The organism is Chitinophaga eiseniae (assembly GCF_012641265.1).
Taxonomy (GTDB): Bacteria; Bacteroidota; Bacteroidia; order Chitinophagales; family Chitinophagaceae; genus Chitinophaga; species Chitinophaga eiseniae_A.
Window position 1 is genome coordinate 173015 of sequence record NZ_JABAHZ010000008.1, and the last position, 57671, is coordinate 230685.

42 protein-coding genes and 1 tRNA gene (2 of these 43 running past the window's edge) are annotated in these 57671 nt (G+C 48.4%); 20 read left to right on the forward strand and 23 right to left on the reverse strand.

What is annotated here, in order from left to right; translation table 11 throughout:
- Both HGH91_RS26235 and HGH91_RS26240 read left to right on the forward strand, forming a co-directional pair.
- On the forward strand, positions 1-1482 hold the 3' portion of the coding sequence (locus HGH91_RS26235; RefSeq protein ID WP_168741965.1) for an SPFH domain-containing protein. The gene continues 429 nt to the left of window position 1, outside the view; 1482 of the gene's 1911 nt are visible here — the last part of the coding sequence; its start codon lies off the left edge, out of view; the stop codon is at positions 1480-1482.
- Between the two features lie 235 nt (positions 1483-1717).
- Positions 1718-3133, forward strand: a complete 1416-nt coding sequence (locus tag HGH91_RS26240; protein ID WP_168741967.1) for an AAA family ATPase — start codon at positions 1718-1720, stop codon at positions 3131-3133.
- Between the two features lie 13 nt (positions 3134-3146).
- Here HGH91_RS26240 and HGH91_RS26245 read toward each other — a convergent pair whose 3' ends face one another.
- From HGH91_RS26245 to HGH91_RS26260, 4 genes are all read right to left on the reverse strand, one after another.
- Positions 3147-5006 (reverse strand): WG repeat-containing protein, encoded by a 1860-nt coding sequence (locus tag HGH91_RS26245; protein ID WP_168741969.1) that lies wholly within the window; start codon positions 5004-5006, stop codon positions 3147-3149.
- A 20-nt stretch (positions 5007-5026) separates the two neighbouring features.
- Complete coding sequence (locus HGH91_RS26250) at positions 5027-6376, reverse strand: hypothetical protein (RefSeq protein ID WP_168741970.1); 1350 nt, start codon at positions 6374-6376, stop codon at positions 5027-5029.
- 13 nt (positions 6377-6389) lie between these two features.
- A complete protein-coding gene (locus HGH91_RS26255; protein WP_168741972.1) occupies positions 6390-6893 on the reverse strand; it encodes a hypothetical protein in 504 nt (167 codons plus the stop codon).
- Positions 6894-7110: 217 nt separating this feature from the next.
- On the reverse strand, positions 7111-7494 hold the full coding sequence (locus tag HGH91_RS26260) for a DoxX family membrane protein (RefSeq protein ID WP_168741974.1): 384 nt from the start codon (positions 7492-7494) through the stop codon (positions 7111-7113).
- 136 nt (positions 7495-7630) lie between these two features.
- Between HGH91_RS26260 and HGH91_RS26265 the strand changes: the two genes are divergently transcribed.
- Positions 7631-8023, forward strand: a complete 393-nt coding sequence (locus tag HGH91_RS26265) for a winged helix-turn-helix transcriptional regulator (RefSeq protein WP_168741975.1) — start codon at positions 7631-7633, stop codon at positions 8021-8023.
- Here HGH91_RS26265 and HGH91_RS26270 read toward each other — a convergent pair.
- Positions 8020-8937 carry an NAD(P)-dependent oxidoreductase gene (locus tag HGH91_RS26270; RefSeq protein ID WP_262888358.1) on the reverse strand — a complete coding sequence of 306 codons (918 nt, stop codon included), beginning with the start codon at positions 8935-8937 and terminating at the stop codon, positions 8020-8022. The genes HGH91_RS26265 and HGH91_RS26270 overlap by 4 nt on opposite strands.
- A 134-nt stretch (positions 8938-9071) precedes the next feature.
- Between HGH91_RS26270 and HGH91_RS26275 the strand changes: the two genes are divergently transcribed.
- Both HGH91_RS26275 and HGH91_RS26280 read left to right on the forward strand, forming a co-directional pair.
- On the forward strand, positions 9072-14834 hold the full coding sequence (locus HGH91_RS26275) for an alpha-2-macroglobulin family protein (RefSeq protein ID WP_168741978.1): 5763 nt from the start codon (positions 9072-9074) through the stop codon (positions 14832-14834).
- Between the two features lie 68 nt (positions 14835-14902).
- A complete protein-coding gene (locus tag HGH91_RS26280) occupies positions 14903-15361 on the forward strand; it encodes a DUF962 domain-containing protein (protein ID WP_168741979.1) in 459 nt (152 codons plus the stop codon).
- A 150-nt stretch (positions 15362-15511) separates the two neighbouring features.
- Here HGH91_RS26280 and HGH91_RS26285 read toward each other — a convergent pair whose 3' ends face one another.
- The 7 genes from HGH91_RS26285 to HGH91_RS26315 form a co-directional block, all read right to left on the reverse strand.
- Positions 15512-17089 (reverse strand): DHA2 family efflux MFS transporter permease subunit, encoded by a 1578-nt coding sequence (locus HGH91_RS26285; protein ID WP_168741980.1) that lies wholly within the window; start codon positions 17087-17089, stop codon positions 15512-15514.
- A gap of 168 nt (positions 17090-17257) precedes the next feature.
- On the reverse strand, positions 17258-18346 hold the full coding sequence (locus HGH91_RS26290; protein WP_168741981.1) for an HlyD family secretion protein: 1089 nt from the start codon (positions 18344-18346) through the stop codon (positions 17258-17260).
- Between the two features lie 70 nt (positions 18347-18416).
- Positions 18417-19778, reverse strand: coding sequence for a TolC family protein (locus HGH91_RS26295; protein WP_168741983.1), 1362 nt, complete (start codon positions 19776-19778; stop codon positions 18417-18419).
- A complete protein-coding gene (locus tag HGH91_RS26300) occupies positions 19768-20400 on the reverse strand; it encodes a TetR/AcrR family transcriptional regulator (RefSeq protein ID WP_168741985.1) in 633 nt (210 codons plus the stop codon). Before HGH91_RS26300 ends, HGH91_RS26295 begins: the two co-directional genes overlap by 11 nt.
- Positions 20401-20852: 452 nt before the next feature.
- Positions 20853-22790 carry a hypothetical protein gene (locus tag HGH91_RS26305; protein WP_211092437.1) on the reverse strand — a complete coding sequence of 646 codons (1938 nt, stop codon included), beginning with the start codon at positions 22788-22790 and terminating at the stop codon, positions 20853-20855.
- A gap of 21 nt (positions 22791-22811) precedes the next feature.
- Entirely contained in the window at positions 22812-24668 is a 1857-nt protein-coding gene (locus tag HGH91_RS26310) for a DUF1080 domain-containing protein (RefSeq protein ID WP_168741987.1), read from the reverse strand.
- Between the two features lie 366 nt (positions 24669-25034).
- Positions 25035-25655, reverse strand: coding sequence for an HAD family hydrolase (locus HGH91_RS26315; protein ID WP_168741989.1), 621 nt, complete (start codon positions 25653-25655; stop codon positions 25035-25037).
- A 58-nt stretch (positions 25656-25713) separates the two neighbouring features.
- On the opposite strand from HGH91_RS26315, the gene HGH91_RS26320 reads away from it, so the two are divergent.
- Positions 25714-26190: a GNAT family N-acetyltransferase gene (locus HGH91_RS26320; RefSeq protein WP_168741991.1), complete on the forward strand. Its 477-nt coding sequence runs from the start codon at positions 25714-25716 to the stop codon at positions 26188-26190.
- 44 nt (positions 26191-26234) lie between these two features.
- On the opposite strand, the gene HGH91_RS26325 is transcribed toward HGH91_RS26320, so the two are convergent.
- On the reverse strand, positions 26235-26750 hold the full coding sequence (locus HGH91_RS26325; protein WP_168741993.1) for a DUF4251 domain-containing protein: 516 nt from the start codon (positions 26748-26750) through the stop codon (positions 26235-26237).
- A 121-nt stretch (positions 26751-26871) separates the two neighbouring features.
- Here HGH91_RS26325 and HGH91_RS26330 point away from each other — a divergent pair, with 121 nt between their 5' ends.
- From HGH91_RS26330 to HGH91_RS26350, 5 genes are all read left to right on the forward strand, one after another.
- Positions 26872-28635 (forward strand): ABC transporter ATP-binding protein, encoded by a 1764-nt coding sequence (locus tag HGH91_RS26330; protein ID WP_168741995.1) that lies wholly within the window; start codon positions 26872-26874, stop codon positions 28633-28635.
- Positions 28636-28773: 138 nt separating this feature from the next.
- Complete coding sequence (locus HGH91_RS26335) at positions 28774-29619, forward strand: ankyrin repeat domain-containing protein (protein WP_168741996.1); 846 nt, start codon at positions 28774-28776, stop codon at positions 29617-29619.
- 54 nt (positions 29620-29673) lie between these two features.
- Complete coding sequence (locus tag HGH91_RS26340; RefSeq protein ID WP_168741998.1) at positions 29674-30576, forward strand: NAD(P)/FAD-dependent oxidoreductase; 903 nt, start codon at positions 29674-29676, stop codon at positions 30574-30576.
- A gap of 92 nt (positions 30577-30668) precedes the next feature.
- Positions 30669-30977, forward strand: coding sequence for a hypothetical protein (locus HGH91_RS26345; RefSeq protein ID WP_168742000.1), 309 nt, complete (start codon positions 30669-30671; stop codon positions 30975-30977).
- Between the two features lie 343 nt (positions 30978-31320).
- A complete protein-coding gene (locus tag HGH91_RS26350; protein WP_168742002.1) occupies positions 31321-31731 on the forward strand; it encodes a contact-dependent growth inhibition system immunity protein in 411 nt (136 codons plus the stop codon).
- Positions 31732-31787: 56 nt separating this feature from the next.
- Here the strand turns inward: HGH91_RS26350 and HGH91_RS26355 are convergent, their stop codons facing one another.
- The 8 genes from HGH91_RS26355 to dinB all read right to left on the reverse strand — a co-directional run bounded on the left by HGH91_RS26355 (position 31788) and on the right by dinB (position 42904).
- Complete coding sequence (locus HGH91_RS26355; RefSeq protein ID WP_168742004.1) at positions 31788-32912, reverse strand: TlpA disulfide reductase family protein; 1125 nt, start codon at positions 32910-32912, stop codon at positions 31788-31790.
- Between the two features lie 5 nt (positions 32913-32917).
- Positions 32918-34345: a PKD-like family lipoprotein gene (locus HGH91_RS26360; RefSeq protein ID WP_168742005.1), complete on the reverse strand. Its 1428-nt coding sequence runs from the start codon at positions 34343-34345 to the stop codon at positions 32918-32920.
- Between the two features lie 20 nt (positions 34346-34365).
- On the reverse strand, positions 34366-35064 hold the full coding sequence (locus HGH91_RS26365) for a DUF4843 domain-containing protein (RefSeq protein WP_168742007.1): 699 nt from the start codon (positions 35062-35064) through the stop codon (positions 34366-34368).
- Positions 35065-35091: 27 nt separating this feature from the next.
- Positions 35092-36510 (reverse strand): RagB/SusD family nutrient uptake outer membrane protein, encoded by a 1419-nt coding sequence (locus HGH91_RS26370; protein WP_168742009.1) that lies wholly within the window; start codon positions 36508-36510, stop codon positions 35092-35094.
- Between the two features lie 18 nt (positions 36511-36528).
- Positions 36529-39975, reverse strand: coding sequence for a SusC/RagA family TonB-linked outer membrane protein (locus HGH91_RS26375; RefSeq protein WP_168742011.1), 3447 nt, complete (start codon positions 39973-39975; stop codon positions 36529-36531).
- A 54-nt stretch (positions 39976-40029) separates the two neighbouring features.
- Complete coding sequence (locus tag HGH91_RS26380) at positions 40030-41061, reverse strand: FecR family protein (RefSeq protein ID WP_168742013.1); 1032 nt, start codon at positions 41059-41061, stop codon at positions 40030-40032.
- Positions 41062-41171: 110 nt separating this feature from the next.
- The gene (locus HGH91_RS26385) at positions 41172-41738 is read right to left on the reverse strand and encodes an RNA polymerase sigma factor (protein WP_168742015.1); all 567 of its coding nucleotides are present in this window, start codon (positions 41736-41738) and stop codon (positions 41172-41174) included.
- A gap of 47 nt (positions 41739-41785) precedes the next feature.
- Positions 41786-42904, reverse strand: a complete 1119-nt coding sequence (dinB, locus tag HGH91_RS26390) for a DNA polymerase IV (protein WP_168742017.1) — start codon at positions 42902-42904, stop codon at positions 41786-41788.
- 87 nt (positions 42905-42991) lie between these two features.
- Here dinB and HGH91_RS26395 point away from each other — a divergent pair, with 87 nt between their 5' ends.
- Positions 42992-43576 carry a pentapeptide repeat-containing protein gene (locus tag HGH91_RS26395; protein ID WP_168742019.1) on the forward strand — a complete coding sequence of 195 codons (585 nt, stop codon included), beginning with the start codon at positions 42992-42994 and terminating at the stop codon, positions 43574-43576.
- Between the two features lie 39 nt (positions 43577-43615).
- Here HGH91_RS26395 and HGH91_RS26400 read toward each other — a convergent pair whose 3' ends face one another.
- Positions 43616-46777: a glycoside hydrolase family 2 TIM barrel-domain containing protein gene (locus tag HGH91_RS26400; RefSeq protein WP_168742021.1), complete on the reverse strand. Its 3162-nt coding sequence runs from the start codon at positions 46775-46777 to the stop codon at positions 43616-43618.
- Between the two features lie 222 nt (positions 46778-46999).
- Here HGH91_RS26400 and HGH91_RS26405 point away from each other — a divergent pair, with 222 nt between their 5' ends.
- The 6 genes from HGH91_RS26405 to HGH91_RS26430 all read left to right on the forward strand — a co-directional run bounded on the left by HGH91_RS26405 (position 47000) and on the right by HGH91_RS26430 (position 56039).
- Complete coding sequence (locus HGH91_RS26405) at positions 47000-48433, forward strand: serine hydrolase (RefSeq protein WP_168742023.1); 1434 nt, start codon at positions 47000-47002, stop codon at positions 48431-48433.
- 37 nt (positions 48434-48470) lie between these two features.
- A complete protein-coding gene (locus tag HGH91_RS26410) occupies positions 48471-49352 on the forward strand; it encodes an AraC family transcriptional regulator (protein ID WP_168742025.1) in 882 nt (293 codons plus the stop codon).
- A gap of 88 nt (positions 49353-49440) precedes the next feature.
- A complete protein-coding gene (locus HGH91_RS26415; protein WP_168742027.1) occupies positions 49441-52167 on the forward strand; it encodes a DUF1553 domain-containing protein in 2727 nt (908 codons plus the stop codon).
- A 5-nt stretch (positions 52168-52172) separates the two neighbouring features.
- Complete coding sequence (locus HGH91_RS26420) at positions 52173-53663, forward strand: DUF1501 domain-containing protein (RefSeq protein ID WP_168742028.1); 1491 nt, start codon at positions 52173-52175, stop codon at positions 53661-53663.
- A gap of 7 nt (positions 53664-53670) precedes the next feature.
- The gene (locus tag HGH91_RS26425) at positions 53671-54603 is read left to right on the forward strand and encodes a sugar phosphate isomerase/epimerase family protein (RefSeq protein WP_168742030.1); all 933 of its coding nucleotides are present in this window, start codon (positions 53671-53673) and stop codon (positions 54601-54603) included.
- A complete protein-coding gene (locus HGH91_RS26430; protein WP_168742032.1) occupies positions 54600-56039 on the forward strand; it encodes a c-type cytochrome domain-containing protein in 1440 nt (479 codons plus the stop codon). Before HGH91_RS26425 ends, HGH91_RS26430 begins: the two co-directional genes overlap by 4 nt.
- A gap of 77 nt (positions 56040-56116) precedes the next feature.
- Here the strand turns inward: HGH91_RS26430 and HGH91_RS26435 are convergent, their stop codons facing one another.
- Positions 56117-56527, reverse strand: a complete 411-nt coding sequence (locus tag HGH91_RS26435) for a hypothetical protein (protein WP_168742034.1) — start codon at positions 56525-56527, stop codon at positions 56117-56119.
- Positions 56528-56769: 242 nt separating this feature from the next.
- Between HGH91_RS26435 and HGH91_RS26440 the strand changes: the two genes are divergently transcribed.
- Both HGH91_RS26440 and HGH91_RS26445 read left to right on the forward strand, forming a co-directional pair.
- A tRNA-OTHER gene (locus HGH91_RS26440) sits at positions 56770-56886 on the forward strand.
- A gap of 78 nt (positions 56887-56964) precedes the next feature.
- Positions 56965-57671, forward strand: the 5' end (the start) of a protein-coding gene (locus HGH91_RS26445; RefSeq protein WP_168742036.1) for a hypothetical protein. Its footprint extends 1537 nt past the window's final position; only the first 707 of its 2244 coding nucleotides appear in the window; the start codon lies at positions 56965-56967; its stop codon lies off the right edge, out of view.

Here is a 57671-nt window from a genome sequence, read left to right on the forward strand (position 1 = left end):
CAAACGGCGATCATCACCCCCGGCTCCTACCGTATCAACACCCTCCTGTTCGACATCGAAATCACCGACATGTCCACCATCCCCGACAATGCAGTAGGTATCGTTACCACCCTGGAAGGTAAAGCCATCGAAACCGGCTCCATCGCCGGTAAAACGATCGACAACCACAACAACTTCCAGGATGTGGATGCATTCCTCGACAAAGGCGGTTATAAAGGTCTCCAGGAACAGGTAATACTGGCCGGCTCCTACTTTATCAACCCCTGGTTTGCTAAACTGGAAATGGTGAAGATGACAGAAATCGCTATCGGGCACGTAGGCGTGGTCATCTCCTTCGTGGGTAATGATGGCGTAGACATCAGCGGCGCCGAATTCAAACATGGCAACATCGTAGCCAAAGGCAGTAAAGGCGTATGGGCCGAACCATTAGGCCCCGGTAAATATCCTGTTAATCCCTATATCATGAAAGTAGAGCTGGTACCTACCACCAACCTGGTACTCAACTGGGCCTCCGCCAGAAGCGAAGCGCACCAGCTGGATAAGAACCTCTCTACCATTACAGTAAGAAGCCGCGACGGTTTTACGTTCAATCTCGACGTATCACAGATCATTCACATCCCTACTACCGAGGCGCCCAAAGTAATTGCCCGCTTCGGTAATATGAGCAACCTCGTTACCCAGGTACTGGAACCTACTATCGGTAACTATTTCCGTAACTCCGCCCAGGGCTCCGATGTGATCAGCTTCCTGACCAGCCGTAAAGAAAGACAAACAGCTGCCAAAGAACATATTGGCCATGTATTGGATCAATACAATGTGTTTGGCGTAGACACCCTCATCGGGGACATTGTGCCACCGGAAACCCTGATGAAAACACTCACCGACCGTAAAATTGCGGAAGAACAAAAGATCACCTACGATACGGAACGCCTGGCACAGGAAACCCGTCAAAAGCTGGAAAAAGAAACGGCCATCGCTGAAATGCAGAAGGAAATCGTAAAAGCCGACCAGGGCGTATGGATTGCAGAAAGAACAGCCGACGCCTCCGTGAAGAAAGCCACCGGTGACGCCAACAGCGTACGTTTGCAGGCCAACGCGGAAAGTGACCGTATGAAATTACTCGCTGCCGGTGAAGCGGAAAAAGTAAGACTGCTCGCCAAAGCAGAAGCAGAACGTACTGAATGGATCGCCAAAGCTGATGCAGAAAAAATTGCCCTCACCGGTAAAGCAGAAGCAGAAAAGATCCTGGCCATCGGTCAGTCCAGCGCCGAATCCTATAAACTGGCTGTGGAAGCCATGGGCGGCAACAACTTTACCCAGCTAAAAGTAATGGAAGCTATCGGCGCACAACAAATCCGTATCATGCCGGATGTACTCATCGGCGGCGGCGATGGCGCCAATGGTCCTATCAGCGGACTCCTTGGCCTGAAATTGCTGGAAGATATCGGTAAAAAGAAGGAAGAAGATAAGAAGCCAGAATAACCAATTGTATTGTAGCAGCTTCAGAAAAGCCCCCATAAGTACGATACTTTGGGGGCTTTTTATGCTATTATTTACATGTTATAATATCATCATACGCAGCCAAAACTATACTTTTTTATATAGTTTTGGCTGCGTATCGATTTGGATAGCCAGCCAAAACTATGTATTTTTACCCTGTTTTGGCTGCGTATCGATTTGGATAGCCAGCCAAAACTACACCTTAAAAACTGCAGCGATGGAAAAACTAATTGGCAGGGAACACGAAAAGAAAATACTGCTGGAAACGCTTTCCTCTCCGGAAGCCGAGCTGGTAGCCATATATGGGCGGAGACGGGTTGGTAAAACATTCCTGGTGCGGCAGGTATACCAGGATCAAATGGTATATGAATTCTCCGGCGTACATGGATCCTCGACAAGGCAACAACTCGAGAATTTTCGCAACGCTATCGCATTAACATTAAATACACCAATTCTCCCTGCTATACCACACAACTGGACAGAAGCTTTTTTGTTGCTGATTCAATTACTTGCTCCACAACTTAAAAAGAAGAAGACGGTTATCTTCTTTGACGAATTTCCGTGGCTGAGTGCTGCTAAATCTGGCTTCCTTCCTGCATTTGAATACTTCTGGAATTCCTGGGGCTCCAAACAGGTAAATCTTGTGGTGGCTATCTGTGGCTCTGCGGCTTCCTGGATGATTCAGCGGGTGGTAAACAACAAAGGAGGATTACATAACCGCATCACCAGGAGAATTCGCCTCCTTCCCTTCAATTTACCCGAAACAGCTGCCTATCTGAAAAGCCGGTCTGTAAACCTGGACCATTACCAAACACTCCAGATTTATATGGCACTTGGAGGCATCCCTCACTATTTAAAGGAAATCCGGAAAGGAGAAAGTGCTACCCAGGCAATCGATCGTCTATGCTTTACAAAGGATGGTTTGCTTGTAGGTGAATTTACCAACCTGTATAATTCTCTCTTTGAAATGGCAGATCGCCATATTGCCGTGGTAAAAGCTCTTGCCGCCAAACCATCCGGACTCACACGCAACGAGATCATACACGAAGCGGGTCTACAAAGTGGCGGGACTACCACCAAATTGATGGAAGAACTTGTACAATCGGGATTTACAGCTACCTATCTCCCATTTGGCAAAAATGCCAAGGATCTGATCTATAAACTGTCCGATGAATATAGCCTGTTTTATCTCAAATTTATTGAACATGCCCGGGCAACAGGGCCTGGCACCTGGATCAAGCGGGCTGCCTCTCCCTCATGGAAAAGCTGGAGTGGTATGGCTTTTGAAAATATCTGTCTGAAACACGCCCCTCAAATCAAGCAAGCATTGGGCATTGCCAGTGTCTACACAGAAGAATCGGCCTGGCGATCTAAAACAGCACAGATAGACCTGTTACTCGACCGCCAGGATGACTGCATTAATATTTGCGAAATGAAATTTTCAAATACTGCATTTACTATCGAGAAATCATATGCAGCGGAGCTACAACGCAAACTCACTAACTTCCAGGAGGAAACCGGAACAAGAAAAACGTTGTTTTTAACAATGATTACCACCTATGGTGTAAAGGATAACCAATATAAAAACACTTTGGTGCATCATGAAGTAACGATGGAAGAGCTATTTAAATAAAATACGCTATTCATTACTGCATCAACATCCCCTTTGCATTATACTTCTTTTCGCCTATAGTATATACCATCTTCGCCCCTTTGCCGTCGATGTCGTAAGATGCAGCATTAAAAGGTACGATCACCTCGTTCTTTGTATTGATCAATCCTACCTCCGTATCATTATTCACTTTTTTGGTGACCATGGCGATACCCTCGTTAAACGGCCGCGCGGTGGCATACATACAGGGAATAACAGGTTGTCCGTGGGTATTGATAAAGCCAAAATCAAAGTGCGCATTTCTTACTTTGGCTAAACCATCTTCAAACGGTTCTACGTCCTGGTACTCCTTCAAATCAATTACCCTCTTTCCTTTATTATCCAGGAAATAATGATGATTGCTTTTATCATACACCAGCAATAGTCCATCACTATAGGTATTGCCATTGGTATAATAAGGTACAGATGTCAGCAACTGTCCCTGGTAATCATATAAGGAACAGATGCCTTGCAGGGGACCGTCTGGCGCTGATTTGTTGGCATAAAATACCGGTTCTTTTCCATCTTTCATGATATCATCATAGATCATCGGGATCACCAATTTCCCATTGCCATCCATTAATCCTTTCAACCCTCCTTCTTCGTTCTTCGCTACTATGGCCAGTTGCGGTGAAAATTCTCTTGCTACCAGGTCCAGCTTCACCAGTTGACGGGTAGCGGTATCCAGGCGGTAATAATAGTAACCATTATAGTCTGAACTGGAAAAAAAGAAGGGATTGATAGCGGTCATTTCTTTGTAGGTGGGTGGTATTACAAACTTACCACCGGCATCCATAAAGCCATATAGATCACTTTTCGCATCTTTTACTAAATAGAGGCCGGCATAATTAGGAGAAAGATTTTTCAGCATCATCTCCTTTTTAACTTCCACACGGGCTTCTGCCATATACACCCTCACCCCGGCTACTTTACCTTTATAATATCCTTGCGTATATCCTCCCTTGCCGGCGTCAAAAGGTGTTCCTCCGGGCATCTCATCCAGCATGGCTTCCTGCAGTGCGTGAATATCTTTAAAATGTCCGTTGTCTATTTTCTTTACCAATTGTTGCAAGATATTGTTGTAGGTTTTCAGCAGCTTGTTCATATCGTCCGGATCATGCCCGCTGCCGTTGTTCCTGCTGATATAATCCAATGGTTTGCCATCCTGGTTAAATGCCTCTATATAGAGGTAGTTTTTGTAGGCGCTATCTCCCATCAGTAACCTTAACTGGTTATCCTTCATCTTATCAATTTTAATGGCAGCCCCTTTAAAAGTAGCCGTGGAATGGGATTTATCCAGCTTAAGCACCGTCATTTTAACAGGGTAACTGTAACTAACCGTGGCCAGTACGCTGTCGATAGTTTTGGAAGATGGTATAGGCGTGGAACCGTCCAGCGCATAAGATTTGGCCTCGGTAGTACCATCTGCAAAAAATATTTTTTCAGATATCACATCGGGAGCTTCCAGGTCGTAGTTGTCATTGTCACGCAGGGCGTTATTGGCTTCCAACACGCTGTTAGGATACTTTACTTCCTGGGTTAGTCCTATATTCTCCAGGTAGGCGGCATACCCTGACGTGAAAACGTCCACTGGCCTTAGCTGGTAGGGAGCCACGGTGTCTTCTTTTCCTGTATAGCCATTCTCTTTGTCGGCTGCCATGCGCGACATGAACTTAATAAAGCGATCTATTCTTTCACTTTCTTTCTGTAGTTCTTCTTTGGCGGCCACCAGTGTTTTTCCATCAAACTGTTTTACAAATGCCTTCAGTTCTTCAGAAGGTTCCGTTTTCACCTTGCAGGCCGCCAATAGCACCACGGCAAAGGTTACACAACTAATGCGCTTCATATATTGCATAAAAATTCGTTGATCAGTGATTACTCTACCACAAAATGGGACTCGTTATTTTTATCGATGCTCACATAGTAATCCAGTGGATACACCTTGTTGGCATCTGCTATATAGCAGGCCGGATCATCTTTGCCTGCTACGATCAATTTGGCAAAACGCCCGTCCGGCGTGATATACAAGCTGGCATTTTCAGCCAGTGTAACCGTATCCGTTATATGCGCCAGGTCTGTGATATTTTTCCATTGGGCTTGTCCGTCGGTAGGCTTATAGAGGTGCCAGGCCATGGCCCTGCTCTGTTCCAGCGGGAATAACAGGTTGGCCAGCTGCTGGGTGTCTTTACCTTGGTACGCTGCCTGCAACTTCCGGTAATGCGCCAGCACACGTTCTCTGGCATCCGGTATTTTACGGATGTCGGTAGCGGTTGCATAGGCTGGCAGATCAAAGGACTGAATGGTGGTTTCAAAGGTTTGGTTAATAGTAGCGGAAGACTGCCCAGCAAACCGTGATGCCCGGATCGCTTTGTAGTAATGCGGCTCCAGCTGGATCATCGTATCAGCGTTGGGAGTCTGAAACTGCAATATTACCGGCGAAAAGCAGGACTGATCGCTCCATTTATGCACTGCCACTGTTACCACCGACTCCTGGTGCAGGCGGTTTCGTGGATGCCCGTCGAAATCAACGCCCGGTAATAATTCTATCGTCAGCGTTTGTTTGCTGCCTTTCTGCAAGTAGGCATTAATATCTGCAGTTACGCCCAGGGTATTCGCCCTCAGGTGGGTAAGCGCTAAAAAGCCGTTTACGTACAAGCGATACCCACACTCACTGTTATCCACCTCCAGCCGGTAGTTATCGCTGGTGCCGGTGGCGGGAACAGTAGTATAGGCGTTGGTCACTTTGTTGTTGGCCGGTTGATTAAAATACAGGGTGATGTACGACTTTTCTTTGCTGCCAAGGGTAAGCAGGGTACCTTTATAATCAGTAACGGTAAAAATGATATTCTTTTCCACGGTTTTCCAGCTTAGATCGGGACCGGAGCCCTCTTTCAATCCGGTGCCGAATGCCGATTCCAGGCCATTAAGCACTTCCAGGGTGCCTTTCTCTGTATGAAAGGAAATGCGGACGATCGCCTCCTCTTTCATTTCAACCTGCATTTCTTTTACAGGCTGACCATAGTAGGTAAAGTCGCCTTTCAGATGCATCACCAGTACACGAACCGGTACAGAATCTACCCGTACCTGGCTTTTCGCCAACGTGGCCACGAGGGAGTCGAGCTGCTGCCGGTGATGGATATTTTCGATGGCCGTCAACGACGAATGGCCACAGCTGGCCATCAACAGGGCATACAACAAAACAATGCCAATGTATAATTTATTCATGGTGGGTAGGGGCTTAGGGTTGAATAAAGAAGATCCGGAAGGTGGGAGCTTCGGTGATTTCAGCAATGCTATTAATATTTTTAGGGAGAGACAGACCCATTAATTGTTGCTGATTTTTCCAGACCAACAGGTCGTTCTCTTCATTTGCGTAAAATTCTCCCGTGGAGTCGGCGCCTGGCTTGCCATACAAGGCCGTGAGCTTTTCTTTGAGGTTAACGGCATCCTGTTTATTTTTAAATAATTCTACTGATATTCGCTTCAGGTGCAACTTGTCCTCATCTATGGCAATAGACATCCCTGCCACAGGCATTCCCATCAACTGCATATATCGCTCATCGTTAAATTCGTATCCACTAATTCCATTCCGGATAAAATGAAGGGTAGGATAATCTGCCAGCAAATCGCTGTCGCGCGTGATGGCATTGATTTGAATGATGTCGGATGGCTTTTTGGGAGCGGGACGGTTACAGGCCCACAAAGTACTCAACAACAAACAGTACAACAGGCTTCTTCTCATGTTCGTAGTGGTGATCGGGTTATAAAAGCCTGAAAGTAAAGAAAAATAACCGATCCGGCTACACCGGTGGTGTATATGCGGGTTATCGGTTTATATATGCGGGGGGAAAACAAAAATTCGCGCGAAGGCACGCAAAGACACGAAGGAGCAAAGAAACAAAGGAAAATAAAAAACTTTGCTTCTTTGCTCCTTCGTGTCTTTGCGTGCCTTTACGCCTTTAGTGCTTATCCAGGCTGTAAGGCCCCGGTCCGAAATAAGCCAGCAACAAAGCGCCTCCCAGTATCGCCATATTTTTCATAAACATAGCCATCTGCATTTGTTTTTGCATGGGATCGGTAACAGACCAGAAATTATGTAAGACAATACTTACCGGCACCAGGAAAATAACAATCAGCCAGGCGCCGTATTTTACCTTGTAGCCCAGCAATATGCTGGCTCCCCCCAATAAAGCAAGTAAACCTGCAAAAGGTACCATAATGCGGGCAGCGGGCACACCAGCCGCTGCTGCATAATCAGCGCCGGCTCCCATCACATGGTTAAGCCCGGACATAACAAAAATGAGGGCAAAGAGTATGCGGCCCAGCAATGGAACTATTTTCATAGTAAATAAATTTTAATAATATAACAAACCTAGTGGTATTCTTGTTGCCAGGAAAGAGACTTACCGAAAGGATAGTGGTTTCCTGTACTATAGCAGGGCTTTCCGTATCTTTACCAGCGGAAAGAAAAATGATTGTATGCGAAAAGAAAACTCTTCCAATGCTATCAATGAAAGGCAGTTAAGGGGCGATTGCGGCACAGCCTATACCCTCTCGCTGATCGGCGGACGTTGGAAGCCCTCTATACTCTGGCGTCTGCTTGACGGCAAAATGCGCTATAACGAACTAAAGAAATCTATTTCCGGTATTTCCGAACGGGTGCTGGTACTACAGTTGAGAGAGCTGGAAAACGACGACCTGGTAAAACGGATTATATATCCCGAAGTGCCTCCCCGCGTAGAATATGAGCTAACCCCGCTGGGATGGAGTATGGAAGCACTGTTACAGCATATGTCTGACTGGGGCGTGGCACATAAAAAGGCCACCACAACCCAACCGAAACAGGCGCAGGTTATGGTGGATAAAGGTTAATACGTCAGGCCCGCATCGTCCAGCGCTCCCATCGCCAGCGATGTCCAGTCGGCATCATGCACATCTTTTGCCAGGATGGTGGTAAGCCTCGACTGTACCAGTTGTGCCATTGGCATCGGCGTATACGAGCGCCGCGCTGTTTGCAATACCAGGTCCATATCTTTCAAACCCAGGGCGGCGCCGAACGAAGGACTACCCGTGAATTTCCGGTCTATCACCATGGCGCCATAATTACGGAACACGGGACCAGCAAACAAAGTAGTGGTCAGCATTTCATAAGCCACCTTCGGATCTACCTTATTTTTTTCCGCCAGCGCAAACGCTTCTGCCATCAGCTCAATAGAAGCGGCAATCATAAAGTTGCCAATCAGCTTCAATACATTGGCACTACCTGCATCTTCCCCCAAATCAAAAATATTTTTGGCAAATCCTGCCAGCAGTAAAGGTTTTATTCGCTCCTTTGCCGCTGCCGGACCCGAAATCACCGCATTACCTACCTTGGCTGCCGCCGCATCGGGACGGGCAAATACCGGCGCGGTAACAAATTGCACGCCCTGCGCCTGGTGACGCAACGATAAGGCTGTAGAAGTATCGGGCGACACCGTACTCATTGACACGTGAACCCCTCCGGGGCCCAGCGCTTCCAGCAAAGCGTCTGTAGATATTGCTTCCAGTGCAGCATCATCCGCTACCAGGCTCAATACCACGCCTCCTTTCTCTGCCGCCGCTGCCGCTGTATCCACCAGTACCGCGCCCAGCTGTTCCAGCGGCAACGCCTTTTCACGGGTGCGATTGTAAATTTTCACTTTGTACCCTGCTTTCACCAGGTTTTCTGCAATGGGGTAGCCCAAATGACCGGTTCCTATAAATCCAATGGTTTCCATATTACTGCTATTAAAAAGTTTACTGTTCAAAGCTAAGCTTTCAGGTCAACTTATGGGTGATAGATTTATCTCAATTTTGTTGGGCCCAAAACATACCCGTTCTTATCTTGACCAGTGGCCACATCCCATTTTTTTCACTAAATTCCGGGTATAATCCTGATGCCTTGAAAAGAAGCCTTTTTCTGTTATGCTGTTTGTATTCCTTGCTATCACACGCCCAACAGCCATTGACCCGCAGCACCACCCGCAGTGCGCATGCTTATGTATATCAACTCAGCGACCAGGAAGCCAGGGAAATATTTCAATGGCGGCATAAAAAACGTACCTGGGCACAGGAAAAATATCTACACACGCTGCAAACGTCCTATCCCCAGGACAGCCTGTTTCCCACTGTGCCACCCGGCAACTACCTGGTGGTAAATGCCAATAAAAATGAAATGCAATATACCTTTCAGCCGGTACATAACCTCCATTTCAAACTGGTATCCAACGATCACGATCTCGCTATATTACTGCACGACAACCAGGGCGCCATCATCTCCAATGCACAGGTACAGGTAGGGGGTCATAGCATTCCCTGGGATGAAGCTACCCACACCTACCGCCTGCCAAAATCGACCAGCGCCGGCACGGTAACCATACGCCATAACCAGGTGCTGAACCTATTTGAACTGGCCAATAATCGGCAGGCCAGTAAAACACCCTGGTGGAAAAGGCTCCTGCCACATCACAAACAGCGCCCCTATAGTCCCCGCCCGGAAGACGCCGACTTCTATGTAACCACGCCCTCCGAAGCGCACTATAAAGGTTTCATGGCATTCAGCAAACCTAGATACAAACCCCATGATACGGTACGTCTCAAAACATTTATTACCCGGAAAGATGGACGGCTGGTAAGCACTCCCTTATTGCTCCGGCTCTCCTGCCGAAACACCCTGGATACCATCCTTACGGTGATCAATCCTTACCGGCCTGGTGGTTATGACTACGAATTTGTACTAAACGACAGCCTCGATCTCGACCTGGATGATAAATACCTTATTACCCTGGAAACACTGGCCAGCCGGAAATATGCGCTCGACAATAATGAAACAGACCTGGACGATGATGCTTACGCCGCCAAAAGAAATGTATTGATGCGGGGCATCTTTGAGTATGAAGAGTATGATCTGAAAAGCATCCATTTCACTTCCCGTACCGACCATAACGAACATACCCGTGGCATGCCCTTGTCGCTGTACCTGAAAGCTACTGATGAAAACGGACTCCCTGTCATGGACGGGCGGGTAGTCATCACCGTTACTCCCAATACAGTCCGCCAGTATCATGCGCCGTTTGTTTTCATTCCTGAAACGCTCTGGACACATGAAACCACACTGGATATGACCGGCGAAACCAAGGTAACCCTTCCGGACAGCATCTTTCCGGCGGCTACCTTTTCCTATAATATCGCGACGCTGTTTCTTAACAGCAACAATGAATCGCAACACAGCAGTAATTATATAGATTATTTATTCGAGCCTGATGATATCCGTTTTTCCCAAACGGCCGACAGTATATCCATTTCGTTTAACCGTGCAGGTAAGGTAAAAACAATGCCGGCTATCCTGCGGTTAGTCAATGCTTCAGGAGATACCATCCGCAGGTTGTCACTGATGCTCCCAACCAGCGTCCCTATCCAGCCATTTGCAGCCACCTACCTCGTCACAGCCGGCAGCGTAAGCAGGAAATACAGTATTGCCCGCAATGACGCCAGGATCACGGCAAATAATTTCCGCACCCGCGATTCTGTATTTATTTCCATCAACAACCCATCGAAATTATCTTTCTGGTATAGCATCTTCGCCGACAACAAACTGGTAGACAAGGGCTATAGCCGGCAGTTGTCGTGGAAGGCCGCCAGTACCACCCCCCGGTATTATTCTGTAAGCATTCAATACATCCTGAATGACCAGGTGCAACGTGAGAACTTTTACATACCGTATGCCGACAAGCAATTACAGGTAAACATTAATAGTCCGCTGGCCATTTATCCCGGCCAGACTTCCCGTATAGGCGTTACCGTAAAAGATATGGAGGGGCACCCTGTGAAAGACGCCGATGTAACCGCTTACGCCATTACCGGCAAATTCAGCGACTACCAGATGCCTGTTGCGCCCTACCTGGGCCAGGTGTATAGCCTGAGGAAAAAGTACAGCCTGCAACGCCTTGTCAACAACAGACGGGCGTTGACTACCCGGCTGATCAGCTGGGAAAGATGGAAAAATGACATGGCGTTGGACAGTATCACCTATTACCGCTTCCTCTACTCAACCGGCATTTATTACAATACCGCGCCGGTAGTGTCGGGGGTTACGCAACTGGCGCCCTTTATCCGGGAAAACAATACCCTCCAGGCGCCGGTAATGGTGACCATCGATGAACAACCGGTATATTTCGACCAGGCCGGCCAGAGCAGTGCTTATAGCTTTGCGGTAAGTCCGGGTAAACACCGGATAGAACTTCGCACCAGGGATAAACGTATCATCATAGACAGCATTGAGGCCGTTGGTGGGATGAAGACCTTCGTCAGTATTCCGGGAGACGAACCGAATGCCCGGATACGGGTAGAAAAAATGTCGCCTACCCTCACCCCTGCAGAACAAATTACCTGGAGGCGATATTTCGTTCCATTTGAACTAAACGGAAATACCAACTATACGTATATTCGCCAGGGCGACAATATCTATTGGTTCAGGAGTAATAACTATGGCAGTCAAACCGTGCTGGCAGGCCCGTTGTACGTGTCTGAGGCCGAATATGTTGTAAAAGGCAACTTCTCCCAGCCTTTCCAGCCCGAGCCAGGTTATACCTTTAGCATCCAGAAAGGGTTGGTCAGGGAAAAAGAGATACCCTCCCAACGTTACCGCTCTTTCTTTCATGCAAAAGCATGGGAGCAGCCCCCGTTTTATGACGAAGTATTCACCACACAGGAGATCGATACCAGCTGGAAAAATGAGCTGGGGAGGACTACTATCGGCCATCCCATTTACCCCGACCACAGCTATCAAGGCAGCAGATATGACCTGCAAATAGCGCCCGACACCTGTTTACCAGAGAAAGAAATCAGGCAGCTCTTTCTTTACCGCTACGATAACCCTTCCTTTGTTGCCCTCTATCCTAAAACTACCCGGCGTTTTACGGGGCTGGAACCCGGTTACTATCGCCTGCTGGTACTGCATTACAACAACCGCTACTATGTTGCGGATAGCCTGGAGGTAAGAGAAGGCGGGGACACCTATTACAAATTACAGGGACATAAAATAGTATTTAACGACAGCGTGAGCACGGCATTGCACCAGGCCATCCTCGACTGGCCTTCCAACCAGCCAACCCCTATTGAACAAAAAGTAGATTTCAATACGGCATTCAACCAGCAATACCTTACCAGCAGCAGCTTTACCAGGACCGTATATGGCGTGGTTACAGATAAAAAACTGCATACTCCCCTGCCAGGCGTAACAGTGAAACTGAAAGGTACCAACACAGGTGTTGCTACCGATGCAAAGGGTTTCTTCCGGTTGCCGGTCACCGAAAAAGGGATACTCGTTTTCAGCTTTATAGGTTACAACAGTGAGGAGGTATCCCTAAAAAACCAGGAGTATTTCGATGTGAGAATGGAGGCCAGGGAGCAACATCTGTTGGAATCGGTAGTAGTGAAAGGTTATAGTACTATAAAGAAAAATAACCTCACTGCGTCTGTCTCCGTGGTCACTGAGTCGCTTCAAGGCTATGTAGCCGGTGTTAATATAAGAGGTATTGCAGCGGATAGTACTCGGTTGCCATTAATCATTATAGACGGAATTCCCTATGAAGGGAATCTGAAAAGCCTGCCACCGGATCAGATCAAAAACATGACGGTGCTGAAAGATGCTGCTGCCACAGCAATTTATGGCGCCAGGGCGGCCAATGGCGTAATTATTATCACCAGCAGTAAAGCGGGCGCACTAGCCGCGTTGAATCATGAGGAAGGCTTACCTGCAGGCAATTCCATCCGCACCCACTTCCGGGACGATGCCTTCTGGCAACCACGGTTACGTACCAACGAAAAAGGTGAAGCCAGCTTTAAGGTTACCTTCCCGGATGATATTACCAGCTGGAAGACCTACGCCCTGGCGTATACCGACCAACGGCAAACCGGTGCCGCCGAGGCACAGATTAAAGCGTTTAAACCCCTGAGTGCTAACCTGTCTCTCCCAACATTTGCTATCGCAGGTGATAGCATCCATATTATCGGTAAAATATTAAACTACGGGAGAGATAGCAGTACGGTCAGTCGCAGCTTTTACGCCAATCATCGTCTCGTGGAACAACATAACATCGGGGTACAAAACAGTTATATAGATACCTTCCCGATCACCATACCGGCTGGCGACAGCGCCTCCTTTCAATATACTATTCATACCAGCGGCGACTATTTCGATGGCGAGTACCGGGCCATCCCAATAATACCAGCCGGCGTGAAAGAAACAAATGGCGTCTTTGCCACACTGCCCGGCGACACCGCCTTTACCTTTACAGCCAGCGATACGGGCGCTATCCACATTTATGCCAATACCTCCCTGCTGCCGGTATTATTGGAAGAAACAGACTACCTGGAACGCTACGAATACCTCTGCAATGAACAGATGGCTTCCAAACTCACCGGCCTGCTCCTGGAAAAGCAAGCCCGCCGGTTGCTGAAGCAACCGTTTGATAAAGACCGGAAAATCCGTCAGCTTATCTCCGACCTGCAGGGAAATAGAAATAAGGACGGAAACTGGGGATGGTGGCATAAAGGCACAACGGAATACTGGATCTCCCAACATGTACTCCAAGCCTTTCTGCTGGCGGAACAACAGGGATTTTCCGTTAGCCTGGATAAATCCGCGTTGATCAGCTACCAGGTATTTCTGCTCAACAGTGCGGCCTATACTGATAAAATCACCCTGCTCGAAACCCTGCATATGCTGGGGGCAAAATTAAACTACTCCAATTACCTGGATACATTGAAAGCACCGAAAAATAACATGTACGATCAGTATCGCCTGCTATACCTGAAACAACGTACAGGCATTACCGTTAAAACGGATTCGCTCCTGGCGTACCGTCAAACGACTATGATGGGCAACAGTTACTGGGGCGAGGAAAGTTACCAGTTCTTTAATAACAGTATACAAATCACCTTGCTGGCCTATAAAATATTGAGGGCAGCAGGCGGACAGGAACAGCTATTACACAGCATCCGCAACTGGTTCCTGGAAAAAAGGCGCAGTGGTAACTGGCGCAATACTTACGAGTCGGCCAGCATCCTGGCCACCATTATGCCGGATGTACTACAGGCAGGAGAACAACGCCCGGCTACCTTGCAGGTAAATGGGCAAGCGGTCACTCAATTTCCGTACAACCATACTTTGCCCGGCGGTCAATCAGTACAGGTAACTAAAAGTGGCGGCGCTACCGTTTATTTCAGCGCCTGGCAACAACACTGGAATCCGGCGCCATTGCCGGCCAGCCACGAGTTCAGCGTTAGCAGCAAATTTATGCAGGAAGGTAAAAACGTGGGGCAGCTCACCGCCGGCAAACGAGTACAGCTCACCGTAGAAGTTGAAGTAAAGGCAGATGCCGATTATGTCATGGTGGAAATACCTATTCCTGCCGGCTGTTCTTATGAAGAAAAAAGCGGCAGCTGGACAAACAATGAGGTACACCGCGAACATTTCAAAGACAAGGTGAGCATCTTCTGTAACCAGCTTAACAAGGGCAGGTATACTTTCCAGGTGTCGCTGATGCCCCGGTATACCGGCCGTTATCACCTGAACCCGGCCAAAGCGGAAATGATGTATTTCCCGGTATTCTTTGGCAGAACAGGCCTGACGCAGATCAACATCGCAGGAGCAAAAAAGTAAGCGGCTTTCCTCCCACAAATGGTTTATTTAACGTATATTAATAGGAACACCAATTAAACCGTTCCGCGATGAAAACAATCCACCAATGGCTGGATGACTACGGTACCAGTCACCGTAACCCAACCAACAAACTGATTCACTGGATCTGTGTACCCGCTATCTTTTTCAGCATTGTTGGCTTCCTGTATGCGGTGCAGATACCCGGCATATCCTTTATGTACCTAACATTGGCGCATATCGCCTTGTTGGCGGTCATCCTTTACTACCTGCGACTTTCCGCCTCATTAGCAGCTGGTATGTTGTTGATTGGTATTATATGCCTGTGGTTGTGGCGCATGATTGCCGCCACCGGGCTGGCTACCTGGCAGGTGGCACTGGTTATTTTTGTGCTGGCCTGGATTGGCCAGTTTATAGGCCATAAAATAGAAGGCGCCAAACCGTCCTTCTTCAAGGACTTGCAATTCCTCCTGATAGGTCCGGCCTGGCTGCTGAGTTTTATTTATAAAAGAGCGGGCATACCGTTGTAGCGCTGATCCTGAAGCTAGCCGCAGAAATTATCTCCATAAAAACTATCCCAAAAAAAACAAAAGCCCCGATTAAAATCGGGGCTTATTTACCTAAACCTACAACTGTTACACTGTTATTGCAACAATATTTTTATGTCGAAAACTGTTCCGTTAGTGCACGGCTGACGGATCCAGTTTAGCCGCTTTCTTAGCTTTTACCATCAGTACAAATGGTACGCAGATCAGGAACATCAGTCCCAGGTACAGGAATACATCCATATAGGATAATATCGCCGCCTGTTTGGTGATGCTGTAATCCAGCAATTTATAACCACTGCCGAGGGCTTTGTCTGCATCCATACCTTTGGCTGCGAAGCTGTGTGCCAGGCCATTTACCCGGTTTATTACATCGGGGTTGTTGGTATCCAGCTTAGCTACCAGGTCATTGCGGTGCAGCATATTCTGGCGGGCCATAAAGGTAGTGATCAATGCCACCCCGAATGAACCTCCCAGCTGGCGCATCATACCGGTGAAGGCTGCCCCCTGACCAATCTGCTGCCCCTTGAGGCCGGAGAGAGATAAGGTAGTAATAGGAATGAAGAGCAGTCCCATACCCACACCGCGTACAATCAGCATCCAGAAGAACGCATCTGCACCGGTATCTGCGGGGGTAATAATTTTATATCCCCAGAAGCAGAAGCCAAAGAACAGGAACATACCGGCGGCTACCAGGTATTGCTGAGGCACCCCTTTCTCCAGCAGCTTACCAATCAATGGCATCATAAAGGCCGTGGTCAGTGCTGCGGGGATCATGAGCATACCCGACTGGGTAGCAGTCCATCCCAACGATCCCTGTGTATACAACGGGATAATAAAGGTAGATCCGTATAACCCGAAGCCCATGATAAATGACAGTATTGTACCTACCCGAAGATTACCATCTTTCAATACCCGCAGCTCTACGATGGGATTAGGCGTAGTCAACTCTCTCCAGATAAAGAAGAAAAGCGACGATGCGCTGATCACCGTCAACAGGGTGATGGTTGGATCATTAAACCAGTCGTCTTCCTGTCCGCGTTCCAGCACAAACTGCAGGGAACCTACCATGACGGCCAAAAGGCCTATACCAAGGAAGTCGATTTCGCTGATGGACTTCTTCTTGCCGTATTTAGGGCTGCGTACGAACTGCAGGGTGAGCAGGGTGGCAATAACGCCAATAGGAATGTTAATGTAAAAAATGTATGGCCAGGAATAGTTATCTGTAATGTAACCACCGAGCGGGGGGCCTAAAGTAGGACCGATAATTACCCCTAAGCCGTAAATAGCCTGGGCAATACCGCGCTTTTCGGGCGGATAACTTTCCGTGATAATTGTTTGAGAGGTTACCAGCAATGCACCTCCTCCAAGACCCTGTATGAAGCGGAATAAGATCAGTTCCACCATGGTGGTGGAGTTACCGCAAAGGAAGGAGGAAACGGTGAATATGATAATAGACGCCGCAAAATAGTTACGGCGACCGAACTGTTGGGATAACCAACTGGTCATCGGTACAATGATTACGTTACCGATAGCGTAGGCGGTGATCACCCATCCGATTTCACTCAGCGTAGCACCCATATTACCACGCATGTCATTCAACGCCACATTTACGATAGTGGTATCCACTATCTCCAGCAAGGCGCAGAAAATAGCAGTGATCGTAATGATCACCCTGCGCGAGCCGTATTCTATCAATGATTCTTGTTGCATGCAGCAGTTTATATTTTGAATGAGGACAACGTTGCCCGGAGTTAATAATTAATGCCGATAAGTACCTGCCTGTTGAATTAGTCTTTGCTGTTGGTATTGCCTGTCATTAGTCTTTGCATGGTTTCCATTAATTATTAACTCCGGATAAGTTGCTATTCATGTATATGATTAGTTAAGGTGCACGTCTACCAGTACGTTCATACCCGGGCGCAACTGTTTAACCAGTTCATCGTTAGGGTTGTCGAACTCAATTTTTACCGGTAAGCGTTGTACCACTTTTACGAAGTTACCAGAAGCGTTATCCGCAGGCAGCAGTGCAAATTTAGAACCGGTAGCCGGCGAGAAGGAAGTGACTTTAGCTTCCAGCGCCTTTTCAGGATAAGCATCGATATGTACGGTTACTTTCTGGCCCAGTTTCATTTTATCCAGCTGTGTTTCTTTGAAGTTGGCCACTACCCATGGAGTAGTGCTCAGTACTACGCTGAAAAGAGACTGACCGGCAGACACGAACTGACCAGGTTGTACAAATATTTTTGATAACACCCCATCTTCCGGAGCTGTGATCACGGTGTAAGAGAGGTTCAGTTTAGCATCGGCTACGTCGGTTTCACGTTGTTTGATACCAGCGTTGGCGATGTTGATTTGTTTGGAAGTAGCGCCGCTTTGGGAAGACACTACATTTGTTTGACGTGCAGCAGCTGCTTTTTGTTTAGCCAATACGTCCAGCTGACGTTCAGCAGTTTGTTTGGCAGCAGAGGCCTGTTCAAATTCCTGTTGTGTGATAGAGTGATCTTTAATCAGGTTGCTGTAGCGTTCGAAATCCTGGCTGGCTCTCCAAAGATTTACTTTGGCTGCAGCAATCTGTGCGTCGATCGTACCTATCTGTGCTTCTGCAGTGCTGATACCGGCCTGCGCAGCAGCGGTAGAAGCTTCAGCAGCGCCCAGGTTTGCCTGTGCAGTATACAGTCCGTTTTCCGCCTGTTGTACTTTGAGGGCCAGGTCGCGGTCATCCAGGATCACGAGGGTATCTCCTTTCTTTACCAGCTGGTTATCTTTTACCCTTACTTCTTTCACGTAACCGGATACACGTGGTATTACCGGGCTTACATTCGCATCAATCTGCGCATTATCTGTTTCCTCATGGTGTAAGGAGTGAATATATTTGGTGACACCAAAAGCACCACCACCAATTACCAGCGCAGCCAGCACTATGATAAACCCTTTGCTTCTCTTTTTAGGCGCGGTTGTTTCCTGCATATTTATATTGTTAGTAGGTTTTGTTTGTGTTTGCGTTTCCACGGCTTTGATATTTTTTGGTTTGTGCGTATTATTTGTTGTTGGATTCCAGTATGCCTGCTGCCTGTAACAGTTTGTTGTAAGCTACCAGTGCATCTGCCTTCGCATAAGCGTAGTTGAGGTGCGACTGTAGATTTGCCACATCGGCATCCAACAGATCTGTTGTAGTAGCCAGGTTATTGTCGTGCTTATTCTTCGTAATCCGGTAATTTTCTTCTGACTGCTCAATCGCCTTTATATAAGTGTCCATTTTCTTATGGCTCAGGAGATAGTTTTCGTAAGACTGGTAAACGTCCATATGAATACCGTCAATGAGCTTGGCCTGGTTAGCCTGTACCTCTGCCAGTTGTGCTTTTGCACCGGCTACCTTGGACCCTGTTTTCCAGAGGGAAGACAAGTTGTATTTCAGTCCTACCCCGCCGGTAACCGCATTGGTAATGGTAACCACGTTAGGGATATAGGCAGCTATATAACCACCGGTAACAGCCAGGGAAGGAAAATACTCTCCTTTTGCTCCTTTCACACCAGCGTTGGCTGCTTTCTCCCGCGCTCCCAAAGCCTGGGCATCTTTCCGGTTCTGGTAAGCCAGTTGCTCAAACTCTGCCTCTCCGCGTCCGTCTACGTTGTTATCTACCTTGAATATGGTGCTGTCTACCTGCAACAGGGTGTTGTCTGGTAATCCCAGCATAATGTTCATGTTGAGATTGGCAATTTTGAGATTGTTCTGTGCGTCCATCAATGCCAGCTGGTAGTTAGACTGCTGCAACTCTGCTTTTAAAAGGTCGTTGCGCGCCAGTAATCCATTCTGTTCTTTGTTGGAAAACTCTTTCACTCTTTGATCCGAAGTTTTAATATTTTCTTCTACCAGTGTCACGGCTGCTTTAGCTTTATACAGGTTACTGTAGGCAGCAATGGTGTTTTGAATGATCTCTTCTTTGTCTTTATCAACGTCCAGTTTGGCCGCCTGCTCCAGGTACCGGGCAGATTCTTTACCACTTTGTATAATACCGCCGGCAAAAATGGGGATGGATACATTGGCCATACCATATGCCGCAGAATTTACTTTAGGACTGGATCCTCCGCTGCTACCACCATTGTCACTACCCGTCTTCAGCTTCAGATCTATATTAGGTTGGGTAAGGCGGAGGTAAGAACCGGAAACACTTACATCCGGTAATTGGCGTTCATTGGCTGTTTTCAGTGAGGCAGTGGCTTCAGCAACTCTGGCCTGGCTCACTCTTAATTGTTTGCTGTTTTGTATACTCAGCGATATGGCTTCATTTAACGAAAGCGGTTTTATGCTCTGTTGTGCGGATGCTGTCTGGTAGAAAAAAGTCAGCAGGATTCCCGATGCAAGCGCATATAATCGTGTGTATATGCTTTTAGAATTCATGTGTTAGGATTGCTTTGAACAATTTTTTTAAATGGGTACTTACCCTTTTTTTGACATATTCCCGGAATTCATCATCATTCATTACCGTTGCCGGGGCACTTTTCTTTAGTATATGTTGAGCAGGTATTACCTGGTGAATAGTCCCGAATAATGTGGTCATCAACATTTCCACGTCTACATCCTTATAAAAGATGCCTGCCTCCTGTGCCTGGGTAACGATGGGCTGCATTAACCCCAGCATCTCTCCTTTCAGTTCCCAGATCAGGTCCCTTACCGGGCTTGCCTGGCTGTTCAGCTGCTCGCGGCTCATAATACACTGGAAGTATTGCTCTCCCAGCATCTTATTGATAAACCGGTCGATCAGGCTGTTGATTTTCTCCAGGGGCTCCATCGTATTGTTCTCCAATAACTCATTGATGAACTTACGGGAAGCCTCCATTCTATATCTGAAAATAGTTTCCAGCAGTTTGTCCTTCGATCCGAAATAATAGGAGATCATGGCAATATTCACGTCCGCCTCCTGTGCTATGTCCCTTACCGATGTGCCATGAAAGCCCTGATCGGCAAATAGCCGCTCTGCAACCTTTAAAATCGCGAGCTGTTTTTCACTATACTCTTCCATGTTCCTTTTTTAGATTTGACAAAGCAAAGTTAAACAAACGTTTAATTTAAACAAGCGTTTATTTAATCGACTGTTTAAATTTTATTTAATCATATCTATATTTAATTATTAATCAAATAACAATGAAAAAACTTTAAGCTCTTTTTAAGTTTTGTTAACAAGAAGGTAATCCTGGATGACAAAAAATGCCTCGGATGCCCCTGCAAATCAACCCGAACAAGGCGCTGTTTTCCCGTTAAGGAAACCTTAAAATGAGCACAAACTACCGGCGTATAACAACTGGAAATCCACGGAATGGACAGAGAGGACTAAAATAAAAAGGGCTGGCGTCAGATAGCGGAAAGCAAAAGCGGATAGCATAAAGCTATTGAAGCGAATGACCAATGCGATTTTTAATATTCGCAAAGATCACTCGCTTCAATAGCTTTATGCTATCCGCTTTTGCTTTCCGCTTACTTCAGTGAATTAATCCACATCGCAATCTTGGTTGCATCGGCTTGTGGCACCTGCGGTAAAGGAGGCATTGGCGTTGCATAGCCAGGCCAGTTTTCCGGCTTAGGATTCTTAATCAGTGTCAGGATTTTGGCTACAGAGTAATTTCTCTTTGCCACTTCCCGGAAGCCCGGACCTACCTGCTTCTTATCAGGATTATGACAGGAAGAACAGGTGTATTTATTCAGTAAAGGCTTGATTTGCTCATAGGTCAGCGCTTTTGCAGCAGCAGGAGCTGCTTCCTTCGCAGCGGCCTTCGCTTCTGCAGCCTTGGTAGCGGCCGGCTTAATAGCGGAGTTTTTGGTGCTCAGCGCAGATACCGGCAGCTTGGCGCCATCAGGAATATTGTTCAGCGTATAGTATACATCCGGATGTACGAGGGAATAAGCATTCTCCTGCGCACGGATACCATTCAGGCTCAGTTTGTGGATGTAATACTGGCGCAGTCCATCTATCACCAGGCGCACCTTCATACCATCGGGCGATACCTGTACTCCTTTAATCGTCAGTTTCTCTGTATTAACGGTTGGACTTCCATACACCGGGTGATACTTATAGATAAAGCTTTCTACATTGTAAGAAGCAATATCTTCTGCATATTTTTTATCGATGGGCTGTGTAAAGGTGATTTCAAAACCATCGGGCTGGGCGCTAACCGTTCTCATTTCAAACGGTACGCGGTTGTTCCACACCAGGCGTTGAAGCCCTTGGTTGGCATCGCCGGCAGAACCCCATCCACGATTGGTTTCACCTACAAAGAGGGAGCCGTCTTTGCCCCAGGCCAGGCGCAGTACGCCGGATTGGAAACCGCTTCTGAAATCCCAGGCAGCACCCTGGTACTCACCATTTACTTTTTCCAGGTATACGCGCATGATCTTACTCTGCCCCTGGTCGCCGATCAGTACCTGTTTGGCAAAAGGACCAAATACGCCTTCAGGAATGGTGGTGAGCTGTGAGTTGGAAACCCCTAACACACCGTGTGGCAACCATACGGCTGGCAACTGTAATTCGGGGAAATATTTCTTCATATCAAACAGCGTCACAAACTTTTCGTTTTCTACGTTTTCCGGTTTGATAGCACGGCCATTGGCATCTTTGCGGAAACGGGGATCTACCTTGGCATACAGCGCTTCGGTGGTGAGTTTTACCGGTGAATTGGGCAAGCCTGTCCAGCGCAAACCAGCAGGGTGTCCTACGAAGCTACCTTTCTTTACGTGGGTAAGTCCACCGGAGCCCATCCAGTCACCCTGATTGTCGGTATAAAACAGTTCGCCATCGATAGTACCCAAACCGCAGGGAGAACGGAAACCGGTAGCCCAGGGTTCCATTTTACCGTCTTCGGTGATGTGCATCATCCAGCCTCTCCAGGGTACGCGGCTTTCACCACGCCACCACTCTTCATCGCCAAAGGCAACGTTGCCGGATACGAAGAAAGAGCCGTCTGGTCCCAGTACCGGGCCAAAGCTGTACTCATGGTAATGACCGGATAACGGCCAGGCATATACGGTTTCGAACTTGTCTATTTTACCGTCCATGTTGGTGTCGGTCATTTTGGTCAGTTCGCCGCGTTGTGCGCAGTACAGGGATCCGTTCTTGTAAGCCAGTCCCAGTACTTCATGCAGTCCGGAAGCCACTTTCCTGAAATAGGGTTGCTTGCTGGTAGGATTTTCCACGATGAAGATATCGCCGCGGCGGGTAGCCACGCCCAGGTCGCCATTAGGCAGGGTACATAAACCACCTACTTCGAGCAGGGTACCTTCCGGGGAGCTGATACGTGCAATACGGAAAAAGTCTTCCTCCTTGGGCGACTCCTGTGCCTGTACCCCGGTGATAGCAGTAGTCATCAGCAACATGCCGGCGGCAATTCCTGCTGTAATTCTTTTATAATTCAGTTTCATAATAGTCATTAGTATTGCTGCTTAGAAGATAACCGCATAACCTGTTTTAGCCTGTACCGGCATAATCAGTTCTGCGCGGCCATTCTGGTTGCGGATGATGGCATTCGCTTTGGTATCGTCCATCTTCACGTAATAAGATTTATCGCCGATCACATACATACCAGGGGCTACCTGCTCTATATTATCTGCCACGGCTATACGCAGATACAGATCAGCCGCAGGCTGTGCAACCGTTACGGTACGGTGGATACCCTGGTTTTCCGGCAATACGCTGATATCATCTGTTACCGCGGTACCATACACCTGGTATTGGAAAGTAGGTTTACCTGTTTCGTCGAGTGTATAACCGGCAGGACGATAACCGGTACCAGTTGTATCATTGGTCCATGCCGCATCTTTACCCGACAGCTTTTCGATGGCTAATGCCACCTGCGGGGTGAGCACTTGTACGGTACCCATAGGGCGGGAAGAACCGTCGCCACGGTCGTGCCACATCGGGGTGGTATTGAGGAATTCGCCACGCCATACCTGTACCGGCTGGCCATTATCCATATCATAGGTGTAATGCACTTTAGCAGGACTCCCTACAGAAACGGCGTGTACCACGCGTTTGCCGGGGATATCCATAAAGCTGCGCAAAACCGTGTTTTCGTTCGCCGTTACCAGGATTGGATCGGTAATATCATCTGCTGGTACGTTGGCATCGCTGATCACAAATTCCCGGATACCTGCTTCTTTCACCGCCAATGTCAGGGAAGCCTTAGCCCAGTCGGTAGTTTTGCCATACAGCACTTCCACGGCGTGGTTGCCCGGTTCCAGGCTCACATTTCCATGGCCATCCCAACCGCGGGGAGTGATCACCGGCTTGTTATCTATTTTCAGGGCGCCCGGACCACCGGAGGTATGGAGGTTGAATCCATAATCTCCTGCTTTTTTCACTACCAGGGTAGCGGTATAGCGCACCACAAATTCATTGTCAGGCAGACCGTTGATGTTGGAGGTCAGTTGCGCGGAAGTACCGGTAGTTGCCGGTTTCAGCGTATTAAAATCCGGTTCTTTGTCGAAGCGACCTTTATATACACTATACTTCACGTCCTGCAGCTCGGGGCGGGGCGCGTTATAGTTATTGACTACGATATTTCTAAAGGCTACGGTACCATGATCGCCCTGGATCCGGAGCGGGCCTTCCGCTACTTCATTATTTTGTACCGCACCGCGGGTGGGGCCCGACAGTACCACGTTTTCATGAATGGTAACGCCATTCAGCACCAGCTTGAGGATCACGGCATCGGCAATTTTATTACCGGCAGCATCGAAGCGGGGCGCCTGGAAAGATATTTTCATGTGCTGCCATAAACCTGGCGCACGACTTACATTCTGGCGGGGTGCATGTCCATCATATCCTTGCTGACCGGCAGGCTGGCTGTCGTTCCAGCGTTCGTAAACACCACCGTTGTCGGAAGCCCGGGGAGCAGCGGTGCCCCAGCTGTCGAGCAACTGGATTTCATACCTGCCCTGTAAATAAATACCGGAGTTAGACCCTTTAGACATGAGGTAGTCCAGCTCCAGATCGAGATCACCATGTTGCCAGTTGCTGAAAAGATCCTGCCCATGCGTGTTTTTCGCAGGCAGGTTCACCAGGATACCGGTTCCTTCCGTTGTTTGCAATACATTCTGTTGCTGCAGGTCTGCTTTAACGCCACCGGCTATACGCCAATTGGCTGCTGGTTGCTGAAAAGCAGATAAATCAGCTAATGGCAGTTTGTTCTGGGCCATCAACTGCTGACAGCTGCCAATACTTAACATCAATACCAAAGTTCTCCGGTCGTACACACGTAACTGTTTCAACTTTGGACGGAACTTGTTCCATCTAAGCATAGATCTGGATTTTTTTAAAGAGTTTACATTGTTTGCTAAATGCATTTAGCTTCCTAGCCACCGCATTAGTTTTTTTATATGGGCAATTCCCAAAATGATTTTAATGAAAATTTGAATTTCAACTATTTGCTTGCTAAACTAATAACGTGGAACACCGCTAAACCTACAACAAGGCAACAAAATAGAAATTAATTGTAAAAAAGTAAGTAGCAGGGGTTAAAAAATTACACCAGCGGTAAAAAAGGAGCTACGAACAAACAACGCCCGTCGCGAAAAGAAATTAGGTGGTTAATTCTTAAAATATTTTAAAAAGAAAGAGAGGGGGAAGTAAGTTACTTCCCTCCTCTTTCCTATGATAAATAGTTACTACAATTTTAAGCCAAAGGTTTCCAGCTGCAACCGGGTGCTGTCATAATCCCGGTGGCAAATACCGTTAATACCCAAGCCATTGGCTACATCTACAAACATAGACCGGTCTTCCAGGTACACTACTTCCGCCGGCCTCACCTGGGCAATGTCCAGCGCTATCTTATAGATATCGGCATCTGGCTTCCGCAGGTGTACAAAACAGGAAGAGATATAAAAATCAACGAAGCGGCTGATGTTAAAGTGATGAATACGGTGTTCATTCAGCTCCCTCCCTTCATTATTCACGATGGCAATCTTCAACTGGTATTTGGCTTTCAGGGCAGTCACCATTTCCAGCATATCGGGATATGGTGCAGACTGTGCGTACATAAAATCGCGGAACTGTTTGCGGGTAAAGCTGCGGTCTTCATAAAAAATGACCCGGTTCAGGTATTCATCCAACGTAAGCTTCCCTTCTTCATAAGTGTCAAAAGTAAGGTGATGCCGCTCTTCTGTTTCCAGGGCATCCAGTCCAAACGTTTGTACGGCCAGTTTACGGGCAGCCCTGTCCCATCCGTTCGTGAGCAATACGCCACCAATATCCAGGAAAAGGGTGGTAATCGGGGTAATCTTATCCATCTCAATAAAAATTTATGCTGCAATAAAAATAAGGCTATCCTTGCAATAAAAGTACAACATGCAAATACGTACGGCCACCCTTCAGGATACCGGTCAGCTGAAAAGCCTGTACCAGGGGACTATTATGCATATCAACAGCCGCCATTACAACCCGGAGCAGGTCCGGGCCTGGGCAGCCAGGGGGGAGAGGATTGCTTCCCTGGAAAATAAAATTAAAGAGCAATACTTCTATGTAGCGGTGACGCCGGAAGATACCATTACCGGTTTTGCTTCTGTGGAAGCCGATGGGGAACTGGATATGATGTTTGTACATAAAGATTTCCAGGGCCTGGGGATTGCCGGGCTGCTCATCCGGCGGATATTTGAAAAAGCCAGGGAACTGGGTTTGCCTTCCCTCACATCCTATGTAAGTATTACCGCCCGCCCTTTTTTTGAGAAGATGGGGTTTAAAGTAGTGGAAACGCGGCAGGTAGATTTGGGAGAAGTATCACTGACTAACTACAAGATGATAAAATCACTGGAACCAGGACAATAAAAAACAGGCTATCTCCACTGCGGACATAGCCTGTCTTTTGTGATTTACTTTTTGCTTTTCTTATCTTTCATTTCTGTTACATAACCGTTAAAATTCATCGGCGATCTGTCGTAACTGGTTACCTGCAGAGAGGCATATCCTTCGCTGGATACAGTTAAGTTCATGGCCTGCACCGACTTATTGTCCTTCGGTTTGATGGTCACATTCCAGCCATCTTTTTTGCCTGGTGTGATCTTATACTCAAACGACTTCGTTTTGAAGTCCAGCGGCGATTTGGTAGCACCATAATCGGCTGTATAGGCGCGGCCAAAGAACGGGAGATAGCTGACCACCGAATCGGCTGTCACGGCCAGGTTATAATCTGGTGTGATGTTCCTGGACCGGCCACTCATCGGGAGCGCTGTTTGCGCCACGAATATATAACTCTGGGCGTCCATCCAGGATTTCACCTGTGCTATTTTTTCAGCTTTTTTCTGTGCTTTGGTTTCCTGTGCCCGGGCGGGTTGTAATAGGGCAAGGGTAAGGAATATCGTTGCGGTAAACAAAAGGTACCTTTTCATATTATATGATTTTAATGTACTGAACAGCGCTAATATCGTACCATAACAGCAGGCTCACATTTTTGTTCAACGCTTCCCGGGTATATTGTATTTTTAGGGACTGATGATTAAATCCGGAAACATGCCTAACCCTTATATTTCTCTACTGAAAACCGCCTGGAAATATGCCCGCCGGGAGCGTAAGAAGTACCTGTTCATTTATGCGTTGTTCTTCATGGCCAACGTCATTTTTTCGTTGAATCCTGTGCTGTTTGGCTGGTTCGTAGGCAAGGTACAGCAAGATTCCCCTCACCTGCCCCGGTATGTATTGCTCTTTGCCGGCGGCTACTTCGGGATCAAATTCCTGGAGTGGTGTTTCCATGGCCCTGCCAGGATCATGGAAAGACAAGTAGCCTTTAACCTGAGCCGCAACTTCCTCCAGGAAAGATACCACCAGGCCCTCCATTTGCCGGTAAAATGGCACCAGGATAACCACAGCGGATCGGTGATTAACCGTATCCGCAAAGCCTATGAGGCGCTGAAAGAATTTTTCGAAAGAGGATTTATGTACCTGCATGCGCTCTGTAAGCTCCTGTTTTCGATGGTGGCCATGCTATACTTCTCTCCCCTGTATGGAGCCATTGGTATTGCCCTGGGCGTTACCTGCATATGGCTGGTACTGCGGTTTGACCGCCCTTTTATCAAAACGCTGAACGAGGTCAATGAACAGGAACACCTGGTATCGGCTACGCTGTTTGACAGCCTTTCTAATATTATGACTGTGATTACCCTGCGGCTCGAGAAAAGTATGGAAAACGGGCTGCTGGCCAAAGTACAGCGTATCTGGCCCCCGTTTAAGAAAAATACTGTGATCAATGAATGGAAGTGGTTTGTAGCAGAGATGATGATTACGCTGATCTATTGCGTCATTGCTATCGGCTATTGTTTCCAGCACTGGGTGCCGGGACAAGTATTCCAGGTAGCGGGACTGGTGATGCTGCTGGGCTATGTGAACCAGTTTACCAGTGTATTCCAGGATGTGGCCTGGCAATACACCGATATCGTGCAATACAATACTGCCGTAGAAACGGCGCGTAATATCAGCGACGCCTATACGCTGCAGCACCGGGCAGATACAGCGCCAGAGCTGCCGGCCAGCTGGCAGTCCATTACCCTGGAAAAACTGAGCTTTTCGCACCTGGCTGCCTACGATGAGGCACATGCCCCGCAAAGCCTGCATGAACTGCATCTTCATATAGAAAAAGGACACAAAATTGCGCTCATTGGGGAAAGCGGCAGCGGAAAAAGCACACTGCTGGCTATTTTACGTGGATTATATGAGCCGGAGCAAAGCACCGTGCTGCAGGTCGACGGAGAGCCGTTCCCGTTAGGCTCCCTGAATGAAAGTGTGACCCTGTTTCCGCAGGAGCCTGAAATATTTGAGAACACCATTGAATATAATGTCACACTGGGCCTTCCCTTTTCCGAAGCCGAGGTGCTGGCGGTCTGCAACAGCGCTCATTTCATGGACGTAGTGGACATGCTGCCCCAGGGGCTGGCTTCAGATATCCGGGAAAAAGGCGTGAACTTATCCGGTGGGCAAAAGCAGCGGCTGGCATTGGCGCGGGGTATACTGGCGGCGCGCGACAGCCAGGTGATCCTGCTGGACGAACCTACCAGCAGTGTAGATCCTAAAACAGAAGCGATGATTTATGGAAAGATGTTCCAGGCATTTCAGGATAAAGCCATTATTTCTGCTATGCACCGCCTGCACCTGCTTCCGCAGTTCGATTATATTTACGTGCTGCGTCGCGGACGTATCGCAGCGGAGGGTACTTTCGACACGCTGCGCCAGCAAAGCATGATATTCCAGGAATTATGGAGGCACCAGGAAAACAAATCATAGCAACAGGCGCTAACGGGCGCCTGTTGATCGATACACCGTATTATTATTTTTTATTATCTTTGGCACCTACCGATGCCACCGTGCTTTCATCCTATGCAACGTTCTCTCCCAGGAGCTATTACTATACTATGAAAGCCTATGCAACCAATTTCGCTGAATGATTTGCGGCGTAAAGTGAAGATCAGCCAGGAGCCGGATGATATCATTACCGGTATTGGCTATAATCTTTCCTCGCTCACGAGGGACGAGCGTTCTGAACTGCTCTGCGATTTGCTGGAAAACCAGGAAATATTTTTTGAAGCGGCGGAACTCCTGATAGAAGAAGGTGGTGCAGATATCCATTATAAAAAAGAAGGGGTCATTCCCATTATATTTTGCGCCGTAGGCGCCAACAAACCTACGGCGGTATTGTATGCCATCAAAAAAGGGGCGCGCCTGGTGGTCGACAACCCCGATTACCTCTTTGCCATCGCCTATATCTTCAAACATCACCGGCTGGCCGCTATCACGGACATGCTGATGATCCTGATTGAACACAATATTCATTTCAATTTTGTGCTGGCCAGCCTGGACACCCCATTGCTGCTGGCAGTGCGGCATAACAATAACCGGGAGGTGATACAGTTCCTGTTGGGAGAAGATGTAGATAAGTATGTATATGATGAAGATGGATTTACCGCCATACACTATGTCCCCTTTGCCAAAGCCCCTCATCTTTATAAAGACATGATCACCTGTATGGCAGATATACAGGTAAAACCCAAATTTTCCACGAGCATGGAACCCGTGTTTGAGTGTGTGATCAAAGTGAGTGAGCATCATACTTTCGAGGAATTTATTTACGAGGCCCTCAATGCTTTCCTGGAGAACCGGCACCGTATGTACGATGATATCTTTGAGAAATATTATTACCGCCTGCACCTGATTGCAGAGCATATCTCCCATATCCGCTCCGGTACGGATGAGTATCAGCCCGCAAATTAATTTGCAACATAGTTGCAAATATGTATTTTTGCAGGGAACAAGATAATTAGCATCATGCACACTTACGACGTAATCATTATAGGAGGCAGCTATGCGGGCCTCGCAGCAGCTATGACACTGGGCCGTTCTCTCAGGCAGGTGCTGGTCATCGACAGCGGGGCGCCCTGCAACCGCCAGACACCGCACTCGCACAACTTCCTGACGCAAGACGGCGTAGCGCCCGCCACCATTGCCGCCATTGGTAAAGCGCAGGTAGCGCAGTATCCTACCATACAGTTTAAAAGCGGATTGGCTGTCAGCGGCGGGCAAACGGGCGATACATTTACGATCCATACCGCAGAGGGGGAACATTTCCAGGCCAGGAAACTATTATTTGCGAGCGGTGTAAAAGATGAAATGCCCGATATAAAAGGGTTTGCCGAATGCTGGGGCATTTCTGTGCTGCACTGCCCTTACTGTCATGGCTATGAAGTAAAAGATAAGCCTACCGGCATACTGGTCAATGGAGAGCAGGCCTCCGAATTCGGCCGTCTGATCCACCATTGGACCAGCGACCTGACAATATTTACCAACGGCCCCATCACCATACCGGCCGACCACGTGGCCCAGCTACAGGCGCTGCGTATAGGCATTAACGATAAACCGGTGAAAGCCATCGTGGCAGCGCAAGGCCATATTCAGCACCTGCTTTTTGAAGATGGCAGCACACAGGCCCTGCAGGCGTTGTACGCCCGGCCGGCCTATCAGCAACACTGCCCTATCCCCGGGGCCATGGGATGCCAGTTGTCGGAAACCGGCCATATTGTGGTCAATGCTTTCCAGGCTACTACCGTAGCTGGCATATTTGCTGCCGGCGATGCCACCACGATGTTCAGGAGCGTATCTGCCGCTGTAGGCGCTGGCTCCCTGGCCGGCGCTATGATTAACAAGGAGCTGATCATGGCCACCACGGTGTAAAGGGAAAGATATTTACCAGGGGGTTGTATATCTGAAAAGGTTTTGATATATTAGTCAATGTACTCTTATACCATCACCTAAAATAACCTTGAATGTTCACAACCCTTGCTGTCTTAGCCGCCCTGTTTTTCGTGGCCCATGTGTACCTCCTGTTTACTTCCTTTGGGAAAAGTGGTTTTCAGAAACAGAAATACCTGTGGTCGCATATCACACTATGGATTACCGGCGGCATTGCCTGCCTGATCGCAATTTTATTTGCAGGTAAGTCCGTATCCGGTGTCATCGATGTATTCGATACTCCCGGTAAAGCTTCCCTCCTCATTGTTATCGCGCTGGTACTGTCGGCCGTAGCACATAGCATTGTAAAGCTGCTGGTGCTGCCGAAATACCAGAGAGCATAAAGCAGAAAGCGTAAAGCAAAAAGCTATCGTGGAGAATAATCTCAGCGGATATCTCACTCGCTTTGGTCAGTCACCACAATAGCTTTTTGCTTTCCTCTTTTGGACTTCTGCTTCTACATAAAATGTTAAAGGTGGAAATTTTTATTTCTCCATCAACAATATTCCCTATATTTATACCTGTTGATCCTGGTTTCTTATAACCGCCGGCGCCGACCGGCTACCGCAAGACCTGCATTACTCCGCAGGAATCTTACAGATGATCACCATCCAAAGAACCTTTGCGCGTTGAAATCACTTTCATAAGTTATTATTTTATTAGCACGAAAAGAGAGACACATTTTTTATGAATAAGAAAGATATCTGGAGATATAAATCTTTGGAGCAGTTGGAGAATAGAAGTTGGGGAACAGCTACAGAAGCAGATTCGGGACTCATTCAAAAATGTCTTGCCTTAGTAAAAGTACCAGTAGTAAAATTATCAGCCAGTGAATTAAGGCTGTTGATCGGACAATCATTTAATCCCACTTACCTGGTACCCCTGGCATTAGAGATATTAAAGAACGACGTTTTAGTGACTGCCGGCATGTACCCCGGAGATCTGTTAAAGAATGTACTGGACGTACCAGCCACGTTTTGGGAGGAACATCCCGATCTTCACAAAAACCTCATCGACATGATGCAGCGCAGAAGTGAAGAAATAGAAACGGAACTCGATTTACCCGAGTACTGGCGTAAAGCAAAAGCCGAAGCCTGATAACGATAAGGCTGACCAAAAGGCAATGGCTTTACCTTTCAGCCAGCCGGAAAAACCTATAGTACTTCTTTCAGCTTATTGATTAACGCATCTCCACGTAGATTCCTGGCTATAATCTTACCCTCCGGATCGAGCAGGAAATTTTGTGGTATACCGTTAACGCCGTACAGGCGAGCTGCTTCATTGCTCCAGGCCTTCAAGTCAGACACATGCATCCAATGCAGCTGATCGCTGGCAATCGCATTGAGCCAATATTCCTTTTTGGAGTCCAGGGAAACCCCCAGGATGGTAAACCCTTTGTCTTTATACTGCTCAAAAGCTTTTACTACATTCGGGTTTTCCGCTCTGCACGGGCCGCACCAGCTCGCCCAAAAGTCAATCAGCAGGTATTTACCCCGCAGGGAGGATAAACGTACATCGTTCCCCAGGGTGTCCTTTTGCACAAAATCCGGTGCTATGGCACCAATGGCGGTCAACTTACCAGTGGCAATGCTCTTGGCCAGACGCTGCCCCAACATCGTTTCCTTTGCTTTTGCCGGCACACCCTGGAATGCTTTCTCTACTTCATAAGGGTCAGCCTCGTTCTGTATCGCATCCGATAAAATTCGTAATGCAATGGTAGCAGCGGGATGATGCTGCACAAACTCTAATGCCATCGTATTCTTCTCTGCCTGGATAGCCATATAACGTTTGGTAAATGCCTCTTGTGCAGCCCCACTCTCCCGCTCTGCATCCGGTAAACGGCGGTTTTCGGCCATCAACACCTGCTGTTTGGCGTCCAGCGGCTGGGTAAGCTTTTGCAGCTCCCCATATTCGCCTTGCGCTACCCCGCCTGTAATGCGGGCGTGTTTGGCGGAATCGGGCGATACCACTTTCATAGCGCTATTCTCTATATAAAATCCCTGGAAATCCCGCTGACGGCTATAATCGCGCATATCATCCCCCGTGTAATCAAACAGCAGGTAAGCCATCACCGGCGCATCCTTTACTTTTCCCTTAAAGCTGAACTGCCCGTTGGTAACAATGGCAGAATCCAGTTTACGTTGTACGTCCAGGAATACTTTTATCGGCGGCTTTTTGCCGGTAATACGTCCCTGTATAGTGAAGGTGCTGTCTGACTGCTGTGCAAACAGCTGCGCGGCGGGTAACAATCCGAGCAAAGCCCATGTCTTCTTTATCATATTGCTTATTTACTTTTATAAATGATATCGGAAATACGGCCAAAGCCATCAAACTTTTGTTTGTAGGTTCCACCGGCAAACTCGCCGGTACCGGCCAGTTTGAAATAATACACACTGCCTTTAGTGCCATCATTGACGCCTACAGCAATCAACGAATTATCGTCGTCGCTGAACCAATTTTTCAACATGCGTATAACGGAAACGGATACCCCGGCGCCCGGAAAGGTATACAGCTTCCTTGCGGAGTTAGCCTGCACATCATACAGGTAGAGGCTATTGCCGGCTGCAAAGTATACCAGCGGCAGTACACCCGAGGTAGCAAAGGCAGTTGCCTGGCGCATTTCCGGCGAAGCCACCGATTGTTTTAACGCACCGGGATACTCATTGCTATAGGTATCCAGGCCGTACAACATCATGGAACCATCTGCCATCCGGAAGAAATGATAGGCCAGGTCCGGCCCTCTTTCCATGTACCGGAGCTCGCCCTTTACATTGTTGACATCAAACACAGCATCGGGCTTCTGGTCAACAAAAGTTTCCAGGGTCACGGAATTGCTGAGAGAAGGCAACCGTAAAAAGCGGCCATTCTTACGATCGTAAATACAAGCCGAACCCTCACTGGTAATAAAAGGCGCCGCCTCATAATCTCCGATCAACGGTAAGCCATATTTACCATTGTTGAGCGTAGAAGCAGCATATACCTTTCCATCATTGACCAGGTAACGTTGGGTAGCATAGTCATTGATGGTCATGAACTGCGGATGCAGGGTGGTTGGCAGCGCAAAAAACATCGATTTGGCTTCCTGCAGCAACTCAAACTCCGGGTTGCGCACCTGCAACAGGTTATTATCCGTTTCAATAAATAACTCATCGGTGCCGGTATAAGCGCCCAGCAGGTTAATATGATGCGCTTTGCCGGCCATCGGCTTTCCATTTACCCGCTGATAGATATCCCGGAGCACGGTATCCTGTGGTGTAATAATGTCAACATCGGACACGTTGTTTTTATCGTTCAGCACCAGCCAGCCGGAAGAAAACGGGCTGCCGATCATTACCTGGAACTTACGGTAACTGCTTACGCCTGTAGCTTTATCCATTACGCGAAACACCACTACATAAGGATACTGGCGCACAGCCTGGTTTAATTGTATACGGAGATTTTTGCCCGTGCCGATGACCACCGGCTGGTCGGGCAACTGTTCCATACTTTCGGTAGTGGGATACATGCTCCACTGGAAGTCAAGGTCTGCCTCCGAGCCCTTATCCACCTTTACTACCGGGTTGATCACCAGGGAGTCCATGAAGAGTTTTTTCAGGTTGACGAGGGAGTCGATCTGTATATTTTTCAGCGGCAGGTAATTATAATTGCCTTTGTCTTTATAACACGACATCAGCGCCAGCAGCAGGAATGGTAATGCTATATATTTTTTCATATCAGGCTTATTAAAGGTGATCACGCAGGGAAGAATACGGTATTGCCGGTTTCGGCATCTACTAATGGACCATGCTCTTTCTCATATGCAGCCAGTGCAGTGGCCACCTTTACTTTCAGGTAGAGCAACTGCCCGTTGCGCGTCATATCGTAAGGGAAGTCGGACAGGCCGAGGGTGTCTATCATGAAACGATATTTGGCTTTGCTGTATGCGCCGAAATAGGGCACCAGGTATGACTCCCAGGACGACGGTTTGGTAAGGATATCGTTGATGGTAAAAGTGAGTTCCTTTCCATTCTTATTCAACCCTATGGCATAATTATCGGCAGGCTGCAACGCAATCACCAGCTTCACCGCCGTAGTAGCCATGCCGGGAGTACGCCTCACCACCAGGCGCAGCGAGTCGCTGAACTTGCCCGCAGGCATCGTGTAGGAAGGCAACAATTCATAGTCGGTGCCCGCAGCTGCGGTGGTTTTATCTGTTACTACCGATATTTTCACCGGCAAGGCCTCGTTCAGGCGAAGGCCGATATAGTTGAGCCGGAATAATACCGTGTCTTTCATCATGGTGCTCGACCGGGTAGCAAAAGAATAAGTCAGGTCTGCCGCACTGAAATATACCCGCGGATTATTCTGATATACTTCCAGCTGGCTTTTCTTACAGGCCATAAAACCCGCTGCCAGCAAACCTATCAAACTATATAAGCAATATTTTTTCATACAATACATGTTGGTGGATATTAGCAGTTATCGCAGGTCAATTTCGTTATCTGGTAACGGTAACGGGTATACTTTTTCAGGCGTAATCACCTTATCACCGATTTTATTGAGATTCATCCGTTTGCAATAGAAGAAATATTGTCCTTCACTGAAAAATTCCTTCTGGTACTCTTTACGGATTTCTTCCTGGATCTGTGTCGCATTCAGGCCAGCGGGCAGGTTTACCACGCCGCGGTTAAACCGTACGGTGTTCAGGTAAGCAGCGGCTTTGGCCGGATCTGCCTCACATTCAGCAGCGATGTAGTACATTTCCGAGATCCGGATCAGCGGCATCAGGTAACGGTATTTCAAGGTCATCTTGGCCTGGTCATCCTGCCAGAATTTGATATGATACTGGAAGCCGCTCTGGTCTTTAAAAAGATAAGCATAACGGTAATCCGTACCACCACCGCTGCTGGTTTCAAACACCCGTTGCGTAACGCTTTTATCGTTCTTTAGTTCGTATTGTGCTTTACCACTGGTATACGTTTCATCTTCATGATATTTGAAATACGCATCTACAGAAGCTTTCATATTGATCACCTGCAGGTTGAACAGGTGCTCGCCGGAAAAGGTATAGTCGGTGTAGAAGGTGATCTGGCGCGGTGTTACCCAGGTAATTTTAGCCGCAGCGATGACTTCCGCCGCCATTTTACCGGCATTTACTTTGTCATTTTTATAGAGATACACCCTTGCCAGCAATGCTTTTACGGCCAGGTAGTTCATGCGGCCTTCCCGGTGCTGGAGAAATACGCTGCCATCGTCGGGGCCACCATTCATGGGATCAGCTTTTTCCAGCAATGACAATGCTTCCAGCAGGTCGGTAATCACTTTATCTGTTACCTGCCGGGTAGTGGAAATTTCGGTGGGCCGTTGCGTTACCTCGGTAACATATGGAATAGCAGGTTTATCAGCACCCGCTACAAAGGAAGCACCAAACATCCGCACCAGGTCGAAATGCATCAGCGCACGGAGTCCCAGGGCCTCACCTTTGATCAGCGTGTACCGGGGCGTGGTTAACACGCTTTTATTGATCTCCAGGTAACGGAGAATATTATTATCATTTACCAGCGCGCTGTACATGCCTCTCCAGATATCAGCGATATGTACTTTTACAGTAGCGTTCTGGTAAAGAAACTGTGCATCGTCTTTAAACACATGGTAGTAGTCGGCCGGCCGATAGCGCTGTGCCAGCACATCGAGAAAGCTCATCGTGAGATAGTCACCATACAGGGGCCTGCCCACCATTTTGGCATATACGCCGGTGAGGGCATCCTGGAAGCCGCCCTGGCTGGTAAAGAATTCATCCTCTTTTACCTGCGAACGGGGACTTACCTCCAGCCATTTCTTGCACCCTGTACTGCACAACAACAATAAGATAACAGGAAGCCATATACGAAATTTCATAGTACCTGATTTGACGGATTAAAACTGTGTTTTCAGAGAAAAGGAAAAAGAACGGGCAAACGGATAATCCAATCCACGCTCCTGCTCCACGGTAGACAGGTGGAACACTTCATTCATGTATAGCGACAGGCGCAGGTTCTGCATACGCAGGAAGCGGATCTGCTGCCGGCTGAAGTCGTACGACAAGGACACCGATTCGAGCGACAAGGTATTTTCATCCTGTACAAAGCGGGAAGAAGGTTTGGTTTGCTCCCGGCTGGACACTTTCTTGAAGAAGGTTACATCCCCCTCTTTTCTCCAGCGTTGTTCAAACACGCGACGGTCTACGTTGGCGGCTACATCCGCATTTTCGACGCGATCGAGCAGCGTGGCGTTGAAGATCTGGCCACCATAACGGTAGCGCATCAATGCATTCAGGTTAAAACCTTTATAGCCAATGAAAGTGCCGAAAGTGCCTTCATACTGCGGATCCAGGTTACCGGTAGCCTGTTTGTCGGCCGCTGCCCAGGTATAGCTAACAGTGCCATCAGCGCGTTGAAACAGCTCCCTTCCTGTACCTGGGTCAATGCCGAGGGAAGGCACCGTCCAGATGGTATTAAGGCCGTAGCCATCCACCAGCAGGGTTACCGGGCCAGTTTGCGGTTTGGTGTTCTGATCGGCATTGAACTTTCGGAAACGATCGGCAATATTGGTAATGATGGTACGGTTGCGTACCACGGAGCCGTTGATATTCCAGTAGAAGTTCTGGCGGTCGTTGCGAATGATCATGTAGCGTACATACAATTCTATCCCCTTGCCCAGCAATTCTCCGAAGTTGGTTTTATTCATTTCAAAACCTACAGAAGGTGGGGTACTGATGTCGGCAATAGCGTTCCTGGTTACATCGTGATAGTAGTTAAATTCAATGTTCAGGCGGTTGCGGAACAGGGCCATGTCGGCACCGATATTGGCCGACAGGCGGTTCTGCCAGCTCAGTTCCCGGTTGCCCAGCGACAGCATATAAGCGCCGAGCATATCGTAATAATAAACGTCGTTGAAATAATTGTAGGTAGCCAGTGCCTGGTAAGCAGGTACATTCAACGATCCCCTGGAACCATAACTGGCTCTCAGTTTCAGCAGGTTAATATTTTTGTTATTGCGCAGGAAATCTTCCTTGTGCAGGTTCCAGCCAATACCGGCCGACCAGAATTCCCCGAAACGTTTGTTGGCGCCAAACTGGGAAGAACCATCAATACGATACGACAGGTCCAGTAAATACTTCTGGAAGTAGGCATAGTTCACGTTGGCCAACACGCCTACCCTCCTGGTGAGCGACTCACTCCCGATAGGGTGTCCATCTTTTTCATATTGTTTGGCAAACCAACTGGCATCCATGCGGTCGTTTGGAAAGCCTTCCACCTTGTATCCCTGGTTGTCATCCGTACTTCCGGCCAGGTTGAAACCGGCGGAGGCATAGAGGGAAGAACCATTGATGGCGCGGCCATAGTTGAGCGTCACGCTGCTTTCATAGTTCATTCTTTTACCATTCTGGATGGTATAAGATCCGCGACGGGCCTTATCATCTGCGCTGTAGTTGGCAAAAGCGGTATGATCCGCGGGCAAAAACTGCTCACTGTTATTGTCCTGCTTCATGAGGCTAAAACTGCCAATCAGGCGGAAAGGTTTACTCAGCTGCCATTCAGCGGAAAAATTATTAATGAATTCAGTGTAAGTGCTCTGATCTTTTACAAACATGGTCCCGTTGTACATCGGGTTGTTCACGCCGTTCTCCAGGGTTTTCTTCATATGGCCCTCCTCGTCATACATGCTGTAGTAAGGGTTCAGTAACCCAAATTGTGAAAAGCTGCCATAAGGTGAATTGGTGGCTTTGTTATAGTTCACCGTGAGGGAGTTGCGGAAACGGAGTTGTTTATATTGATACGCCAATGAGACTTCACCAGAATAGTTACTCCTGCCGGAACCTTTCATAACGCCCTGTTCATTACCGGCAGCCAGTTGCAGTCCATATCTCACGTAATCATCTCCCCCTTCTGCATACAGGGAGTGCCGGTCATACAGGCCGGTTCTTACAGGTTGTGACAACCAATAAGTATTTACCCCTCGCTTTACGTTGGTGAGGCGGTCGTTGTACAGCTCCTGCAGGCGTTGTGCTTCCTTGGTATCTGGATAGGGTATATAAAAATCTTCTCCCCGTGTTACATAGGTATACAGCCCTGCATCTTTTTCCAGCTGTAATTTTTCAGCGGCATTCAGCAGGTGGTATACGTTCAGGTCGGGGGCCGACACTTTAAAATCGTTGGTATAGCTAAGGCGCAGGCGGCCTTTCTCAGGGCGTACCGTTTCAATGACCAATACACCATTGGCGCCACGGGAGCCATAGATGGCTGTTGCGGCCGCATCCTTCAGCAGGGTAACGGCAGCAATGCGGTTCATATCCAGGTCGAATACCCGCTGCAGCGAAGCCTCAAATCCGTCGAGGATAAACAGCGGTAAGTTCGGGCTGGAGCTATAGTCACCTTTCATATTGGGAAAGCTGGAAGCGCCCCGTACCTGGATATCCGGCAGCCGGTTAGGGTCTGATCCAAACTGGAGGTTGTCGGGCATTTTAAAGGAAGGATCCAATGCTTTCAGGGCTTCCAGGACGTTTTTGTTACTCACCTGTTTCAACTGTTCCTGTGTCATGGTGGTCGCTGCGCCGGTATAGCTGGAGGCAGGTCGTTTAAATACGCCGGCATTTACTTCCACCTGTTGTATTTGGCTAACATTCTTGCGGAGTTGTACATGGAGTACGCCGCCGGCTTTTACGTTTACTTTCTGCGACATATAGCCGATGCTGCTTACCATGACATGAGCGTTGGCATTGGCCGGGATCATCAGGGTAAAAGTACCGCTGGCATTGGTACTGGCGCCGATAGAGGTACCAGGTAAGGTAATGGTGGCGCCGGGAATGGGGTCTCCGTTTTCCTCCGTTACCGTCCCTCTTATCAGGCGTCTTTCCACGGTTGTATCGATGGCGGCAGACGGCCGGGCTATCAGTGCCGGTGTGGCGGTGGGCAGTGGATAAGCCGTGGTATGCAGGCTGGTTTCCTGCAGGGTAGCGCTCTTTTCTGCCGGCGTGGGTACTACGATGGCAAATTGTTTCTCATCTACTTTGATGAAGCCGAGATTGGACTCATGCGTTACCTGTTTCAATATTTCTTCGATGCCGATACGGCGGGCCGGTAGTTTGATATAAGGCCGGGCCTCTACCAGGCTGGTTTCATACACGAGACGTACCTTGTACTGGCTGGAAATTTCTTCCAGGGTATTGCGGAAGGTTTTTTCCTGTTTATCGGAAATGCTATTGAATGGTGGTGCGGGCGCTATCTGTCCGGTTGATTTTTGATTTACAGCAATAAGTAGCAACAGCATTCCCGCAGACAGCACAGACAAACGGTGCCGCCTACACGAAAACATCATTTTCATGATACGAATTTTGGTTAATAAAAATTGTGGTTAATCATGGCGCTACGCCCATATTCACCGGGGGGCAACTACTACAACAGAATCCTTTAAGCTAATATTCAGATTAAATACTGCTGCTATGGTGTTTAACAGCATCGTGTCACTTCTGGCCAGTAAGCGTCCACTGATAGTTCTCCGGGCAGTAGCACTATCTGCAATCTGCACCTTAAACCCGTACAAATCTTCCAGTTCATTCCCCATTTCACGCAGGGAAGTATTATTAAAAACCAGTTCTCTATGTTGCCAGCTGCTATAGGTTGCAGGGTCTACATGGCTGGTGATGATCCTATCCTGTGCAGGGGTGTAGGCAATCATGTCGCCCGGCTTCATCATCACAGCTTGCTTTTTCTCATGGGGAAAGTCGATGCTCACCTTACCGGTATTCAATGATACACGGGTGGTGCCCCTGCGGGTATTAACGTTAAAGGTGGTACCCCACACCTGCACGTCGAGCGTGCCGGTATGCACGGTAAAGCGGGTACGTTCCTGCGCACGATTGTATTGGTGTGCAATAGTAAAGTATCCTTCTCCGCTTACCCATACTTCCCTGTCTTTACTATTATCCCAGTCTTCGCCATAAGCCAGGGAAGAATTGGCGTTGAGTACAATCACTGAGCTATCTGGCAGCAGTATTGTTTTTATCTCGCCATTGCTGGTGTAAAATGTTTTACGGGGCAACGGCGTATGGCGGGTAGTCCACCAACCGCCCAATGCCAGCCCCAGTACCAGGATAGCGGCCGCCGCCGCATACCAGCGCCGGCGATTGCTTGTTACCGGCACTACCGGGGTATCGGCATCGTCCAGCTGTTGCGCAATAGCTTCCCATTGGCGGGTCTTACGCTCCGGCGCAAGCTTTGCCCTGCTGAATTGCAGTTGCAACAGGGTAGCCTTTGCGGCGGCTGCCATTGTACGTTTTTCCGGATATACCTTCCATACTTCCTCCCATAAAGCAACGGTTTCTGCGTCGGGATGTAATGCCCAGCGCTGAAAATCCTCATCTGCCAATAGGGCGGATGCGTCGTAGCTTTCATATTTGCGTATGTCCATAAACGTTTTACGGCAATTACAGGGATGCCTTTAACCTAATTACGCAGGGAGAGAAAAAATTACCCCACGGGTGAAGAAATATTTTTATTTTTTTTGCGGATGCCTTCCGGTTATTGTATGGGAGTACCCAGCCGGTCATGTAACGCGTCCAGTGCGCGGGCCATAATTTTATAGGTGGCCTTGGTGGTGATAGAAAGAATATCGGAGATATCCTCATAAGACATCTCCTCGTAAAAGCGCAAAAATATGGCTTCCCGCTGACGGGGAGTAAGCTGCTCCAGGGCAGCATTCAGCTGGCCCGACCGGAACGCAGCCTGTTCGTGGCGGATGCGGATATTTTCCGGGGAACCTTCCAACAGGAATACATAATTCTCTTCGTCCAATATTTCAGGCGCATGCCGCTGCGTTTTCTGGATATTGCGGATCAGTAATCCCCGCAATGATTTGAGCAGGTAATTCTTTACAGAGGCAGGCTGTCCCAGGTTTTCGCGATTTTTCCAAAGCTTGAGGAAGAGGTCTTGTATCGTATCTTCTACCAGTGCAGTATCCGCAGTAAATTTGCAGCCATAGTTATACAGGTAGTCTGCATAATCGTTGTAACACGCGGCCAGCGCACGTTTGCTGCCCTGCTGAAAGGACAACCAATTGGCTGATTCGGCATTATTATGGTTGGTCATTTAGCAGTACTGAATAATGAAATATGGAACAAAGGTAAAAGAAATCACTATTCCTCAAAATCAAAAAGCGACAACTGCGCCGATTGATTGGGTTTTTCCTGGCCAGGCAGTATCTCATGGAAGTTGGACAACGTGATACCCAGCAGTCTGATAGGTTTATCTTCCGGGTAAGTAGCCGCCAGCAGTTGTTTAGCGGTATCCACAATCGTTTCGAAATCGCCGACCGGGAAAGGGAAAGATTGATTACGGGTAATCTGCTTAAAATCAGCATACTTAATCTTCAGGGTAATCGTACGCCCTTTCAGGCTGTATCGTTGCAAACGGTCGTATACAATTTTTCCGATTTTGGTAAGCTCAGCTTCCATATCGGCCACGGTGGTAAGATCGTAAGGGAAAGTATCTTCTGCACCGAGCGACTTGGTTTCCCGGTGTGGCTGTACCTCCCTTTCATCGATACCGCGTACGATGCGGTAGTAAAAGCTCCCTACTTTCCCGAAATGTGTTTTCAGCTCCTGCTCTGATAATTTCTTGAGATCGGCCCCGGTAAAGAGTCCCATCTTCTTCATTTTATCGGCCGTTACTTTCCCTACGCCATGGAATTTCTCTACAGGCAACTGCTCCATGAAAGCTGCTATGGAAGAAGGTCCGATAAAAGTGAGTCCATCAGGCTTATTCAAATCCGATGCGATTTTGGCAACAAACTTATTGACGGATATCCCTGCGGAAGCAGTGAGCTGTAATTCATCCCGGATAGCCTGTTTGATCAGCTTCGCAATTTCAATTGCAGACCCGATCTGTTGCTTGTCGTTGGTTACATCGAGATAGGCTTCATCGAGCGACAAGGGTTCTATCAGATCCGTATACCGGGCAAATATTTCGCGGATATGACGGGAAGCTTCTTTGTACGCATCAAAACGGGGACGGATAAATATCAGGCCGGGGCACAACTGCGCCGCTCTTTTTGAAGGCATCGCCGAACGAACGCCGAACTTCCGGGCTTCATAACTGGCGGTAGCTACTACGCCTCCCCTGCCCTCCGGCGAGCCTCCTACAGCGATGGCCTTCCCCTTGTAAAGCGGGTTATCGCGCTGCTCTACAGATGCGTAAAACGCATCCATATCGATATGAATAATTTTTCGTTGTATGCTGTTTGAACTGTTCTCCATTACTATCTCCCGGAAGCCTTGTAAAGATACGAAAGTAAGTCTTCGCTAAAATTATTCTGCTAACTTTAGGCACTAAACTTAGCTGTTATGGATGCGTATGAGCAGGAACTTTCACATGAACATAAAAAATTTGAAAACATCGTCTGGGAAGGAAAGATCATCAGCGGCCGGGAGTTTTACGACTGCCACTTTTATAAATGTAGCCTGAAGGAATGTATCCTGGAAGACTGCACCTTTGAGAAATGCACGTTTGAAGATTGTGATCTGTCATTAATCCAGCTGAAGCAAACGGCGTTCAGCCGGGTAGACCTCCTGCATACCAAGGCCATTGGTATTGCCTGGCATAATGCCCGGCAGTCGCTGGTGGTATCTTTCCGGCATTGCCGTATCAGCTATAGCAGCTTCTCCGGTAAAAATCTGAAGAAAGGTATCTTTCAGCATTGCCAGGCCGACGAAGTTGATTTTTCTGGTTGTAATTTAATGCAGGCCGACTTCAGCGGCAGCGACCTGGCCGGCGCCCGATTTGCAGAAACAGATCTCACGCAGGCCAACTTTGTGGGCGCACATCGATATGCCATTAACATCCAGGAAAATAAAGTACGAAAAGCCAAATTCAGTTTGCCGGATGCACTGGCACTGCTGGACGGACTTGGCGTAGAAATTATTGAGTAAAAAGAAAAGCGGTTTTTCAACCGCCTTCTTTCCAACTACTTATTTCAATGGTTTAATCCAGTAACTATATGCCTGGTTAGCATAAGGTATCCGGTATTCTTTTAAAGGCATGGAACCCCAGCTGTCGATACCCTGTACACCGGACTGCTGCATATCCACGTGCATGTAAATCGTATTGCGTGGCACCAGCTCCCCAGAATGATATTGTTTTTTATCTGCTTCCGGATCCAGGTCATCCAGGCTATAAGGCAAAGCAGCAAAGCTGATTAAGCTGTCAGCATATTCGAAGCGTATCCCCTTCCCTTTTTTGTTGGTCATATTCACCCAGCGTACATCCGATTTATTCCCACTTTCCTGCGGACGGGCATAAGGGAAATATTGACTATCGACCGGCTGCTGATAAATTCCTACAAACGAAGCTGTTTTTCTATCAGTATAATTTTCCCACGGACCACGGCCATAGTAGCTGATCTGGTTGTATTGTTTATTGAGTTGCAAATCGTTGCCTACCCGCAGCAATAAGGGGTACTTGCCTTTCACCACGGTCAGTTCATTGTTTACTTTCACGGAACCATCGCCGTACACCAGGAATATTTGGGTACTGATGGCTTCACCGTTCAGCAACTCCTTCTTAATGGTAACGGTATAGGTATCGCCGGTTTGCTTACCGGTAGCCTCCAGCAGCTTACCTTCGGCGGCCGCATTACGCCACTTGCGGAGAGAATGATTAAAGCCGGCGCCTATGTCATTATCAGTGGGCGCACGCCAGAAGGCTGGCTGCGGGCCGTCTGCCAGCATTTCTTCGTTTTGCACTTTATAGCTGGTTAAACTTCCCTTTTTGAGATCGAACGTCAGCGCGATGCCCGGGCCTTTCAACTGCACCGCATCAGGTGTTGTTGTCACCTGCAAAGGCGACTGTTTGGCCGTAGCCCCGTTAGCCGCGCTGGCGCCAGGTTTCCAGGCAAATTGTTCTGCGGCTATTTCGAAACCGGCAGAAATAAATGGCTCAGATTGTTTTAGGGTATAGCGGGTATTCAGAAAATATTCTTTTCCTTCTTTTGCCTTTGTTTTTACCGGTAATAACAGGGCGATAGACTGCTGAGGGCCCACTTTCAGATCGCGGACTACGCCTTGTTCTATCCGTTTACCATCTTCCAGTATTTCCCAGGTTAATTGGTAGTTGGAAAGGTCCCGGAAAAAGTAACCATTGCGGATAAAAATGGAATCACCATGGTTGCCCGTAGTTTTGATATGCTGGTACACTTTCTTCACTTCTACGGCCATGGGTGTTAATCCCCGATGGGCGGTTACCACACCTTTCACGCAGAAATTATTATCGCTGAAATCTTCATTCACCGGGCCACTCAGCGGGAAGTCGCCGCCATAGGCCAGGATGCGTTTTCCATTTTTCACCGTATCTATTCCCTGGTCAATCCATTCCCAGATAAATCCGCCCTGGAGATAAGGATTATTTTCGATGGCGGTCCAATAGTCCTGGAAGTTACCGAGGCTATTACCCATGATATGCGCGTATTCACTCATGATCATAGGACGGTCGGGGTTCCGTTGCGAATACCGCACCAGTGACCCGGGCGCCGGGTATTGCGGCACAATCATATCCGTATTATAATCATGCTCTGCACGCTCGTACTGCACAGGGCGGGTAGCATCTTTCGCTTTCAGCCAGTCATAGGCTTCATAGAAATTGACGCCATTGCCGGCTTCATTACCCAGCGACCAGGTGACTACAGCCGCATGGTTTTTATCTCTTTCATACATGCGCTGTATTCTTTCCAGGTGGGGCACCCTCCATTGTTTGTCGTTGGCAAAGGTATAAGCCAAATCGTAATAACGGCCATGCGATTCAATATTGGCCTCATCTACCACGTATAATCCATATTCATCGCAAAGCTGCATCCAATAAGGATCGGGAGGGTAATGTGAATGACGCACAGCGTTTACATTCAGCTGCTTCATCATTTCCATATCCTTGCGCATATCTTCCTGGCTGAGGGTATGCCCCTGGGTAGCGTTGTGCTCGTGGCGGTTCACCCCTTTGAGAAATACCCGCTTTCCATTCACGAGAAAATTCCGGTCAGTGATTTCTATAGAGCGGAAACCCACCCGCTGTGGGATCACTTCCAGCACTTTGCCGGTTTTATCTTTTAAGGTGATGTAGAGTGTATACAGGTAGGGCACTTCGGCCGACCAGGTTTGTACGGCCGGTATTTCCCGCTGAAAAGAAACGGTGGATTTATAATTGCCCAATACCTTTTGTACACTGCTGGTTTCATCTCTATATACACTTTTACTATTGGTATCCTTCAGTTCAATGGCCACAGAAAAAGTATCTGGCTTGCTATGGTTAGTATTACGGTCAATGCGGTAATTGTCTACTTCCATATTCACCTTAAAAACACCGTTGGTATATGATTTATCAAGACCCGCGGTGATAGTAAAATCGCGCACATCCAGTTTGGGCGTGGAGTATAAGTATACCTCTCTTTCAATACCGGAAATGCGCCACATGTCCTGGCATTCCAGGTAAGAGCCATCGCTCCAGCGGTATACCTGCAGTGCTACCAGGTTTTCACCGGGCTTCACGTATTTGGTGATATCAAATTCGGCGGCCAGTTTACTGTCTTCGCTATACCCTACTTTTTGTCCGTTTACCCAGATAAAAAAGGCCGATTTTACGGCGCCGAGGTGAATGAACACCTGCCGTCCGTCCCACTGCTGCGGGATATTGATTTTCTTGCGGTAAGACCCTACCGGATTGTTATCTTCCGGGATATCAAAAGGAGGATTCATATCCTCTCCTGTTTTGCCGCGGCCAGCAAATTCATAGGGCTGGTTCACGTAGATGGGCAGCCCATAGCCGTTTACTTCCCAGTTGGCTGGTACTTTGAAGTTATCCCAGCCAGCATCATTATAATCTACTTTGTAAAAATCGACCGAGCGTTTACGGGGATCCTGTACCCAGTTGAATTTCCACGATCCGTTGAGCGACAGGAAATACGTCGAGGCGTTTTTCTCCCGTTGCTGTGCCAGCGTTTCATTCTCGAATGCAAAGGAGGTAGCTCTCATGGGCATCCGGTTAACGGATACCACCTCAGGTGTCTGCAACTCGCCGGGTAACTGTTGCGCCCACGTCCTTGTACATAAGGCGGTGAGAGCAACCAATAGTAGTTTCTCTTTCATTGTTCAATAATAGTTAAATCGTGCTGTAGCGGATAAAGAAAACACTATTTTTTTTAAGATCCTGATAAATATGGATGAGCGAAAGTTTTCAAGTATAAGCGAGGAAAATTCAAGCAAAGAAGCCAAGGAGCAAAGTAGCAAAAAATTTATAACATCTTTGCTACTTTGCTCCTTGGCTTCTTTGCTTGATAAATACTATATTGTTTCTATAAACAAAGAGCAATGAATCGAAAACCTATACTGGTATTGCTTTTGCTTGTTAGCCTCACCTCAGCAGCACAAGACAAGATCGCCCAGTTCACTACTTTAATGGATACTTTAGCGACCCGCCAGGACTTTAGCGGCTGCGTGCTGGTGGCCGAAAATGGCCGGCCTGTTTTTCAAAAAGCGCTGGGATATGCCGACCGGGATAAAAAGATCCCGATACAGCTCAGTACCCGTTTTGAGCTGGCATCTGTATCCAAGCAGTTTACCGCTATGGCTATCATGCAATTGAAGGAGAAAGGGAAACTGCAGTATGAAGATTCCCTCCGGCAATATTTTCCGGCACTGCCATTTCCGGGGGTGACCATTCGTCACCTGTTGAACCAAACATCAGGTATTCCGGAATTTCTGAGCTGGACGCAGGCACAGGTGGATACGACAAAAATTAATTTCAATGCAGATATTATGGAGCAGCTACCTAAAGTATATCACAATACTTTATTCAAACCTGGCACCGCCTTCAGCTATTCCAATACCAACTACCTGTTGCTGGCACAGATTATAGAAAAAGTGTCGGGAGAAAAGTTTGCCAACTACCTGCAAAAATACGTTTTCCGGCCTGCGGGCATGAAAAACACGCTGGTGTATTCCCGCCGCAGCGCCCTCAAGCCCATTCCCGACTATGCTTTAAGCTATACCTGGGATGCCGGCGCCAACAAGTTCCTGGATCCCGACAGCACCATTGCCAACTATAATTCTTTTTATATGGATGGCGTGGCCGGCCCCTACGGCATTTGCAGCAATGTGGCCGATATGCTGCAATGGGACCAGGCGCTGTATAGCGAACAGCTGGTAAAACAAAGCACCTTACAGGAAGCTTTTACACCGTTCAAATTACCCAACGGTCAAAATGCCGGTTTAGCAGAAGGGCTTGACTATGGCTTTGGATGGGTGCTTTCCTACGACTCCGCCAAAGGGCGGAATATCTGGCACAACGGAGGTTATGATGGATACAACACGGTGATTGCCCGCTATACAGATAAAAATAAAACCCTCATTATATTGTCCAACATCGATCAGCTCAATAACTCCATGAGCATTATTCCTGCCCTTGACAACATTCTCTGGTACGGCGCCTTAAACATTCCACCCATCACCACCCGCCAACACGGTATCCGTGTTGCTCCGGAAGTGCTGGCGCCGCTGGCCGGCATTTATACGGTCAGTAACAACCCATTCCTGAAAATGCGGATTACCGTCAGCGGATCGAGGATATATGCCCAATACACCAACCAGAGCGCGTTTCCCATCTACGCTTCCGCTACCGGTGATTTCTTTTATACAGTAGTAGCGGCCAGGATCAAATTCAGCCGGGATGCCAATGGTAAGCCCAATAAACTCACGCTTTATCAAAACGGACAGGAGATCGAGATGAATCGGGACGCGGAATAAATGGATTTTCTTACTTTAGGGACCAAACCGCCACGATATGATCAGGAAGAAAGAAGGATTCCAGGGCCAGCGAATGATCGTCATTCCACGTAATATCCTCAGCAGAAAATGTGCTAAGGAAGCGCTGCTGAGTCCTTTATACATTACAGATATCGGTTACTATCCGCGGGCGCTTTTTCACCACCGGAAAAGACCGCAGGGCGCCGACCAACATATCCTGATCTATTGCCTGGAGGGCAAAGGAACTGTTACACTGAAAAAAGTCAGCTATAATATTCAGGCAGGTGACTGCATATTACTGCCGCGCAAATGGGCCCATGAATACAGTGCAGATGAAAAAGACCCATGGACTATTTACTGGGCACACTTCCTGGGCAGCAGTAGCGATGAAATTACGGAGAAGGCCCTGAAGGAATGGGGCGGGCATAAAACTTTCCTGCCGCATTCGCCTGAAAGACTGGAGCAGTTTGAACGCATTTATCAACAGCTGCAACGCGGGTACCGCAGTGAGTACCTGGCTTATTCCAACATGAATTTCTGGTCGTTTCTGTCGTCTTGTATTTACCCGGGCATCCACAAACCCGGGCAAGCTAACCAACAGCACGACGCGGTAGATCAGGCCATTGACTATATGAATAAAAACCTGGATAAGATGCTGACGCTGCAGCAAATGGCAGCTGCTGTAAATCTCTCCCAGTCGCACTTTTCCTTTCTTTTTAAAAGCAGCACCGGCTTTCCGCCTATCGAATATTTCAATCACCTGAAAGTCCAGAAGGCTTGCCAGTACTTACTTTTCACCTCACTGCGCATCAAAGAAGTGGCCATGCAACTGGGTATGGAAGACCCTTATTACTTTTCCCGCATGTTTACCAAGGTAATGGGCGTATCGCCCGCCCAATACAGGGAACGGAAGAACTAACCGTAAGATAATCCATCATTTCCAGCGGATTATCTAGCCTTTGTACCGGGGCTTTGATCTATTTTTACCATGCGTCAATCCAAAGCTAATGATCCATTATTCCACGAGGAGGATCGCGGTGTTCCTCTCTATTACCGGCAGTGCGGGTATTATACTGGCTGCCTGCCATTCTCAGAAAAAAGTAGACTTCAGTACCGAGGTAAAGCCAATACTCAATAAGCATTGTATCAGCTGCCATGGTGGAGTGAAGCAAAGCGGCGGCTTTAGTGTGTTGTTCCGCGAAGAAGCCATGGGCAACACCCGTTCCGGCAAACCCGCCATCATTCCCGGCCACCCGGAAAAGAGTGAGTTCATTCGCCGCCTTACCTGTAAGGATCCCAAAGAAAGGATGCCACAAAAGGGCGGGCCACTCACGGCCGCTGAAGTAGACGTGCTGACCCGTTGGGTAAAACAGGGCGCCGAGTGGGGCGAACACTGGGCCTATATCCCTCCCAAACAGGTGCCCATTCCGGATATTAAAATAGATGCGGGTAACAATATTGATAAATTTATACAAGAGAAGTTAAAGAAAGAAGGGCTTAGCCACGCCCCGGAAGCCGATAAAATGACCCTGCTCCGCCGGGTTAGCTTCGACCTTACCGGCCTGCCTCCCAGCCCTGAAATGGCGAAGCAGTTTGCCGAAAGCAAAGACCCGCAGGCCTATGAAAAAATCGTGGACAGCCTGCTGCAGTCGCCACACTATGGCGAGCGCTGGACGTCCATGTGGCTCGACCTCGCCCGGTACTCTGATACGAAAGGTTATGAAAGAGATGAAGGCCGGAGAATATGGCGCTACCGCGACTGGCTCATCGACGCCTTCAACAGTGATATGCCTTACGACAGTTTCACCATCAACCAGCTGGCAGGCGACCTGCTGCCTCATCCTACCAACGCACAGTTCATTGCTACCGCCTTCAACCGCAATACCATGACCAACGATGAAGGAGGTACACAGGATGAAGAATTCCGTACCGCCGCCGTGATGGACCGCGTAGCCACTACCATGGACGTGTTCCAGGGCGTTACCATCGCCTGTGTGCAATGTCATAGTCACCCTTACGACCCGTTCCGCTTTGAAGACTATTACAAACTGCTGGCCTTCGTTAATAATACCCGTGATGAAGATACCCACATGGAGCATCCCAAACTACGCTTATACGACAGCGTGAGTACTTCCCAGGTAAAGGAAATCAGCAGCTGGGTAGCCCAGTACGGCGATGCCGGTCAGCAGCAGGACATGAAAGAATTCCTGCAGGTACTGGAGCCTAAAGTACATGCCCATAACTGCGATGAATATATTAACGGCGCCCTGCTCGACACCAAATACCTGGGCATCCGTTCCGGCGGTAGCTGTCGTTTACCACAACAAAACCTGGATGGCAGCACACAAATGTTCATGAACTACTGGACCGGCTCCCCCGGCGGTACCCTGGAAGTGAGGCTGGACAGTCTTAAAGGCCGTACCCTGCTCACGCACCAGCTGGCCACTACCAATGGCAGGTTGGCCATCAGCATGCCTTTCAAACCGGTGAGCGGCACACACGACCTGTACCTGGTATTCCGCAACCCTGCTATCAACCCCGCCGATGCGGTTTGCGGCGTAGAATGGTTTGCCTTCCGCAACGATCTCCCCGGTAAAGGAAAACCAGGATACGATAAAGTGAATACTGAAATGATGACGGTGATTAATCAGAACCCGGATGATATCCCGGTAATGATTGAAAATCCGTCCTTCATGCAGCGTACCACCCACGTATTTGAAAGAGGCAACTGGCTGGTGAAAGGAAAAGTGGTAACACCGGATGTACCGGCATCGTTGAATCCATTCCCTGCCAATGCACCCCGCAACCGGCTCGGGCTGGCCGAATGGATGACGGCTACACAAAATCCGCTCACCGCCCGCGTAATGGTAAACCGTTGCTGGGAACAACTCTTCGGCACCGGCATTGTAGAAACGCTGGAAGACTTCGGAACCCAGGGATTCATCCCCTCTCATCCTGAGCTGCTCGACTACCTGGCCTATAAATTCATGCACGACTACAAATGGCATATGAAGCCGCTGCTGCGGGAAATAGTACTGTCAGCCGCCTATAAACAAACCTCCAACGCGAGTCCGGAGTTGACAGAAAAAGATCCCGCCAACCGCCTGGTGGCCAGGGGACCACGTTTCCGCCTTACTGCAGAAGAAGTAAGAGACCAGGCCCTCACGGTGAGCGGACTGCTGAACAGGAAGCTGTATGGACCGCCCGTTATGCCCTATCAGCCTGATAATATCTGGCAAACCGTATACAATGGCGCCTCCTGGGTAACCGCCACCGACGGCAACCAGTACCGCCGGGCGGTATATGTTTATCAAAAACGCACCAGCCCTTATCCCTCCATGATTTCTTTTGATGGCAGCAGCCGGGAAGTATGCCTGCAACGACGCATACGTACCAATACACCGCTACAGGCACTGGTTACGCTCAACGACCCCGTGTACATGGAAACAGCACTGGCGCTGGCAAAGCATATGCAGGAAAATGGAGGCAACAATGCCGCAGCGGGTATCCGTTGGGGTTACCAAAAAGCGGTATACCAACCATTGGCCGACAACAAACTGGCGGTGTTGCAGAAGCTGTACAACCAGGCATTGCAGGAGTATAAGAAAAACCCTGATGCCGCAAAGAAATTGACAAAAACGAACGACAATATACCACGACAAGCAGAGCTGGCCGCATTAACGGTAGTAGCCAATGCGATTATGAACCTGGATGAATTCCTTACTAAATCCTAAGCAGTATGACCAAGCATAACAGACTTATAAAGGAAGCAAATGATACCACGCTGCGGTATATTACCCGGCGGCACTTCCTGCTGGATTGTGTAACAGGATTGGGCGCAGCAGCACTGGGCTCCTTCCTGGCCAGCTGCGGCAGCAGTAGCAGTAAAACCCTGGTAGATGCCAGCGGCAATCCTATGGCGCCTAAAGCGCCTATGTTTCCCGCTAAAGCCAAAAGCGTCATTTACCTGCACATGGCCGGCGCTCCTTCCCAGCTGGAACTGTTCGATTATAAACCGGAACTGCAAAAGCTACATAACCAATTATGTCCGCCCTCACTCCTGGCGGGGAAAAAGTTCGCCTTCATCCGCGGCGTACCTAAAATGCTGGGACCACAGGCCGTGTTTCAGCAACATGGCCAATCCAGGGCCTGGATCTCTGATCACCTCCCTCATTTCGCCACCATGGCCGACGATGTGAGCTTCCTGAAAGCAGTGCAAACCGACCAGTTCAACCATGGTCCCGCACAATTGCTGATGCAAACAGGTAGCGCCAGGCTGGGCCGCCCCTGCATTGGTTCCTGGGTAACCTATGGACTTGGGTCCGAAAATAGTAACCTTCCCGGTTTCGTGGTACTCACGTCCGGCGGTAAAACGCCCGATGCCGGTAAAAGCGTGTGGGGCAGCGGATTCTTACCATCTGTTTACCAGGGCGTACAATGCAGAACCAAAGGAGAACCGGTGCTGTACCTGACGGACCCCGATGGTATGAGCCGCGATCTGCGCAAGGAATCGATCGAAGCGATCAACGAAATCAATAAACAGGAATATACCGCCTACGGCGATCCCGAAACACTGGCCCGCATTTCCCAGTATGAACTGGCTTACAAAATGCAGATCTCTGTACCGGATGTAATGAACATTAACAATGAGCCTGAATATATCCATGAAATGTATGGCACCCAGCCAGGTAAGGAATCCTTTGCCAACAACTGTTTGCTGGCACGCAAGCTGGTAGAGAAAGGCGTAAGGTTCGTACAACTCTACGACTGGGGCTGGGACACCCACGGCACCGATGAAGGAGGTTCTATCGACTATGGCCTGCGAAATAAATGCCGCGAAATAGATCGCCCTATTACCGCCCTGCTGCAGGATCTCAAACAACGCGGACTGCTGGATGAAACGCTGGTAGTATGGGGTGGCGAATTTGGCCGCACTCCTATGCAGGAAAACCGCGATGGTAAAGATATGCCGTTCATGGGTCGCGACCATCACGTAGAAGCCTTTACCATGTGGATGGCCGGCGCCGGTATCAAAAAAGGAAGTTCTTATGGAGAAACCGATGAAATAGGCTATGCTGCCGTAAAAGGTAAAGTAGCCATCAACGATATCCACGCTACCATCCTGCAACAGCTGGGCTTCGACCATGAAAAGCTCACCTACCAGTTCCAGGGCCGCCCCTTCCGTTTAACAGATACCGGTGGAAAAGTCATTACTCCTATTTTAAGCTAAACAGTCAATGGATAAAAACAAACGTAATTTCCTGAAACAATCTGCCATACTGGCTTCCGCTCTCTGTGTACCTTCGCTGCCCTCCTTTGCAGCCGCCAGCCGCACACCGGTGAAGGAAGGATTCAAATTAATTGTACTGGCCACCAACTGGGGCTACAACGGTACGATAGATGCTTTTTGTGAAAAAGCAAAAAATGCAGGCTACGACGGCATAGAAGTATGGTGGCCCAACGAAGACGCTCCCCGCCAGGAATTGTACGCCGCATTGGAAAAACACGGTCTACAGGTAGGCTACCTTTGCGCCGGCTACGACAGCGACTATACGAAACACGCCCAACAGTTTGAAGCCGCACTGAAAGCAGCTACTGGTCATAATAAGATACAGCCACTGTATATCAATTGCCATTCCGGGCGCGACTACTTTACGTTTGAGCAAAACTGTGCGTTGATTGATATGACCATCCGTATCTCCAAACAATCGGGCGTACCGGTATATCATGAAACCCACCGTTCCCGGATGCTGTTTGCTGCACATGTGGCGCGTAAGTTCATCGAAGCCAGGCCAGACCTCCGGTTAACGCTGGATATTTCGCACTGGTGCAATGTGCATGAAAGTCTTTTACAGGACCAGGGCGCCACAGTAGTCAAGGCACTGGACCGGGCGTCGCATATACATGCCCGTATCGGACACCCTGAAGGCCCGCAGGTAAACGATCCCCGCGCACCGGAATGGGCTAACACCGTGAAAGCGCATTTCGAGTGGTGGGACCAGGTGGTGCAAAAACACCAGGCTGCCGGTAAACCATTGACTTTCCTGACAGAATTTGGCCCGGCCGATTACCTGCCTACCCTGCCTTACACCCGTCAGCCGCTGGCAGACCAATGGGACATCAACGTATATATGAAGAACCAGCTTAAACAACGTTATAGCAAATCATGAAATTACTGATGAACAATGGCAGCTGGGGAATGTTGCTGGGGCGTTCGCACCCTTTGCTGGTACATTTACCTATTGGCATCTTACTGATTGCTTTTATCCTGATACTATTATCGCGCCGTGAAAAATGGCGGCATCTGCAGGGCGCACTTCCCGTAGTATTATTGGCAGCGGCCTTGTCGGCCATCTTCAGCTGTATTACCGGCTACCTGTTATCGCTGGATGGAGGCTATGAAGAAGGGATGCTGCAAACCCATAAATATCTGGGTATAAGCGTCGCCATCGTCAGCACGCTGTTATATCTTTTACACCGGTACCGGGAGCGCTTTCCCAAACTACAGCTGGCTACCGCGGCAGTGATGGTGCTGTTGCTGAGCGCTGCCGGCCACTATGGAGGCAGCTTAACACATGGCGATGATTACCTTTCCCAGGCCATGCCAGCAGGGTTACTGCAGCTGGTGGGCATTCATCAAAAAGCTGCTAACGTGGTGGCCTATACGAATATAGGCGATGCCCGTTTATATGAAGACCTGGTGCAGCCAGTGCTGGCCAGCCGTTGTTACGGTTGTCACAACGAGCAAAAACTGAAAGGCGGACTGCAACTGGAGTCTTTAGCGCTTATCCGCAAGGGTGGCGAGCATGGGCCGGTGTTGAAAGACAGTATGCCGGAAGAAAGTGAATTATTTAAACGACTGTTGTTGCCGGAAACAGACGAGCACCGCATGCCGCCTAAAGGCAAGCCGCCGGTAACGCCACAGGAGCTGGAACTTTTACATTGGTGGATTGCACAGGGGGCACCTACTAAAAAAATGGTGAAGGAACTTGCGAAAACGCCGCGCATACTGGCCGTGCTGGATGGTATGCAACCAGCTACCCCATTGGATAAGCAGGAGTTTATTCCTGAAGAAAAAGTAGCGGCAGCCAGCGCTCACCATATCCAGGCATTGGAAGCCAAAGGCTTAAAGGTACTGCCAGTGGGCAGCGGCAGCAATTACATTACTATAGATGGTGTGAATGCTATTGGCTTTAGCGATGCAGATCTGCAGTTGTTGTTGCCGCTGAAATCACAGATAGTATGGTTGAATCTCGCAGGTACAGCGGTCACCGACCAGGTATTTGCGGTATCCGGCCAGCTCAAACATTTAACCCGGCTCGATCTGCGCAATGTGGCGCTCAAAGGCAAAGGCATTGCTGCATTGAATGCTTGTAAAGACCTGCGTTATCTCAACCTCGCGGGTACTACCGTTAGTTCGGATGCCTTATCGCCGCTTAAAGACAACAAAAAACTGGAGCAGGTATTCCTGTACCAGACAGGTGTGGCGGCCGCCAGCGTGCAGCAGCTCCAGCGCTCCCTGCCCAAACTTAAAATTGATACCGGTGGTTATCGCCTGCCACAACTGGCATCCGATACAACGATCTATCATAAAGTGAGCAGCTAAGCAGGTTTGCTCACCTTTAAAATCCTGGACCGGGAACGATCCTTGTGAAAGTTCCTGGTCCAGGTATTTCCCCGGTATCAGGCCCCTCTTGCCTTCCGAAGTATCTTTTCCAACCGCACAATTACCTCACTGATATCCGGCAGGTAACTGAACCCATTTAATTGTTTTAATACGGCGATCATTTCTTCCAATTGCGCCCCGTCAGCCTCATTGAGCGGCGCTGTGGTGATGCTATACGCAGGATCGCTGTAGGCATAATATTTTCGTTGCTTAACAATAATGGGGGCATTATATCCCACTTCATTGCTGCGCATACGTTGAATATCGGCCTGTATGGTCCGTTTACTCACACTGTCAATGCCTTCCTCCCGGCATAAGATATCACGCACCTTTTCTATGAGCTGGTCCAGCGTCCATTGCTGCCCGTGGTTGCGCAAACACTCATCAATCGCCTTATAACGGATCAGTGCCAACCTGTTTATGGACATACCCTTCTTTTTAAACAAAGAAAGACCGTCGCCACGCATTAGACATGCGCAGGCAATCGTGATTTATCATATCTCTCATAATTAATTAATAATCAGTATATTAAAATATTTCCTTACAAAAATATTTATGTGCGCAACTAGACTGCGCACATGCACCGACATCTTTGTATCATCGGAAGCGGTCAAGTAAATGTTACTTCATTCGATCCAAAGAACATTTATCATTATCGCCGAAAATGGCAAAAGCAATCGTCTAAGGGTAAGACGCCGTCATTAAAAGTTTTGAAATTACCAGGAGGTCAATTAAAACTTACTGCTTACAGGGGGCGGAGTTACCGGTTCGAGTCCGGTTTGCTTTACAACAATCGAGGTCAATTGTTACTTACTTCATTTTTGGTAAATAGTAACAACATTATCTGATTATAATTTTCATCCACATGCACACATTATTATTACAGACAGGATTACGCCAACAGGCCATTTTTATCCCCGAAACCGCCGTCCACTCCGACGCGTATCAGCTCACTCCTACTACAGGCGTACTGGTAGCCAATCTCGCTAAACTGGGCTTCGGCGTATCAGAACCATTGTTGCACGCGCTGAACCATACTACGCCTGCCTGGCAGGTGACCATCCTGGAAACATTCCGGGAAATAATGGGCGTAAATCAAAACTGGATGCCCCTGGTAAAAAACTGGGAGGTACCTACCAATGAGTCCTTTGCAGATCATGTTGCCGTTGCTTTCGCCAGCGTATTTGACGAGGAAGGAACCCGTCTCCGTTGTGGTCATATCATTCCTCCCAACACCTTTCCCCTGGAAAGATATAACGGCTGCCCGTTCTGCGGTACGCCGTTTGAAACCGGCGGCATAGAAAACTATCAGCAGAACAGTAAAGTCCGTATGCTGCACCTTTGGACCACCGACAAAGCCAGTGCCTACCTGGCAGATCTGCTGCGGTCTAAAACCCCGCTGGATGCCAGTCAAACGGATAGCCTGAAGTCCTTGCTGCAAGTGCTTCCACTGCCTGCCATTCAACCTGCCATGAAAGAAACCCTGGCAGTAGTAGCAGACGTATTGATTGCCAAAGATGACCCCGCCGGCGCGGGTGCATTATTTACCACCCCTACGGATATCCTCCGTTA

Bases quoted from the DNA above. Each gene is read 5' to 3' on its own strand.
- HGH91_RS26285 (WP_168741980.1), bottom strand. From the start codon at position 17,089: ATGCAACAAGAATCATTGATAGAATACGGCTCGCGCAGGGTGATCATT.
- HGH91_RS26395 (WP_168742019.1), top strand. From the start codon at position 42,992: ATGGATGCGTATGAGCAGGAACTTTCACATGAACATAAAAAATTTGAA.
- HGH91_RS26265 (WP_168741975.1), top strand. From the start codon at position 7,631: ATGCGAAAAGAAAACTCTTCCAATGCTATCAATGAAAGGCAGTTAAGG.
- HGH91_RS26345 (WP_168742000.1), top strand. From the start codon at position 30,669: ATGTTCACAACCCTTGCTGTCTTAGCCGCCCTGTTTTTCGTGGCCCAT.
- HGH91_RS26245 (WP_168741969.1), bottom strand. From the start codon at position 5,006: ATGCAATATATGAAGCGCATTAGTTGTGTAACCTTTGCCGTGGTGCTA.
- HGH91_RS26350 (WP_168742002.1), top strand. From the start codon at position 31,321: ATGAATAAGAAAGATATCTGGAGATATAAATCTTTGGAGCAGTTGGAG.
- HGH91_RS26315 (WP_168741989.1), bottom strand. From the start codon at position 25,655: ATGGATAAGATTACCCCGATTACCACCCTTTTCCTGGATATTGGTGGC.
- HGH91_RS26300 (WP_168741985.1), bottom strand. From the start codon at position 20,400: ATGGAAGAGTATAGTGAAAAACAGCTCGCGATTTTAAAGGTTGCAGAG.
- HGH91_RS26250 (WP_168741970.1), bottom strand. From the start codon at position 6,376: ATGAATAAATTATACATTGGCATTGTTTTGTTGTATGCCCTGTTGATG.
- HGH91_RS26320 (WP_168741991.1), top strand. From the start codon at position 25,714: ATGCAAATACGTACGGCCACCCTTCAGGATACCGGTCAGCTGAAAAGC.
- HGH91_RS26435 (WP_168742034.1), bottom strand. From the start codon at position 56,527: ATGTCCATAAACAGGTTGGCACTGATCCGTTATAAGGCGATTGATGAG.
- HGH91_RS26420 (WP_168742028.1), top strand. From the start codon at position 52,173: ATGACCAAGCATAACAGACTTATAAAGGAAGCAAATGATACCACGCTG.
- HGH91_RS26400 (WP_168742021.1), bottom strand. From the start codon at position 46,777: ATGAAAGAGAAACTACTATTGGTTGCTCTCACCGCCTTATGTACAAGG.
- HGH91_RS26330 (WP_168741995.1), top strand. From the start codon at position 26,872: ATGCCTAACCCTTATATTTCTCTACTGAAAACCGCCTGGAAATATGCC.
- HGH91_RS26260 (WP_168741974.1), bottom strand. From the start codon at position 7,494: ATGAAAATAGTTCCATTGCTGGGCCGCATACTCTTTGCCCTCATTTTT.
- HGH91_RS26410 (WP_168742025.1), top strand. From the start codon at position 48,471: ATGATCAGGAAGAAAGAAGGATTCCAGGGCCAGCGAATGATCGTCATT.
- HGH91_RS26385 (WP_168742015.1), bottom strand. From the start codon at position 41,738: ATGACCAACCATAATAATGCCGAATCAGCCAATTGGTTGTCCTTTCAG.
- HGH91_RS26305 (WP_211092437.1), bottom strand. From the start codon at position 22,790: ATGAAACTGAATTATAAAAGAATTACAGCAGGAATTGCCGCCGGCATG.
- HGH91_RS26365 (WP_168742007.1), bottom strand. From the start codon at position 35,064: ATGAAAAAATATTGCTTATATAGTTTGATAGGTTTGCTGGCAGCGGGT.
- HGH91_RS26370 (WP_168742009.1), bottom strand. From the start codon at position 36,510: ATGAAATTTCGTATATGGCTTCCTGTTATCTTATTGTTGTTGTGCAGT.
- HGH91_RS26280 (WP_168741979.1), top strand. From the start codon at position 14,903: ATGAAAACAATCCACCAATGGCTGGATGACTACGGTACCAGTCACCGT.
- HGH91_RS26335 (WP_168741996.1), top strand. From the start codon at position 28,774: ATGCAACCAATTTCGCTGAATGATTTGCGGCGTAAAGTGAAGATCAGC.
- HGH91_RS26295 (WP_168741983.1), bottom strand. From the start codon at position 19,778: ATGAATTCTAAAAGCATATACACACGATTATATGCGCTTGCATCGGGA.
- HGH91_RS26375 (WP_168742011.1), bottom strand. From the start codon at position 39,975: ATGAAAATGATGTTTTCGTGTAGGCGGCACCGTTTGTCTGTGCTGTCT.
- HGH91_RS26425 (WP_168742030.1), top strand. From the start codon at position 53,671: ATGGATAAAAACAAACGTAATTTCCTGAAACAATCTGCCATACTGGCT.
- HGH91_RS26405 (WP_168742023.1), top strand. From the start codon at position 47,000: ATGAATCGAAAACCTATACTGGTATTGCTTTTGCTTGTTAGCCTCACC.
- HGH91_RS26430 (WP_168742032.1), top strand. From the start codon at position 54,600: ATGAAATTACTGATGAACAATGGCAGCTGGGGAATGTTGCTGGGGCGT.
- HGH91_RS26310 (WP_168741987.1), bottom strand. From the start codon at position 24,668: ATGCTTAGATGGAACAAGTTCCGTCCAAAGTTGAAACAGTTACGTGTG.
- HGH91_RS26355 (WP_168742004.1), bottom strand. From the start codon at position 32,912: ATGATAAAGAAGACATGGGCTTTGCTCGGATTGTTACCCGCCGCGCAG.
- HGH91_RS26360 (WP_168742005.1), bottom strand. From the start codon at position 34,345: ATGAAAAAATATATAGCATTACCATTCCTGCTGCTGGCGCTGATGTCG.
- HGH91_RS26415 (WP_168742027.1), top strand. From the start codon at position 49,441: ATGATCCATTATTCCACGAGGAGGATCGCGGTGTTCCTCTCTATTACC.
- HGH91_RS26255 (WP_168741972.1), bottom strand. From the start codon at position 6,893: ATGAGAAGAAGCCTGTTGTACTGTTTGTTGTTGAGTACTTTGTGGGCC.
- HGH91_RS26290 (WP_168741981.1), bottom strand. From the start codon at position 18,346: ATGCAGGAAACAACCGCGCCTAAAAAGAGAAGCAAAGGGTTTATCATA.
- dinB (WP_168742017.1), bottom strand. From the start codon at position 42,904: ATGGAGAACAGTTCAAACAGCATACAACGAAAAATTATTCATATCGAT.
- HGH91_RS26325 (WP_168741993.1), bottom strand. From the start codon at position 26,750: ATGAAAAGGTACCTTTTGTTTACCGCAACGATATTCCTTACCCTTGCC.
- HGH91_RS26340 (WP_168741998.1), top strand. From the start codon at position 29,674: ATGCACACTTACGACGTAATCATTATAGGAGGCAGCTATGCGGGCCTC.
- HGH91_RS26380 (WP_168742013.1), bottom strand. From the start codon at position 41,061: ATGGACATACGCAAATATGAAAGCTACGACGCATCCGCCCTATTGGCA.
- HGH91_RS26240 (WP_168741967.1), top strand. From the start codon at position 1,718: ATGGAAAAACTAATTGGCAGGGAACACGAAAAGAAAATACTGCTGGAA.